We start from the raw sequence: 57,671 nt of genomic DNA on the forward strand, positions 1-57,671 counted from the left end.
AATAAACCGGAGATTATCGCAAATGACATATTTTAAATTCAAATCGTGGACACCCCTAAAACCGCCAAAACCAGCGCCTGCATTAGCTTTGCTGGCTTTACTTACCAATTTAACCGGACACTAGTGAGTAAATTTAAATATTGATACCAATTTGTACCGCTCGAGTAGCAATCAACAATTGCATGAGCGGTTTTGCACTACTACCGCTGATCGCTGGGGGCATGAGCTTTGTATGGGTTTGGATAAAACAACATACAAGAATTTGGTGCCGAATTATCCAGATAATATTCATCTTTATTCCTCTAACGAATTTGGTGGACACATCAATTCTATTGATAACGGAGCTTATTCCAATTTTAAGAAAAAAATTGAGATGGCATCTGAAAGTAATACACCGCAGATTGTTAACTCAGAAGGGATGTTCGACAAGTATGCCAATGGTTATCGCGTCGCTCGTGACGGCAGGTGGAAAAATGATTCTGGGGAGCCCTATACGCTGTTTTGCCATCAGCCAACTGCTACCGGAACAATTTACTGCAATACTTCGTATCGGCTAAAAACCGGTGTTCAAATTGAATTTGGTTTTGTTACACCAGAATCGGACATTGATCTGGTAGCAAAGAAGGTTGATGAAAATGTTCATGCAATTATCAAAACCTTGGTAGCGAAATAAATCCATGTCTGATCGGTTTGAATGGCTGACTACCCGGGGGCAGTTGCCCGCGTCATGCCGCGTGACGTTTTGACGATGATCCAGTCTATACCCCAATAGACGGTTATGCTCGGGATGCGCTGCCATCTTATGGGGGATTTATGGGTGATGTCTGGCCAGCCCATGGGCAGGGTAAATTGCAAAAAGGTAGTTTAAACAAGCAAGTCACAACATTGATCCTTTGATTAGTTGCATGGTATTGTTGAGCCTGCTTTCTGCGCGCAGCATCTGCTAGCCAGGGACAAAGCAAGTATTGTCAGGCTGAATTGTTTTTTGCCCCACATTCCACACCGTCAATCCGATGAAAATACCTGATTATTGGCAACGCGAAAGCAGTGATTTCAGGCGGTTTCTGGCGCAGCCTCACCGGCGCAGGCCTGATGCGACAACGGTCGCCAATGGCGGTGGCCGTATGCTGTTTTTGCTGGTGCTGGCCTTGCTGGTGGCCTTGTTTATTTCTATCCCTGTCGATCTCTTGCTTGAACATTGGGCGGGCATAGAATCAAAACTGGATATGTCGGGCCTGCAGTTATTTTTTGTCGCGGTTGTGGCTGCCCCTATATTGGAGGAACTGACGTTTCGTGCAGGCTTGCGCAGTGCAACCTATTGCCTGTTCGTTGGTCCGTCAGTGATTGCCCTGCTGTTGCTGGCATATAAGTTGGCCATGGTGCTGGCCGTATTGTCGGGCACGATTGCGCTGATTGATTTTTTGTATATGAAGTGGGCCATCTCCAAAGGAAAAAACGGGCTTCGTTTCACACGCGGTCGCACCTATCTGCGTCGCTTTCCTTTGGTGTTCTGGTCCTATACAGCTGCATTCGCGCTGATGCACGTCAATAACTACAGTGTGGCAGGGCTGGCTGGCTTGCTGGTTGTTTTTGCGGTGTCGTCGCAATTGATGATAGGCATGGCTGCCAGCTATCTGCGCCTGCGCAACGGACTGATCAGCGCCGTGATTTTTCATGGACTGTTTAATTTCGTCTGGATAGCGCTGACCTTGGGATTGCTTACGGCGTTTGACGTATCTTGACAAAACTGATAAGTGAAGAAGCGCTTGCTGGTCATATCCGGTATGGACACATGATTTTCCGGTCTGTATCTTGATGATGCGATCAATCAGGGTATTCCCTCAAAATCAAGGAACATAATCATGTTGAAAATAGTAGTTGCCATGTTGGTGCTATTGGCAAATCAGGCATTCGCTCTCGACGTAACTGAAACTGCCCTGAAAGGTAGCTGGAGGATAGTCTCGTATAACGGCACCGTCTATGACGACGATGACAGGTGGGAATATAGCGGCCATCACATGTCGCAAGTGACGTATTCAAAGAGCGGCAAAATTCACATGATGAGTCCATCGGTTTATTACATTACGGATGGTCATTTGCTGGAATTTGATTTTGGCGTTCTGGATATAAGTCAGCTCGATAAAAAGACCATGAAAGCCAGTGTCAGCGGTATAGTTTATGTATTTCAAAAAGTCAGTGATGAGGTGTATGTCAAGCCACGGGGGAAAGAAAAAACAATTTCCAAAGAGGTTGCTGGCATGGCATCAGGAATGGCGAAAGCGCTGTTTGGACAGGGCGAAGACAATGCAAAAGCATTGAGTTGCCCCAAAGCTGTTAAAGACACCTGGCGTTTTCTGGATCAGACCATACTCCAGGGCGAAGTCAATTTTAATGACGGCTACATTAGCAGACAAGAACTGGACGATACCAGCAAAAAGCTTAACACCATCCGCGACGCCATTGACGTGAAATCTTGTGAGAGTTCACAAGGGAAGACCAGGCAATTTTATCTTTGCCTGAGCAACCCCAAAAACATCATTATGTATTGCTCGGAAAAGTATAAATTCAATCCAGGTGCCAAGGCATCTCCGGCCAGGTAAGTCTCGTCTTTTTTATGCATGGCGGATGCTTATTCGTGGCTGTTGTATATTGGGCTTCCAATGCTGTGAGCCTACTGAATAAAGTTATTTATCCACGCCGAAAAGTTATAAAATAGTTAGTAAATTCAACTATTTGTTATGACTCTCTGAGGCAAGCGATGCGTATTACCACACCTTTGCAGCAAGCGAGCCAACAGAAAAATCAAGCTGAGTCCGTACGCCAGCGAGTATCCACCGTTGTTGATACTCGCCAGCAAGCTTTGATGCATAGGCAAATACAAGAGCGGGCGAACAATAGCCCTCAAGCTTTGGCGCAAGCTCAACTACAACAAAAGGCTGACAATAGTCCGCAAGCCAGGCAACTCAAGGCACACAGCGACTTGCTGCAAGCCAGATTCACCACCGCGCAGCGACAAGTACAACAAACGGCGCCAGCATCCGCAGCAAATAAAACAGGCATGCCCAGCCAGTTGAAGACGGGTATCGAATCCCTGTCTGGCATGAGCATGGATCATGTGCGAGTCCAATATAACTCTGCACAACCAGCGCAATTGAATGCCCATGCGTATGCGCAAGGCAGCGATATCCATGTTGCACCAGGCCAGGAAAAACACTTGCCGCATGAGGCCTGGCACGTGGTGCAGCAGGCACAAGGGCGAGTGCGCCCCACCATGCAAATGAAGGGTGCAATACCGGTCAATGATGATACCGGGCTGGAAGCGGAGGCAGATGTCATGGGGGCACGGGCACTGCAGATGGCGGCAATGCCTGCTACAGAAAATAACCCTCCCAACTTCATGCAAACAAATAATGTCGCTTCAGTTGGTAAAGGCAGTGTACAAAGAAAGATGACGATTGAGAACCAGCCTTATTCTTACCAGGAAGAAACGGGGAGAATTCACAACATGGGCATGAACAGACAACACACTTTCACTCCTTCAAACAAGCCCAAGGCGAAAGAATGGTCATCGGATGTATGGAAAAGGCAGTACGCGGACGTAGATGAATTCCAGGACCATGTATCTGGGCAGCCGGTCAATTGTGGGCTATTTCGGTCGCTGGGCTTATGGTACCGGCTACCATTTAATCCGGGGACACCTTTTGTCCTGGCGGAAAACCATGCGACTAAAATTATGCCCATCATGATAGAGAGTAATCGTAAGGGCAGCATTTTGCATGAGAGCAATGGCGTCATTCCTATCAAGTCAAAGAGCCCCGAACAGAAACCTGATGGCGTTACCGGTTTTCATAAAACAGCAATGGAGTCGGTGGTTGCCAAGACCCTGTTTGGCGTGGTGTTTCATCCAGCTTCAAAAATGAAGCCGGCGAAAAAACCGGGCTACGAAACGGAAGCGCCTTCAGTATGGATAGGAAAATACGCCAATGCCAGTGTCAAAGGTAAGGACAATATGCAAAGGCCATATTATGAAAATGAGCAAGGCGTTAAAGTCATACAAGAAGAAAATGCAGGCGTCGCTTACAGTTCAATCAACACGATGTTAAGAGTTAAAGCACAGTTTGACGAAGAAGCAGATAAGTATGTTGCGGCTAATGCTTTAACAAAACCAGAGGCAGTCAAGTATGTAAAAGAAACAAAGGCAGCATTGGATCAGTGGTGGACTGTCATGTTACAAGTGCGAGACTTGTATGCCGCACTGGTTAAAGATGCTGAGGCAATAAAAAATACAGAAAGTGAAATTACTAAAATGAGGGAGAAACTCATTCCTCAATTAAGGCTGTTATTCAGGGATGAGTATAAGGATGAAATTGGTGGCCTGAAAGAGAGAAAAGCCGCTACCAAGTCAATAGGGTACGAAGGTGAAACGGGTGAAACCATAGCCATGCGGGATCTGGCCATGTTGACCGTTATTCTCAACAAGAAGAAGGAAGGTTGGGGAGATTACGAAATGATTTCCATGGGGGATGCGCATGCGGAAACCTTAAAAGCCCCACTGACCAACGAAGCAAAATTGAAAGTGATCACCAGGGAAGAATTTATCAACGACAGCAAGAGCGCACTTTAATTTCCGACCTGAGGATATCAACAAGAAATCTCATCGGCGGCGATCAGCTTGTCACCATAAAAATGCACGGGTTCAGATTTGACCTGACGACAGCTATGCGATATCGAACATGAACGACGAAGGGCAGATATGAAATTCAATGTACGGGCGTTCTCTGTCGACTTGACCGTCGAGCCCTACACATTTACGGTGCCGCGCGACGAAATGATCGATACGTCTGAAAATGCGATTTTCCATGATTGCGAATCGATTCGTGACATAGAAATTGTCTACGAGGACTATTGGAATTATATGAACAGCGAGCACGCCGTTCATGACCCGTCGTCTAAAGTCAAGGTACTGTCCGTCATTCAATTACCTGACGACGTTTGAGCAATGATACGTGCTTACTCAAAACCGCTTCGTCAACGTCATCTGATCCCCTTCGCGGCGCATATCCATGCGGTTGAGGAAGGACATGCCCAGTAGAGGGACGGTCAGGCCTTTTTCGATGACGGAAGCCTCGACCTGATGTAATTCGACATCACCGACCTTGATGGTGTCAATCTTGACCAGATAGGTCTCCACCAGGCCACCGGCAGTGTTGGCGCGGCCGGGGCGGCCTTCTTTGTATTTCAAGCCTATTTTGAGGGCATCGCTGGCGGGCAGGGCGATCAGGCTGGCACCGGTGTCAACCAGCATGTTGACGCTGACACCGTTGATGACTGCACGGGCGATGAAATGGCCATTGTCACCAACTCTCAGCACGACCGAATTGCTGGAACTGGCGGCAGAATGGTGCACCGCCTGACCGATGGTCAGTACCTGGCGTTTGCCATTGATGATGATGGTGGCAGATTCACGGTCGGCTTCGACCAGCTTGCTGTCACCATTGATGGTGGCACCGACGGAATAGGTTTTGGGTACTGCGCCGTCCACAACCAGGATGGCTTTGCCCGGAAACAGGCCAACCACGTCGATATCGGTCGCCAAACTGCTGCCTGCTGTGGTCAGCAGGGGCAACGCGGTGGCCATTGCCAACAGTGTCTTGCGACCTGATAAACCCGGTACATGTGTCAGGCGCATGATGATTTAATCCCTGAAGTTGTTGAATTCCAGCGGTAAATCCTTGATTTCTTTGCGCAGCATGGCCATGGCACCTTGCAGATCGTCGCGCTTGGCTCCGGTGACACGTACTGAATCGCCCTGGATGCTGGCCTGTACTTTAAGCTTGCTGTCCTTGATGGCTTTGACAATTTTTTTGGCATCTTCGGTTTCTATGCCGTTTTTTACCTTGATGCCTTGCTTGACCTTGTCGCCGCCAATTTTTTCGATCTTGCCCAGGTCCAGGAAACGCACGTCGACATTGCGTTTGGCCAGTGTCATGGTCAATTCGGTACGAACCTGGTCGAGATGGAATTCGGAATCGCCATAAATGGTCAGTTCACGGTCTTTTTGCTCTACCTTGGCGCTGCTGCCTTTGAGGTCAAAGCGATTGGTAACCACTTTGTTGGTCTGGTCAATGGCATTCTTGACATCCACCATGTTGGCTTCAGATACGGTATCAAATGAGGGCATGTTTGCTTCCTTGCTAAATGGTGAATTGAGGACTTATCCCAAATTGCCCCGGCAAAGCCTGATGACGAAGACAGTACGAATGTACTGTCAGGCGCTACCACGCTTTGGGACAATGTTGAGTCAGTCCTGTAAGTTGCATCATTTTAGCAAATGCAAGCAGGCTAAAGAGCGCTAAGGCTATAATTTCGGGTATATGACGAATTTATCTACACTTCAGGCAGATTATCCTCTGCAAAACCTGAATACTTTTGGTATTGCCGCCCGTGCCCGCCAGTTTTTGCAGGTGCAAAGCCCGGCGCAATTGCGGGCCGTGTTTGATGACCCCACATTGCATGCCATACCACGCCTGATACTGGGTGGCGGCAGTAACCTGGTGCTATCAGACCAGGTGGATGCCCTGGTCCTGCAAATGTGCCTGAAAGGCCGGCAGATTGTTGATGACAGTGCGCAGCGTGTGCTGGTGGAAGCCGCCGCTGGTGAAAACTGGCATGAATTTGTCTTGTGGACCTTGCAACAAGGCCTGGCCGGGCTGGAAAACCTGTCGCTCATTCCCGGCACTGTCGGCGCAGCACCGATACAGAATATCGGTGCCTATGGGCTGGAAATGCAGGATGTGTTTGACAGCCTGACGGCCTTTGATTTTGTGACTGGCGAGACGGTACAACTGGACAAGGCAGCTTGCCGGTTTGCTTATCGCGACAGTATTTTTAAACACGACTACAAAGACCGCATGGTGATCCTGGCGGTGCGTTTTGCCTTGCCCAAACCTTGGCAAGCCAGGCTGGCATATGCGGATGTGGCGCACTATTTAAGCCAGCATTACATCAGCGATGCTACCCCCATCGATGTCAGCAACGCCATCATCGCGATACGTCGTGCCAAATTGCCAGACCCGGCACAGATAGGCAATGCCGGCAGCTTTTTCAAAAACCCGGTGGTATCTGGCGCAAAACGCGACAGCCTGCTGGAGGTGTACCCCACACTGGTCAGCTATTTGCAAAGTACTGGCGACTACAAACTGGCTGCTGGCTGGCTGATCGACCAGTGTGGCTGGAAGGGCAAGCAACTGGGCCGCGCTGGCGTGTATGAAAAACAGGCACTGGTGCTGGTCAACCGTGGCGGTGCCACCGGTGCCGATGTGCGGGCGCTGGCCAGTGCGGTGCAGGCAGACGTGCAGGCGAAGTTTGGTGTGATACTGGAAGTTGAGCCGGTATTTGTATAGGGAAGCTCTGATTAAGCTACTGCGCGACGCTATTTTGGGCCTGCGATGCTCGCCGTACAGTCGTACGACTGCGCGTCTTAACCAAACTAGCGCCGCTCGCTACGCTTAATCAGAGATTCCCAAGCACTTTGCTTTAGTAATTCATTCTTCAAACCGCTTTATCCAACAGGATAGTGAATGTCAGAATTTTTACCCATCAGTGCCAGTAATGATGACCAGTTGAACAATCAAGACGAGCAGCCTGGTCATGACGCAGAAGAGCAGGGGGCGAATGCATCATCCATGCAGCGTCTGTTGACTGAAGCCTTGCGTGTCAGCGTGTGCCGTGCACCGCGCTGGGATGGCATGCCCGCCTCGCCGGGGCTGATTGCCGGTTTGATGATTTTGTATCTGCTGACACACATTGCGGTACAGCGCCTGATGATTGTTGGCCCTGCGCAGTTTTACTGGCAGGTATTTGCATCTGGCTGGTTTTATTTTGCTGCGCTTGCCTGGGTCTGTTATCGCCTGCGGCCAGTCCGTTTGGAAGCGCATTTGCGCCAGGCATCCTCTACCATGGCACCGGATGCCAGTCATTTATTCACCCTGGCACTGGCGCAGACGCTGGTGTTGAATGTGGCAGTGTGTTCTGTTGCCGCGTTGCTGGTCCGGGTGGGATGGTATGACTATTCTGCTTTGAGTTGGCGCATGCAATGGCTGGTGTATCTGGCGCCCGTTTGCGTGGTCTTGCTGATACAACTGCTATTCTTGTGGCGGGCAAGTGATCGCCGCAAGACGATCATGGTGTCTGTCATCGTGGTGATGCTGGTGGTGTGTGGGCTGGAATTAAGCACCAGGTCGATGACCTTCTGGTACCCGCGCGAGCAATCCAAAACCAGTGAAGATGCAGCCGACAAATCGCCAGAAATCACGCAGGAAATATTTGAACAACAGGCCGCCTTGTTTGCCCGGAAACTGGCAGACATACAGCCACAAAGACCGGGCACCATCGATCTGTACAGCCTGACTTTCGCCCCTTACGGTGAAGAAAATGTCTTTTTGAATGAAACCAGCATGGTGTCGCAGGTGATGGCGCAGCGTTTTGATGCGCAGGGGCGCAGCCTGCAACTGGCGAATAATCCCCGCACCATGGCTACGCTGCCCTGGGCGACGCCACTGAATCTGCAAAGAGCCATTGCGCATATCGCCAGGCGCATGGATGTGAATGAAGACATCCTGTTCATGCACCTGTCTTCGCATGGTGCCAGTGATGGCGAACTATCTGCCGGCATGTGGCCACTGACCATCAAGCCGGTGACCCCGGCAGATTTGAAGCAATGGCTGGACGATGCTGGCGTTAAGTACCGCGTCATTTCGATTTCTGCCTGTTATGCGGGTAACTGGGTGGCCCCGCTGTCGGATGTCAATACGCTGGTGATGACGGCATCGGATGCTGACCATACTTCGTACGGCTGCGGCAGCAAATCCGACCTGACTTTTTTTGGTCGCGCCATGTATGATGAACAGTTGCGCAAGCAAACCCTGTCATTTGAAGCTGCCCATGCAGCAGCCCGCCCCATCATCAAACAGCGTGAAGAAGAGGGCGGCAAATCAGATGGTTATTCCAACCCGCAAATAGCCGTCGGTGAGCAGATACGTGCACGCCTGAAATTGCTGGAACAGCGTTTGCAGGCACAAAAACCAGCAAAGACCGGCGATGTTGCAGCGCTCAAGAGCTTGCCGTAAAGAGTTTGCCGTAAAAGTTTGCCGTAAAGAGTTTACCGACAATCAGGGCTCAGTCTTGACGCTGCTGTCCCTGTTATACCCGCGTATGCGCATGACGCGGTCGCTGCCGGCGGGGTGGCTGGACAGGTAGGGCGACAGGCCAGGGGCCAGGGCATCCAGTTTTTCAAAGGCGACGGCCAGGTGTTCACGGGCGATGCCGTTGGCGTCCAGCATGCGCAGGGCATAGTCGTCGGCTTCGGTTTCGGCGTCGCGTGAATATTTCAGGTCCAGCATCAGCGTTGGTATATTCGCCACCACCGCCGACACATCGCCAAACAGCAGGGTCGCCACTGCACCCACGGCTGAGCTTTGGATGATGCGGCGGGTCAGGTGACGTTCATGCAGATGTCCCAGTTCATGCGCCAGCACACCCATGATGGCATCATCGTCATTCATCAGCTTGATGATTTCATCGGTGATGATAATGTCGCCCGATGGCAGGGCAAAGGCGTTCGGGCCTATGGTACTTTTGCGAAACACCAGGTGGTAGGTGGGGCTGTTGCCGCGAGGTGGGCGCAGCCGCTGGAAGCGTGCGCTCAGTTCAGCCTGTCTGGCGGCAGGCAATACGGATGGCTTGAAAATCTGTTTGTCCAGAATTTCCAGCACGCCGTTACCCAGCTTGCGTTCTACTGATACCGGCGTGGCAAACGCCACCATACGGGCCGCGTTTGGCAACACATACACATAGCACAGCATCAGTACGATGATGGTGCCTATCAGCGCTGCCAGGGTACCGCTCCAGCTTTGCTGGATTTGAACCACGGTTGAATCCTGATAGCCGGTGCTGTCGAGCATGGTATTGAAGGTGGCGTGGTCGGTGATCTCGACATAGGCACCATCGCTGAAGGTGACTTTACGCGGCGCATGGCGGCTACGTTCTGATACCCGCAGTTCCGTCAAGGGGCAACTGCGGGTGACACCTTCGTGCAGGTCATTCGTGATCTCGCGCACATAAGCGGTGTCGCCCAACACCGAAAATTCCACCCGGTGCAGGCGCGAGGTTTTGCCATCAAAATAGATGGCGGCAACTGTGTTCATAGAGATAAATCAAAATCCAGTAAATCGGCCATGCCCTCGCCGGTTGCGCTGACTTGCTCCTGCGTTTCAGCGATGAAATTATCCAGGCTGCCATTGACTTCCAGCTCCAGGCTTTCAATACGGTAACGCAAGGCACGAATTTGCGCAAACGGGATAAACAGGCCCAGGGTAAAGACAATCGCCAGCACATTGGTGATGGCGATGAAGCTCATACGGCCCCAGGTCAGCTTATTCTTGAACTGATGGTCCCCCAGCTTGGTATGGTTCCAGATCAGGTTTTGCAACAGGGTCAAAAAGATAGGGTAGATGGCAAACATCCACGCGTACAAAGCTAAAGCTAAGAAGACGGCAGCAGCGCCACCTTTTGTTCCATGCGTGAGTGAACCCAGTACCACCGTACCGCCAAAGCCGACAATGATGACGACTATGCCAACGATCATGATGCCTATGCCCAGCAAGTAGGCTTTATAAAACGCGCCAGAGCCGGCATTAAAAGAAAAATGCGTGCTGCCGAAACGGCTTTCATTGTGCTGGAACTGCTTCAGGCGCTGATGAAAGACTGGTGCCAGCAAGTACAGGGTGATGCCTGTCAGGAAAGGCCACAGCAAGAAAGTGGTATATGCCTGTTGCGCAGTCCCCCGGAAACCAAAGCGTATGCCACGATAGCTGGAGTTATACAATTTGAATTGCAGGCTTTTCCAGACCAGCCAGGGCATGATCATTGCCATCAGCACCACCATGGCCCCCCCCAGTGCAAGCGAGTATTTGAAAGCCATGTTGTAGCAAAAGAAAAAGACAAAGGCCACCACTCGACCCTTGAGGATGGCCATGGCATTACCGTGGTATTCAAAACTGCTGCCACCCAGATGCGTGCTGGAATACAGATAACGGTTGCGACGCACCTTGGCCCATGCAGAATAAATGCCCAGGGTAAGGATGGTCAGCAATAAATTGACGATCCAGATACGGAAATATTCACTGCCGCTGCCCCTGAATTCAAGTTGCAATGTCCCGCTTGGCTGTTGGTGACTGGCTGAAAAGCCATGACTTTGAAAGTTATCCATGCTTGTGTTTCCCCATGCACTTATTTTTTTGGAGCATCGACAATCGCATGGGGTTGATATTAAGTCAAGTACATTCATCCTCTAGCCACCCATCGCAGCCGGCTTTACCACAAACGACGATGGGGGGATTGGGTAATGTGTCTTTATGGCAATGACCGGTCAGGCTGGTTACGTGGCGATGGGCGGTGTGGCGTAAGCCTCCTGTTACCGTATTTTTATCGTATCTTTTTCCAGATGGAGATAGCCGTTGTACCGTTGCCGCTGGCGCCGGCGGGTACGCGGTAGCTAAGTACGTCTGCCTTCAGTTCAAATTGCCTGGCTTGCTCGCTGCCATCCCAGTTGGGGAAAGACGCGTGTTCGATGCGGAAGATCAGGACATTGCGTTCCACATCAATAAAACAGCGGCCATAGTGCGCGCTGGTGTCGAGCGCGGCGGCACGGAATTCACTCTCTGACCCCTTGCGCTTGTCGCCATTGGCAAATTTGGTCCGTTCTGCCTTGTAGATTTGCAGGGAATAGCGGCCCGTGTCGTCAATGATCAGCAAACCCTGGGGATTAGCCCCAAAGGTTTCACCCCGGCTGCCATCGGCACGGATTTCTGGCGCACCGATCAGCGTCCAGGTGCCGGTCAGGCGTTTTTGTGCCTGTTCATTCTGGTCACTGTCCTGTTGCATCAGGGCGCAGGCGGGCAGGCTGATGCAGCTTATGCTGGCGATGCAGATCAGTAGCAAGCTTCTGAGGCTATTCAGGCTTGCAAGTGAGCGTAACAATGTGTTCATGGTCATCCTTTTTAAGTGGGGGAATGCGCCTCAGTTGGCGGCGTTAACAGTGAGCAGCAGTTTGCCGGTGGTCTTGCTTGATTCAAGGTCGGCATGGGCCTGTGCCGCCTGTGCCAGCGGATAGCTGCCACCTATGCGCGGCCGCAAAATACCTTCACGTAACCAGCCCAGCACACGCTGGCTGCGAGCGGCCAGGCTGGCAGCATCGGCGACATGGTGGGCCAGGGTGGGGCGGGTAAAGAACAGGGAACCGCTACGGCACAGCGTCATGGGATCGATAGGCGGCACATTGCCGCTGGATTGGCCAAACAGCACCAGCGAACCCAGCGGGCCCAATACCGCCATGCTGCCCTGGTAGGTGTTCAGGCCGACCGAGTCATACACCACGTTCACTCCCTGTGGCTGGCTCAGTGCTTTTACCGCCGCGACAAAATCCGTCTCGGTATAGCGGATGACATGGTCGGCACCGGCCTGGCGGGCCAGTTCTTCCTTGGCGGCGGTCGATACCGTCGTCAGTACGGTGGCACCCTTGTGTTTCAATAGCTGGATCAGCAGCAGGCCAACGCCACCCGCACCGGCATGCACCAGCGCGCGGTCGCCGGCCTTGATCTGGTAGCTGGTTTCAGCCAGGTATTGCACGGTGACACCCTGCATGATGACGGCGGCTGCTTGCGGGTTGCTGATGTCATCTGGCAGTCGCACCAGCTTCCAGGTCGGGATGCTCAGATATTCGGCATACGAACCGGGCTGCGACAACCAGGCCACCCGGGTGCCAGCGGGCAAGTGGGCATTGCCTTCGGCCACGACACCCGCCCCTTCGGTACCAGGGATGGCAGGCAGGACCGCAGGGTTTTGCCCGTTGCGCTGATACACATCGGCATAGTTGATACCGGCAATGTCGACGCGCACCAGCACTTCTCCTTCTTTTGGGGTTGGCGTGGGCAGGTCGGTGAGTTGTAAAACTTCCGGGCTGCCTTGGGTCAGTATTTGTATGGCTTTCATTTCTATTCTTTCTGTGTACTGTATAAGTTGGGGGAGCGTTGTTGCACACAGCTTAGACAAAGTAGGCTTTAAATAAAATTACTGAAAAATTCGCCTGGACTGTGCATAATTGCACCATGATGAATTGGGACGATTTACGGTTTTTCCTGGCGCTGGTCGATAGCGGTACGCTGACCGGGGCCGCCCGTCGCCTGCAGGTGGAACACACCACCGTGGCACGCCGCATCGATGCACTGGAAGCGGCATTGGGCTTGCGCCTGTTTGACAGGCTGGTGCGTGGCTGGCAATTGACGGTGGAAGGGCAGCACCTGGTGCCGCATGCGCGGGAAGTGGAAGAGCGCTGGTTTTCGTTCGAACGAAAAGCCCTGAGCGCCGGGCAAATGGAAGGCGTGGTGCGCATTTCTGCCGCCCCCACCCTGACATCGTTTGTGCTGGCCCCCAACCTGAAAAACCTGCACGCCGCCTTGCCCGGTCTGGAACTGGAATTGTTTGCCGAAAAACACGAAGTCAGCCTGGGCCGGCGCGAAGCCGATATTGCCCTGCGCATGTCACGCCCGCAAGCGGCGGGCCTGGTGATCAAGGCAGTGGCTACCGTCCAGTATGGCCTGTATGCCAGCAAAAGCTATTTGAAAGGGCGCAAGCGCAGCGACTGGCAGTTTGCCGCCTATGAAAAAAATTCTGGTACGCCACATCATCAGTGGCTGGAAAACATGCTCGATGCTGATCCATCCAGGGTGTTGTTGCGCAGCAATGATCAACTGGTATTGCGTCAGGTGGCGGCGGCCGGCATGGGGGTCACGGTATTGCCGCATTACCTGGCTAAAGGGCTGGGTAGCCGTAGCAGCGACTTGCAAAGAATAGATGACCCGCTTTGCCCCTTGCAGCGCAAGCTGTGGCTGGTCATGCATGACGATGTGCGCCGTTCTGTGCGGGTGAGGGCGGTGGCTGACCAGTTGATCAGCTTGTTGGCCAGTAAAGCCGTACAGGATGTGCTAGCCTGATAGTATGCCCGCCTGATGATGTGCAAGTGCTGCAAGACAGACCTTGCACTGCACCATATTGGGGCTAACGCGGTATCATGTGGCTTTGGACAGGCAAGCAACAGCACAATGAACACCTTACTCATTATCGATATGCAGAACTCATGGGTGAATGGCACCACGCCCCGCTATGATATAGAGGGAGTGGTCGCCCGCATCCAGCATGCGATTGAAGTCACGCGCCAGCATGGCGGGCAAATCATTTACATCCGTCATGCCAATGATGATGCAATGATAGGCTCTGACGGCTGGGAAGTGATACCCGAGCTGCCGTTTACGCCGGGTGATGTGTTCGTCGATAAAACCGCCTGCGATTCCTTTGCCGATACCGGCCTGCTGACCCACCTGAAAATCACCGGTGCCCATACCCTGATGGTGTGTGGCCTGGCGACTGAATTGTGCATCGATACCACCATACGCTCTGCCGTATCGCTTGGTTTTGACGTGATCGCCCTGTCCGACGCCCATACCACCGGCGACCGCCCCCACATGAAGGCCGAAAAAGTCATCGAGCACCATAACTGGATATGGGAAAACCTGTCCACCCCGGCCAACAGCCGCCTGATGGTGCGGACCGTGGCGGAGGTGTTTGGGCCACGACCCATATTTTTTTGATATTGCTGCATAGTAATAAATAATCAGCACGCCCTGACTAATTCATGGCTTTTTGATGGTTTTTGTCAATTTCTTCAGTCGTTCTTCAGCGCAAAACCCCCTGCAGTCCGTTTTTTGAATAAAAAATTAAACTTTTAAGTACAACTACCGTTAATGATGTTAACGCAGTAATCCGTTTTGATTTTTTACCATTACAGTCGGGGAATGATATGAATATCAGTCAGATAACAGGTGGGGGCGCTAGCATCTCTGCTGCTGAGCCTCGGCAGGATGTTAAAAGTGCACCAAAAATCGCGCCTGCAGGGCAGGATTTAAGCGCTGGCACCGTTGCATCTACGCAAGATGCAAAGCAAGACACGGCAATCAGCAGTGCTGAGCTGAAGCGGTCTGTGGATAAAATCAACCGTTTTATCGATTCCAGCAATAGCGTGAATTTAAATCTGGACAGTGGTTCTGGCAAAGTGGTGGTACAGATCGTTGATCGTGAAACCAATACCGTGATCCAGCAGATTCCTTCTGCCCAGGCTTTGTCCATCGCCAAGGATCTGGGGGCCAAAACAGGTTTGTTGCTCGACGCCCAGGCTTGAGAGGGTTGATGCGTGATGTTGACGTCTGACCCGGGTTTTTGGCGCGACCAACTGGGCCGTCCGGTTCTTGAAAGACTGGGTGTGGCACCTGCCGAGGTGCTAGCCTATGTCGCCTCTGTAAATGCCAGCCAGCAGGCTGGCCAACAGCATGTCCCCTCCCAGCTAGCATCACCTGAAGCCGTCGTGCTTGCCGCCGATTTTTTGGTGGATGTGCAAGATGCCATGGCAGAAATGCCGCCATCCCTGTTAACCCTATTGGCCCGCCCCTTGCTGGGTGTGTATTTTGCGCGTGGCCTGGGTTCATCTGCCCTGACCGATGTGGTCATGACGCCAGATGGCCAGCAACTTGGCATGGTGTGCCTGATGGATGCCGATGCGTTTTTGCATCGTGCTGCCAATGAGTGGGCAAGCTGGAAAGAAAACACCCCCTTCCTGCCGCAAGACCAGTACCGCATTGATGTCGTCATCGAAACGCCGGACAAGGATACGCGCAAAAATGCCATCCAGTTTTTATTGCTGCACGAATTTGGCCATGTCCTCACGGCCAACAGCGAATACCTGCCTGACTGGTGGATAGGTTCCAAACGTTTCAAATCGACCGAAGAATACAGCTACCTGTCGCTGTCATGGCAAATCGCCATGAGTGGCGATGTCATTCCCTTGCTGCGGGAAGATTTCCCACAACGCAAACACCTGCACTTTTACACTGGCGAACAATTGCCGGGTGAACTGATACCCGAGATTTATCAATCCCTGCAAAAGACCGGTTTCCCCACCTTGTATGCCGCCACCAATGTCTATGACGATTTTGCCGATGGCTTCGCCAGCTATGTGCACCAGGTCATGCTGCAACGCCCGTTTGAAATCAGCATCAGGCAAGGCGAACAGCGCATCATGCAATTAGGTGATTACTGGTCCGGCCCCAAGGCAAAGGCCAAGGCCAGCGTTTTTGCCGGGATGTTTGCCGGCGCATAATCTGCATGCATCCAAATGTGCATCTCTCTGCATACTCTCTGCATAAAATATTGCCGTTCGGCTACTGTAATCCATTCAAATTTCATCCAATTTAGTTAGCTGCATCAATAAAGCTGCAAAAACGCCTGTATTCGCTGCTTTAATCGTCCTAAGCTCATAGATAATTAGCGCATATGGATATGACGATCGGGAATGGGTATGGCAGCATCGGACAATGAATCACTGGACCCCAGCGACTGGCAGGCATTGCGGTCGCAAGGGCATCGCATGCTCGACGACATTCTTGACTATGCCGAACACCTGCGCGAGCGCCCGGTCTGGCAACCCATACCGGATGAGGTGCGGGCGCAGTTCAGGCAAACCCTGCCGACTGGCCCCAGTGATTTATCGGCAGTACATCAACAATTCATGGCGCATATCCTGCCGTATTCGGTAGGTAACAGCCATCCGGGTTTCATGGGGTGGGTGCATGGTGGTGGCAACCCGGTCGGCACGCTGGCAGAAATGCTGGCGGCGGGCCTGAATGCTAATCTGGGCGGGCGCGACCACATGCCCATCGAAGTCGAAAAACAAGTCACCCGCTGGGTCACTGCCCTGTTTGATTTTCCTGACACGGCCAGTGGCCTGTTCGTCACCGGCACATCCATGGCCAATTTTATTGCCGTGCTGGTGGCCAGGGCGCGGGCACTGGGTAAGCAGGTACGGCTGCAAGGCGTGGCTGGCTGCGCGCCCAGGCTGGTGGCATACACGTCTGCCGGTGCCCATGCCTGCATTGCGCAAGCCATGGACATGGCCGGTTTGGGGACGGATGCCTTGCGCGTTATCCCCATGAATGCACAGTTTGAAATGGACACGGCCTTGTTGCAGGCCGCCATACAGGCGGACCGCGCCAGCGGGCTGACCCCGTTCTTTATTGCCGGCACCGCCGGTTCAGTCGATGTCGGCGCGATTGATGACCTGGCTACGCTGGCAAACATCGCCGCGCAAGAGCAGTTATGGTTTCATATCGATGGTGCCTTTGGTGCGCTGGCCATGCTGTCACCAGCGCTGGCACCGCGCCTGCAAGGCATACAGCGGGCTGATTCCATTGCCTTTGATTTTCATAAATGGTTGCAGGTACCGTATGACGCCGGGTTTATCCTGGTGCGTGACAGCAAAGCCCATTACGACACCTTTGCCACGCCTGCCAGTTACCTGCGGCGCGAAGCCAGGGGCCTGGCTGCTGGTTCCCCCTGGCCCTGTGATTTTGGCCCCGACCTGTCACGCGGTTTTCGCGCCCTGAAAACCTGGTTCACCCTGCAGGTGTATGGTGCAGACCATTTGGGCCGCATGATCGCCCACACCTGCGAGGTGGCGCAATACATGAAGCAGGCTGTATTGGCCAACCCCCAGCTTGAACTGCTGGCCCCTGTAGCATTGAACATTGTCTGCTTCCGCTATCGTTGCGACCATCCCGATGTGGTCAATGCCAACATCGTGGTGGCCTTGCATGAATCGGGTATTTCTGCGCCTTCTACCAATACTATCAATAAGCAACTGGCCATCCGTGCTGCCATTGTTAATCACCGTACCCGCACTGAAGACATCGATGCACTGATCGCCGCCACCTTACGTTTTGGCGACCAGTTCAGCAGCACAGACCAACATGCAGCAAGCAAGCAGGATGACAAATCACATGAATGATAATCAGGATACCAATACTGCCGCACCAGCACAGCAAAGCAAGCTGATCGGCCTGGCACCGCTGATGCGCAAGGCATTTGCCGGTGTCGACATGAAACCGCAAGGCATGCAACTGATTGCCCATGCCGAAAAATATCCCAACGATGCCAATGCCATGATGGACCTGGCGACTACGCTGTTATTGCTGGGCCACCGCGACACCGCCCTGGCCACGCAGATGGAAGCCTTGAAGCTGCAACCCCTGTATTCTGTCCCGTCGGCACATGACACAAAAATCAGATTGCTGGCCTTGATGACCGATGGTGACCTGATGGCCAATACCCCACTGGAATTTCTGGTGGAAGATTCAGACATCGCGCTGGACCTGTTATACGTCGGCGCTGGTATCCCCGCCATAGAACAGTTACCCGAACACGATGTCCTGTTTGTGGCCGTAGGTGAAGCCGATGACAAGCATGAACTCTTGCTGGACTTGCAGGCGCTGGTAGATGGCTGGCCACGGCCCGTCATCAATGCACCAGAACGCATCACCCACCTGGGGCGTGACGGTGCCTGCGCATTGTTACAGTCGGGTGAAGGCATAGAAATGCCCACCTCTATCCGTATAGACCGGCCTACGCTGGAAAAACTCGGCAGTGGTGAGATCGCGCTCAGTCAATTGTTGCCGGGCGATGATTTTCCCATCATCGTGCGGCCCCTGGGTTCCCACGCCGGGCATGGTTTAAGAAAAGTCGTGTCACCCGATGCCATTCCCGATTATCTGCAAGCCGTACCCAGCGATGAATTTTATGTCGCCCGCTTTGTTGATTACCGCAGCGAGGACGGACAATTCCGCAAATACCGCATCATCCTGATCGATGGCAAACCCTTTATCTCGCACATGGGTATTTCCAAACACTGGATGATTCATTACCTGAACGCAGGCATGACCGAGAGCCAGGAAAAGCGCGATGAAGAAAAACGCTTCATGGAAAATTTCGACACCGACTTTGTACCGCGCCACCTGACCGCCTTTGCGGAAATCACCCAGCGCCTGGGGCTGGATTACGTAGGCATAGACTGCGGTGAAACCCGCGACGGCAAATTGCTGATATTTGAAGTCGACAGCGACATGATCGTGCATGCCATGGACCCGGTAGACATGTTCCCCTATAAACAGGCGCCGATGCAAAAACTGTTTGCCGCATTCCGGGACATGCTACTCAAGGCCATGGCAACAGCACCAGTTAACCAGGAGTGACATCGAATGTGGCCCATTCATCTGCTAGGGACGGTGCCACGCCACAGCGTGTCATAGTGTGTTGCAAGGAGCAAGATCACTCATGTCCATGAGTACACTACAAGATTTACCCACGCTCAGCCAGTTGCTGATTGACGGTGGCGATGCCAGGCTCATTCTGCAAGCCGATGGCACCAATAAATATGGCTGCGCTGCCGTGCCTTTGAATGCGCATGACGAGATGTTTGCCTTTAGCTCGGTCACTGCATCCAGCATATCCGCCCATGCGTATACCGCTGCTGCACGCACCTACGCCAGGCTGCAACAAAGCGAACAGGATACGTATGCAAGTTACGCAGGTTATGCCAGCGAACTGAACCATGTGCGGCAAGATTTGAAGCAACTGTGCGGGCTTGAACAGCGCAAAGACGTCGATATTGTCTTTGCCGCGTCCGGCACGGACCTGCACCTGATCGCCGCCCAGCTATGCGCCAATTTTTCCAGTGCACCTACCCTCGTCATCATGGCTGATGCCAATGAAACCGGCAGCGCCGTCCCATCGGCACTGATGGCCCGGCACTTCAGCGAACGCACCGCTCTGGGCGAACAGGTCAGCGCTGGCAGCCACATCGCGCATGCGAAACAGGTCGATATCGCCAGCATCAGCTTGCGCCAGCCCGACTGTACCGTGCGTGACAGCCATGATGTGGACAGTGAAGTCGAAACACTGACCAAACAAGCCATGCAAAGCGGGCAAGCCGTCCTGCTGATTTTGATGGATGTCAGCAAAACCGGCATGCTGGCACCGTCATTAAGTACCGTCATGCAGTTGCGGGCCAGTTATCCGCAATTGCAGGTCATGGTAGATGCCTGTCAGTTCCGCCTGTCCAATGCCAGTCTGCGTGCTTATCTTGACCAGGGCTACATGGTGGCGATGACAGGCTCCAAATTTTTATGCGGCCCCAGCTTTTCCGGTGCGCTGTTTTTACCCAATGCCATGCATTCGGGCTTAAAGGCGATCAGCTTGCCGGCATCCCTACATGCCTACAGCAGCCGTGCCGACTGGCCATCTGATTGGGCCGCAGACGGGGCAAAGGGTTTGCCAGCACACCCCAATTATGGCCTGCTATTGCGCTGGGTTGCGGCGCTGGAAGAACTGCGCGCCTTTCGCACCTTGCCAGATGCAGCCATCCTCGCCTTCATCCAGCAATTTCAACATGCCATCTACAGCTACTTTGCCAGCCATCCAATGCTGGCCCTGTTGCCGGTGGCTGCACCCGACCGCAGCGCCATCATGGCAGGGCTGGGCTGGGATCAACACACCACCATTTTTTCGTTTGTATTGATGTCGTCAGCCACACCGGTATCGGGTAAGGCGCAGCCATACAGGCATGCAGACACGCTCGCGATCTATCGTCACCTGCAAAAAGAAAAAGGCATGCAGCTCGGCCAGCCTGTCACCTGCGGCATGCACCATGGCAAACCCGTCAGCGCCTTGCGCCTGTGTTTAGGTGCCAGGCAGATTGTTGCGGCAGTCCAGAAAAATCAGGCCAGCACCATCATTGCGGCGGCATTGACGGTGCTGGATGAGGTGCAGCGGGAGATGGTGGAACAAAGTAAAGTGGCCGTATAAGCAATGACGGTGTGGTGGAAGCCGTTGCTTGCGTGAGGTGATTGATTTACTTCCTCAGCATCCGCATCCATATAAAAATGTATCGCTGCCCAGTACCTTCCATGCGCCGTTGATGTTGACCATCACCAGGCGATACCAGCGGTCATCGGTTTTCGTAGGTCCTTCTAAATGCCCAGGGCCTTTACCTTGTCCTTCCCAGACAGCGATGTCGACAATGCCGTCACCATCCAAATCGTAGTACAGATAGGTGCCGCCGATAAAGCCGGTACTTTTTCTATCCAGTTTCATTGGTGTTTCTGTATGTGTTGCAGGGCCGGAGGGCATGCTGATATTGGTGTAGAACCAGTAAAGACTTCCGGCGGGATTCTGCTTTAAGCTTTCCTGATGAGTAGTCAGGCTAATTTTGGTATTTGGCCGATCAATATCGAAGTAACGCCATATACTGGTATCCGTATCACCGTATCCAAAACCCATTACGTAACCCGCACATTCTGGTCCATCGTAATCTTTGACGATATCGTCACTTGATCGCATCAAAGTGGTCTCACTACTTAAACGGCCATCACGAAATAGCTTAACGCGTTGAACGGGTTTTACCAGCGACTGTGTTCGTTTGAACATGTCGTAAAGTCCTGACATCGATGACTCGTCCTCAGCTTTTTTTGGTTTAGGACGAGCGGTAACAAGTTGGCGAAATATAATATCAAAGCGCCCGCTGGCCTGCTCCGTATCAGTACTGGGAGCCCCTATTGAGGACTCATCCCGAAATAATGATGGTTGCGTTTTTGGAAAATCCAATCCGCGGACAAGTTGGATAATACGGGCTACGCCATCGTACGATGAGATGGGGTCGTACTGAGCGCTGAAGATACCTATTCGATATTGCAATTCAGTCGCTGTACTTTCCGCCAACTTTTCACGCCTCCAGACCTCTTCTGGAACTTTTTTACCCTGTTCCTGCAACTTGCTTGATTCTTTGTTTAGTGTCAGATCTTGTGCAGCCTTGCGCTTGATCTCCTGCCAATCCGCAAACGGTTCCGGCTTCTTCCCTTTTATCCCAAGTGCCAGATGTGCTTTCATTTTTTCCAGAGCTTCGTCGCGCGGCCAAGGACCTTGCGGCTGGATTTCGGGATGGCTTGTTTTGAGGTAGGTAGCGTAATCTTCCAGTGCACGCCAGCCCGGTTCCAGCCAGAAAGCGCGCACAGGGTCGTAGCCAGATGGAAGTGGTGCGTCTGCCTGGCGGTATCCACGCACATTCGCAACCACGGTCGGCGTGGTCGCCAGATAGCGGCAAGCCGTATAACCAGGCGCACCGCTCGCGGGTTGAACCTCACAATAGCCGCTGCCTGGTTCTTCACGTACTAATTTTACTATCGTGTTCAGCGCCAATCGACTGATGACAGGCGCATCAGCGCGCGGTGCTTCGCGCAAGGTCAGGGCAGTACCGCTGACCCAGCGCTGTGCCGCATCGATTCCGCCTTCGCCTGCCTTGGGTCGGGCGATACGTGTGACACTCAGGTATTTGCAGGCGATATAGCCATATTGTCCTTCACCTTCAATGAAGCAAAATCCATCGTATTCATTTTTGTCTTTCAAAATCAATTCGGCACCGCGTTGTAGCGTGCCTATGATCTTTTTATCCAGGCTTGGTCCCTGCCGCACCCGTACATCGTCGGCCATCACCCAACGCGGTGGTTGACTTTGCGCATAGGCACCGGCCTGCATCAATATGGACAGGGTAAAGGCAGCGCCTGTTAAGAATAGTCGTAATTTCATTGCCATCACTTATTGCATCGTAGTTTTAGGCGCAGCATCGCAGCCCATTGATTTCAGGTTGCTTTCTATTTCACGCTTGTTGCGTGTCAGTTCATCCATGGCGCTGCCCTGGCCGCCGGTGCGTTGTGCAGCTTGGACGGATGCCAGTTGCTTGCGCACATCGTCACATAGGGCCTTGGCGCGGGCGGCGTCGGCGCTGGCGCGTTTGGCGGCGTCTGCCGGGCTTTCGCCCTGGCTGGCTTTGTGTTCGGCGGCTTGTGTGCGTTTGGCCGGGTCTTCTGTGACAAGGGCTGTGCCAAACTTGCGTTCGTTTTCTTTTTCTACCATGCAGTCGCTTTCTATGCGGGCGCGTATATCCAGGGCATTGCCGCGCTGGGCATACACATCGGCGATTACTTTGCGGCGTTCTGTTGTGCTTGCTTCTTGCATTAATTTGTCTTGCTGAGCACCGCCTTCACGCATCCAGATGACTTTCTTGGCTTCTTCGCCACGCTGTACGCAACTAAGGTCTAGCGCTGGTTTGTCCGTTGACGTCGCAGTCACGGCCTTGCCGATGACTTTTTCTTTTTGCCCGTTGTCGCAAGGCTTGTCCTGATAACTGCTGCCGCAACGGTACATTTTTTGTGCCATCACCTGGCTGGGCAAGGCGGCTCCAATCAGCAACAGGGCTAGCAATAGGGCTTGCAATAGGGCTTGCAACGGCCAGAGAGCGACGAACGATAAAAGAGGATGGTTACGCATGGTGGTAAACCTGTGCTGAGGTTATAAAGCTATTACTTTAGCACTGCGCATAGTCGAATGGTGCGTTGGGCCAGAAGAAAAATCTGCCACATCGACGAATTCCCTTACTTGTCTAAGGGGTATTTTTTATGGAGGTAAAACAGGTTTTTACTCCCGCTTGACATGCATTTGATTTTTAGATCATAATCGACACCAATAAGATGATGATTATCATCTAATTGGCTTGGTAGCCACCTTGGCCGGAGCAAGAGATCATGAACAGTGCGAGCAAGGCAGTACATCAGATCGACCATGCAGACCGCGATGCGGAAGCTTTGCTGACTGCATTTGAAGTCATTGCCGAACATCATTATGTGGATAACGATGGTGTCCGCATTCATTACTCGGCGATGGGGCAGGGGCCCTTGCTGGTGCTGCTGCATGGCTTTCCTGATCACTGGCTGGGCTGGTGGCAGGTGATGGCGGATTTGTGTGCCGATCACCGTGTGGTCGCACTTGATTTGCGTGGCTATCACCTCAGCGATGCACCGACTGACCCGCAAGCCTACCTGCCCGCTGCACTGGTGGCCGATGTGGCTGCCGTGGTCGAGCATGAAGGGGCGGGTAAGGCAACATTGATAGGGCATGACTGGGGCGGCTTCATTGCCTGGCATGCGGCGATGCAGGCACGGCCCTGGCTGGAAAGACTGATCGTGCTGAACATGCCGCACCCCTGGGCCATCGCACGCGAGCTGAGTAACAACCCGCAGCAGCGTGTTGCCAGTGATTATGTGCGTGCATTCCGGCAGCCGCAATCGCATTTGCAACTACCCATATCGGGCCTTGGCACATGGATCAAGGATGCTGCTTTCAAACGCCGGCATGACCAGGCCATGGCGATGTCGAAGCTGGAAACCATGCTGCATTATTACCGCGTCAATTGGCCAGCAGAACCGTATTTCATGCCGGGCGACATGCCACCCAAAGTGATGGTACCCACCTTGTTGATACATGGCCTGGCCGACCCCTATGCCTTGCCTGCCGGTCTGAACGATGTCTGGCAATGGGTGGACAATGCACTGAGCATACAAACCATTCCCGGTGTCGGTCATTTTATTCAACACGACAACGCGCAACAGGTAGTGCGCATCGTACGCACATGGCTGCACCAATCAACTGGCGGCAGCGATTAGCGAACCCAGCAAACCCGGCAAACCCCCGCACTTCCAATCAAGGAACTGCATTCATATTTGCATTTATAGAGGATTCATCAAGGAACTCAATAATGCGGTCGCCTTTGTCGCCGGTGCCAACCGTGGACTGGACCTGACTTTGGCCACAGCCTTGCTGGAAGCTGCACCATATTTGCGTGAGGGTGGCCGAGAATATGCGGCCAGAGGTAATCAGAGGTAATCATAGTCAGGTAGCAGGTAAAAAAATAAGGTCCCAGGCAATTGCCTGAGACCTTATCTGATACTGCTGCAAAAACAATTACAGCATGTTCACTTCACTTAATCTGTCGCAAGCAAAGTCACGCCACTGATGGCGCTATAGGCTTTCACCATGACGTAATACGTACCGGCGGTAGGTGATGTAACAGTGATGCTTTCATTGCTGCTGGTACCGTTGGATCGTTGCAGATACGACGAGGTCGTAGGTGCAGAACCCAGTTTGATATACAGGTCAGCATCACCTGTACCGCCGCTGGTTGTGAAAGTCACCGATGATTTGCCAGCAGGCACAACGAAGGTGTACACCGCAGTGGCACCCGATGCCAGGGTGATGCCTGTAACAGGTACACCATTGCCCAGTACATTACCCTGTGTGGTAGTTTGGTAACTAGCCACCAGGTTGATGCCGCTAGAAGCAGTGTAGCCATTCAGCAGGACATAGTAGGTGCCTGCTGTTGGTGAGGCGATGGTGATGGTTTCAGTGCTGGTGGAACCGTCCGATTTTTGCAGATAAGTCGTGGTCGTAGGTGTGGAGCCCAGTTGCACGTACAGATCCGCATCGCCTGTACCGCCCGTGGTTTTGAATGTCAGGTTGGTGGCACCAGTCGGTACAGAGAATGTATAGACCAGGTTACCGCCGGTAGTGACAGACAAGCCCGTGACTGCAACATCCTTGGTCAGGGTGTTAGGTGGTGGTGGCGTTGTTGAACCCATGGCCGACGCAAAATTTGCCATGTTCAGACTGCCGTAACCACTGGCATAATCCCAGCCGGCCTTGGCGGTGTAGCCACCATTGCTGCCAGAAGTGATGTCGTGGAACATGCCCGGTGTGCTGGCTGCTTTTTGGTAAATCGCAGCAGCAGGGAAGGGCAGGCTGTTATTGTTCATCGATTGCACACGTGCCCAAAAGCCTGTGAAGATTGGTGCTGCCAGACTGGTACCACCGATCTGCTGGTTGGAACCACTGATAATCACCAGCGCACCGCTGGCCGGATCAGCATTGAATGAAATATCTGGCGTGCCGCGTTTGGTAGACGTCCCCAAAATGCCCGCAGCTGTTTGCCAGCTTGGTGCTGATTCATTCAGGGATGGCCCACCACCAGCGCCACCGTTGGCGGTTTGCTGGCAACTGGCTGCCGTGGTGCAAGCCCAGACCGATTCAGATACCCAGGTCGTACCCGAGGTATTGAGCAAAGTACCGCCCACCGAAATCACATAGGGTGATACCGATGGATAGCTTTGCGACGTACCAGGGCCACCGCATTCATAGGCACCCGAATCACCGGACGAAACCGAGAAGGTCTGGCCCTGTGCTACAGCGGTCTGGAAGATCTGGTCATTACTGGCCATGACACCAGAGTTGAGTGCATCGTTTTCGCATTCACCCAAAGACACATTGATGACCTTGGCCACATTGTCGGTGACAGCGCGGTTATAGGCAGCAGTGATGTCGGCATCATTGAGCGTGTTTGCTGTGTACAAGATCATTTTTTTGATCGTGCCACCTGCCGTTGCCAGGGCATCTTGCGTATCCATATTCCATTCACCGACACCGGCAGTGTCAGAGCTGGCAGCACCGATGGTAACGGTCTGCACGTTCACCGTCGGATAACCGGCACGGCTGGTGAAGGTGTTCAGATCAGCAATCGTTTGTGTCATGCTGCCTTGAGTGATGATGCCGATGGTGGCATTCACCGCGCTAGGCAAACCGCTGGCGTTATAGATGGCAGAAAACTCGGTAGGGTTATGCCCCGTGCTGGCCAGCGTGTTGGCGTTAGGCCGGACCAGGTGGGTGTGATAGGTATGCAGATTTTGCAGACCATGCACAGCCAGTACCGTATCTGACAGCGCTTGCGGTATCTGTGCATCACTCAGGTTGACCTGGACAGTACGTCCTCCTACCGAGTAGGTATGCAGATCGGTATTGAAGGCGGTCTTGACCGTCGAGGCGGCACCATCGGCGCTCACCAGCGTGCGGTTGTCTGACACGGTGATGTTGATGAAGCCACTGTTTTTCAAGTGATCAACCACGGCCTGCACCTGTGCTGCTGTCGGTGCATAGTTCGCCATGAAATCGGCACTGGAAATCGGCCTGACATTTTTCCCGTTCAGGATGCCCGTGGTCAGCGTGTCAAGTGCTGCCTTGTTGCGCAGCTTGAGCGCGACCACCACATGCGTGGGCGAACCCGCTTGCATGAGTGTGGCCACCGATGTCGATGACACGGTCGTCGGTATTCTGGTGGCCTTGGTTGCTGTCGGTGCCCATTGTGCCTGGGCAGTGCCGCACAGCATGGCCAAAGCCATCGAGACACCGGATAGTAGTTTGAAATTACCGCTGATACGCATTACTTTTCTCCTTTTTTTGATGCGAAGATATGACCGGCACCGTTTTAGCGATGCCGGCCAAGCTCAGTCACCCATCCCCGATATGGTTTGAATCCGGGATGGGTGCGTAAGCCAAAGCGGTGTGTAAGCACCGCCTTGGCCCTCCCCCAATGTGAGCATCCGTGCAAACTGCGCGAGGCTTGCCCTTCCGCTCCGACTTGCATGCCAGGAATTGATCAAATTCCTGGCATTGCAATTTTTTTAGGCAATAGTTGTCCCACTCGCAGGCGAAAGCACCTGCAAGACTATTGGTCCTGCTCAAAAATTAAACGACCTTACCGAACGACAAAACGAACGACAAAAAAGTAGCTTGACTGCAATATGTCGCTTTGTAACAAGAGGCCGATTATTGACATTGTTTAACAATATGTCAAAAACAATAAGCCATTGTCCTTTGGTAAATCTTCTCTATTTTTCACCTTGATTTTTACGAAAATCTGTTTTTTTATAGACAAAAAAGGATATTCACATAACCAAAAAGAAATGATTGCGTCGCATAAAGTGGTTGTGAAACTGCAACAATGCTGGCGGGAATGATGAAATAGCGCGGGGTTAAAAATGCGCTTTTTTGGGGCGAGGACAAGAACAGGTCAGGGCTGGGTGTCAGGAATTGAGGCGAAACTCAGGTGAAACTTAGTTTATACGTCAGCATCGTTATTGTTATACAGGCAAGAAGGGACCTGCCCACCCTGGCAGGCAGGCTTCCCACGGGTCAACACGCCTGATTATCGGCCCCCAGATACATCCACAAAGCTGCCCGTGATGTAAGACGCGGCGTCGCTCAGTAAAAAACCGATGGCAGCCGCCACTTCGTCAGGGGTGCCGCCACGTTGCATGGGGACGCCGCTTTTCAGTCTTTCCACCCGGTTGGCTTCGCCGCCGTCGGCATGCATGGTGGTGTAGATCAGACCGGGCCGCACGCAGTTGACGCGTATGCCTTCGTTGGCCACTTCCACAGACAGGCCCTTGGTCAGCGTATCTATGGCCCCTTTGGTGGCGGCATAATCGACGTATTCATTCGGTGAGCCCAGCCGGGCCGCCGCCGACGACACATTGACGATGGCACCGCCCTGGCCGCCATGCCTGCTTGACATGCGTTTGACCGCTTCGCGGCAGCACAAGAAATAGCTGGTGACATTGGTGCTGAACAGACGGTTGATGCGCTCTGCCGTCAAATCTTCCAGCCGGCATTGCTGCATCAGTATGCCGGCATTATTGACCAGCGCATCCAGCCTGCCCAGTTGCTGATCCAGCTCGCTAAACAGGCGCACGACCTCTGCTTCTACCGCCACATCGGCCTGTATGGCAATGGCAGTGCCACCTTGCACAAGTATGCCTTGCACCGCCTGCTGCGCGGCGTCGTGATTATGCAGATAGTTGATGCACACCGCATACCCGGCAGCCGCCAGTTGCTGCGCCGTGGCAGCACCAATACCGCGACTGCCACCAGTGACCAATGCGACTTTTTTCATGGCTATCTTTCCTTGTTTTATATCTTTGATTTTTTACTGCAGATTGTGCATGGAACAGGCGAGAAATATCTCATGACGAGATGGTCAACGAGATGAAGATTTTTCACCGGTGAGGAGGATGATCTGCAGGGGGCCGTGCCGTAGGAGATAACACCTGATGGAGGGGCGCGGTGCACATGGTGCACCCTACAGGGCGTGGCAATTTTTTCGGGGTATCGTTACCCGCATTCTAAAAAAACAGAACGACGCCATGCTTGACGCGGTTGTGACCAATGGTTCGTAGGGTGCGCTGCGCGCACCATTTGCACGGCAGCACATACATGAATACGAAGGAAGACAACAACCGGCAGAAGGGCGCGGTGCACATGGTGCACCCTACAGGGCGTGGCAATTTTTTGGGGTATCGTTACCCGCATTCTAAAAAACAGACCGACGCCATGCTTGATGCGGTTGTGACCAATGGTTTGTAGGGTGCGCTGCGCGCACCATTTGCACGGCACCACATACATGAATACGAATGAAGACAACAACCGGCGGAAGGGCGCGGTGCATATGGTGCACCCTACAGGGCGTGGCAATTTTTTTGGGTATCGTTACCCGCATTCTAAAAAACAGAACGACGCCAAGCTTGATGCGGTTGTGACCAATGATTCGTAGGGTGCGCTGCGCGCACCATTTGCACGGCACCACATTCATGAATACGAAGGAAGACAACAACCGGCGGAAGGGCACGGTGCACATGGTGCACCCTACAGGGCGCTGCAATTTGGCGGGCGTCGTTTTTTTATGTTCCTACGCGCGTAACGCATGAACCTGCCTTGCGGTTGACAAAAGCCTGCCGTTTAGAACAACAACACTAAGCCGCCTGCGCTGTGGTTTTTTGCGTCAACGCAGATGTGTCGGCTGGCGTTTTTGGCTTACGTAGGCTGACTACGCAAAGCAAAATAAAGCAAACCAACCCAAATACGAATAGGAAAATTATCATGAACAAACTGATCACCGCCCTCATCGCTTCCACCGTTCTGATGGGTAGCGCATTTGCACAAACACCAGCCAGCGCATCGGCCAGTGCTTCTGTTAAACCAGCCACTGCCGCCGCTGCTGCCAGCGTCGCAAAATCTGCCCCGGCAGCCAAAGTGACCGCAGCTACTGCATCTGCTACTGCATCGACACCAGCCGCACCAGTAGCAGAAACCAAGCCAGCAGTGGCAGCAGAAAAAGCAACGAAGCATGCAAAACACACCAAGCACACTAAAAAAGAAGTCAAGAAAGATGAGGCAAAACCAGCATCTGCTTCTGCAACAGCCGCTTCGAAATAAGCCACTACCTGTAGCAATCGTTCGCAACAAATAAGTACCCCGGCAGCAGACGCTGCCGGTTAAAAAAGTAAAATAAATCGCTCACATAATTGAAGGAATATCACATGAATAAGCTCCTTACTGCCTTGATCGCTTCCACTGTTTTGATGGGTAGCGCATTTGCTCAAACACCGGTAACAGCAACCGCAAAAGTCACACCGGCTGCGACGCCTGCAGTGGCCGCCACAGCACCCGCAACAGTTACCACAGCAGTCACCGCCGCAGTCACCACAACAACACCTGCGGCTGCACCAGCGAAAGCCGTAACGACTGCTACCACAGCTACGGCAGCCGCACCTGTAGTGGCAGAAACCAAGACAGTAACAAGCGACAAGGCTGTGGCCAAGCATGAAAAACATGCCAAGCACGCCGCCCATGAAAAACTGGCCCAGGGCAAGACCGATGCTAAAGCAGATGTGAAAGCCGAAGCCAAACCTGAAGTTAAAGCCGAAGTTAAAACCAATCTTAAAACTGACACCAAGGCCGCAGCAGTCACAAGCACAGCCAAGGCTGCAGCACCAGCAGCAAAATAAGTGTGGCGGCACATGGCCGCAAGCTGAGTACTACAAGTACTACAAAGTAAGTAAAAAACGACGCGCAATCACTAGCGATTGCCTGTCGTTTTTCTTTTGGCGCCGCGCTTGTGAAGTGTCATTCTTGAAAACACGCAGTGCGGCCTGCTGTCAAGCAGATCGTGCAGAAAAACAGCCCGCTTTTTTTCCCCCAACACGGTATTTCCTTAAGGATATATATTTTTTGATAGAATGCCAGCGCACTCAGGTGTGGTCTTTGTGCATTACACATACTGCAATGCAGTTTGTGCAATGCAGTATGGTTTGTTGTGAATGAACTATGTGTTCCTTTCTTTCGGAGTTTTTTTAATGGCTTTGCGTACCTTAAAAGCGGCGATTCTGGTTTTTGCTTCTGGCCTGGCGATGCATGCATCGGCTATCACCCAGCCAAGTGCAGAACAACTGCAGGCTTATTTGCATAAGCAGGTGGATACTGAAAACAGCTATTTCATCGTGCCGATTCTACCCAATGAAATCTCCAACAGTCTGGCGCACACCATGCTCGACAGTTTGTGGAAAGAAGCTGCCTACCGCGACAATATGCGCGCCTGGCTCGCCAAAAACCAGGCCAGCGTGATGGAAGATTTGCTATCAGATTGGCATAGGCACTACCATAAAGCCTTCACTGAAAGCCTGGACCTGCTTGACGATGACACCATCAAACTGCTGTGGCGTCTGAACCGCAGCAATGCCATGTATGCCATGGACCGCCAGCAATGCAGCACTCGGACCGAAGCGCAGGTTGCCGATACCGTCAGGCTCGAAGCCGAAAAGCTCATCGCTGCACAGGCAGGCAAACTGGCCGTGGCCTTGCCTAACGCACTGACGCGTGAATTTGCACGACAGAATAATCCCCGCCCAGGTGAAAAGCCGGATTCCAATTTTATCGCCAAGGTGGCCATGAAAACCCTGCCTGCTCTCGCCAAAGAATGGCCAGAGGAAGATAAAAAACGTATCGAAGGTCGCTTCTCTTATGGCTACAATCCATCCACTCCGCAAGAACTGTGTGAGTCAATCTGGGTGACCAGCCGCGCTATTTACGACGGCCATGTCGAAAAGTCAGCTGCCATGCTGTCTGCCACCATGCTCAGGCTTAGCGTGACCAAGTCTGTCTATCAAAAAGCACTGGCGCAGGCCGATGCGCCGGGTGGGGCAATGCAGCCTGCAGTGCAGGGTTTTACGCCCGGCAAGGCATTTATTTATTACCCAAGAATATTTGATAACAAAAACCTCAACGGCTCAACCACCTACAAAATTGCCTTCGATGAAAAAGGTATAGTCACCAAGGTGACGCAGGTTGCGGGCAGCGTCAAACCGCAATCACTCACCAGCATTGACGGCACGGTTTTCCCTACCGAAACCATGTTGCTGCGTATCGTTGAAAACTATTTCCGCAACGGCTCTTTTGCACCCACGTTGGTGGATGGCAAGCCTGTACCAAATGCAATCAGCCTGGGATTTACCTGGAGTTGGGATTAGCGACGGTTTGCTTTGAAAGCATAAAAAAACGACGCCGCGCATGAAGCGGGCGTCGTTTTTTCATTTCTGCCAGGGTGATTTTACTAGCGTGTTTTTGTCAGATCTTACGCAACGCAAACTCAGCCCTTACTCTTCGCCTCTATCACTTCCCATTTTTCCAGCGCTTCCAGCAATTGCTCATCAATCTCAGCATGGCGCGCATTCAATTGATTCGCCTGGTCTGGTCCGTTTTTATACAGATTGGCATCGGCCAGTTTTTCTGTAATGAATGCTTGCTCGGCTTCCAGTGCAGCGATTTGCTTGGGCAATTCTTCCAGTTCACGTTGTTCTTTATAGCTGAGTTTCTTCGGCTTGGCGGCTGCCGGCGCGCTCATGCTTGATACAGCTGCCACGGCGGGTTTTTGTTCTGCCTTGCTGGCTTTGACGGCTGGCACGGTGCTGCGATAGCGTTCCCAATCGGTGTAGCCACCAATAAATTCGCGCCACTGGCCTTCGCCTTCAGCAACGATAACCTGGGTCACCACATTATCCAGGAAGGTACGGTCATGGCTGACCAGGAAGACGGTGCCGGTATATTCTTCCAGCAATTCTTCCAGCAGTTCCAGCGTGTCGATATCCAGATCATTGGTCGGTTCATCCAGCACCAGCACATTGGCCGGTTTGGCAAACAGGCGCGCCAGCAACAGGCGATTGCGTTCACCACCAGACAGCGATTTAACTGGGGACCGTGCACGCTCAGGCGCAAACAAAAAGTCACCCAGATACGACATCACATGCTTGCGCTGGCCATTCACTTCTACCCAGTCACTACCCGGCGCAATGGTATCGGCCAGGCTGGCTTCTTCATTCAGTTGCGCACGCATCTGGTCAAAGTAAGCGATCTGCAATTTGCTGCCTTGCTTGATGGTGCCGCTGTCTGGCTCGTCTTGCCCCAGTATCAGTTTCAGCAGGGTGGTTTTACCGGCACCGTTCTGGCCGATCAGGCCCACTTTGTCGCCACGCAAAATAATGCTGGAGAAATCGTCGATGATCACTTTCTCGCCAAAACGCTTGCTGACGTTTTCCAGTTCCGCCACGATCTTGCCTGACCGTTCGCCAGAAGTTACATCCAGCTTGACCTGGCCTTGCTGGTCACGACGGGCAGTGCGTTGCAGGCGCAATTGTTCCAGACGCTTGACACGGCCTTCATCACGCACGCGGCGGGCTTTGACACCCTTGCGTATCCAGATTTCTTCCTGCGCCAAAAACTTGTCAAACTTGGCGTTTTCAACTTCTTCATTTTCCAGCAAATCTGCTTTGCGTGTCTGGTAAGTCGTAAAATTGCCAGGGAAAGAAGTCAGCTTGCCACGATCCAGTTCAATGATGCGGGTGGCCACATTATCCAAAAAGCTGCGGTCATGGGTGATGAACAGCACGCTGCCTTTAAAGTCTTTCAGCAAACCCTCCAGCCATTGTATGGATGAAAAATCCAGATGGTTGGTTGGTTCATCCAGCAGCAAGACATCAGGCGCACTGACCAGCGCACAGGCCAGTGCCACGCGCTTTTTCATACCACCCGACAGCGTACCCATGATGGCGTCTTTGGACAGGTTCAGCTTGTCCAGTGTGGTTTCCACCTTGTTGCCCAGGCTCCAGGCATCCGCCGCATCCAGTTGCACCTGGATGTCATGCATGCGTTCCATCAGGGCATCATCATTGTCACCGCCAAACTGGCCAGTCAACGCTTCATATTCCTGCAACAGGGCAGGCAATTCACCCAGGCCAGACGCCACCGCTTCAAATACACTAAGAGTCTGGTCAAACTGCGGTTCTTGCTCAACATAGGCAATCTTGATGCCCTGCTGCATCACTAGCAGCCCATCATCAATCTTGGATGTGCGGGCAATAATTTTCAGCAACGAAGACTTGCCGGTGCCATTACGCCCGATCAACCCAACCCGCTCGCCTGCCTCTATGGAAAACTCTGCATGATCAAGCAGAGCAACGTGACCGAATGCCAATTGGGCATCGCTTAATGAGATAACTGCCATAAAACCCTGTGAAACCGGCATCAGGAAGATGCGCGGACATAATTAGAGAAAAGCAGTATTGTACGCTAGGGCGGCGCGGAAACTCATCTGCTTAATTGATTGTTGCGCCCGGCTCAGGTAAGATGGCGGGCTGATTGAGAAATGCACAAGCATTTCTTACCGTGTCTCGCCGTAGTTCAATGGATAGAACGTATGCCTCCTAAGCGTAAGATACAGGTTCGATTCCTGTCGGCGGGACCAGGGCACTAAAACCCATATCCTCAAAAAACAACTTAACCCGAATGAAATCAATGGGTTAGCGTTGAAGTCAAATAGTAGTAAATCAACAAAGCAAGGCAGAAACTGTGCTTTTTGTTAACCTTTACGAACAAATTACGAATGTGACCAGCTTCAAAAAAGCAGGTAAGGTTTGGCGTGTCCAAATTGCTATCAAAGGTGGCTAAGGCAGCGATGCTGGCAAGCTCGTCGAGCAAGGAGGGCAAAGCCCATGGCTTTGAGGGCGTTGATTTGCAGACCACACTGACGTTCAAGGCTGGTGTGTAGTTCTTGTAATTTGGAAAAGGCAAAAGAGGGGTTCGATGATGCAGCTTTTGCGGACGCAATTGGGGTATGGGGTGGCCGCGATGGCCTTCTGATGGGTTTTCGTTCATTTTCACCCCTCCTAAGAGAGTAACCAGATACTTCAACGTCACCACCAGACGGGCCACAACTTCCCTTTGCGGGTCATCTATCGTTACGCACTACCCGTCCATAGGTGCACCTACGGACGTAAAAATACCGCGTCTTACTGGCGCCGGGTGGTTGCCGCTGATGGAAAGGTGTGTTCAGCACCAGCAGTTAGGTTCGTGCAGATTTGGGTGGATTGGCAATGTGTATGGTTAAGGATTGTTAAGGTATGTAATTAACAACAATTAACCATTAGTACATAGAATTATTTTGCAAATTTTGCAAAATAATTGGTTAATGAACTCATATATGACGATCGTATTAAATTTTATCTCTTTGAGATAGGGGCTTCGATGAAATTCTCTGAATATTTCAAGCTCGATAGAACACAAGCATTTCTGGATTTTGTTGATGTCCCATTACATACGGATATACCTGTGTTTTTGGAGCCGGTTGCAATTAAGTGCTTAGAGTCAGTTTGGGGAAACGAACTTTCTTCTCTTCTTCAGACTTTTTTTGAAACGATCTTACGACTAATTAAAGAAGGACATCACGAAAATGCGCAAATCTTACTTTCAAAGCTGAATGAAAGTAATGAGTTTCATCTGGGTTATTCCCGAGGAAAATCTAGGGGACATGGGTTCGGACCAGAATCAGCGAAAAATATTTGGGGAGCCCTAACAAAAAGTAGCGCAGCCGTAACTGGCTTACTAAAAGATTTGGAAGATACAGCGTTGCTATTGCCAGGGATTGGTACGGATATGATATCCGATGCACTTTGCAATATTCTTCGTGGGCCGCTTATAAAGTACACACAAGATATGTGTGTTTATTATGGCATACCACTTACGCCACAAGTTGCATCCGGCTTGACATGGAATCCTCAAACGGAACAGTGGGAGGATTTTTATGCGGATTTGCCTATGACTGATTATGGAAAAGTGATTTTGGTTCCAAAAATTTTAGTTCGACTTAAATTATCGTTTGATGCGAATGAATATTATCGACACTACATTCTCCCAGAAATGCAACATGAACATTTACAAGCGAAATCGCAACTGGTTGAAACGTTAAGAAATGGGAATACGCGAGTTACAAAAAAAGTGTTAATGGCAGAGTATGGTAAAGATAAGCTTGCAATTGTTGACCAAACGAGAGTCCGACCTCAAATTTTAGAAGACTATCGTTTGGCGAAGTCAAGGGGTGTTCCTAAGCCACTTACACTTGAGCAATTTGCCGAAATAGAGAATGAAACGTTGCCAAATCTAACGGAGATGTTGGCAACGCTCTCAAAGATAGATGTTGGAATTAAAACTGCAACGGAATATGAAAATATTATTGAACGAATTTTTTCAATGCTATTTTATCCGTCATTATGCAGTCCGACAAAGCAGTCAAAAATTCACGATGGTCGCAAACGAATAGATATTCGATACTCTAATGAAGCCAAGGATGGTTTTTTCTATTGGTTGTCTTTGCACTATTCCTGTCCATTTATTTATGTGGAATGCAAAAATTATGGTCGGGAAATCGGCAACCCTGAACTCGATCAATTAGCGGGAAGATTTTCTCCGAGTAGGGGCCGAGTCGGTATTCTCGTTTGTAGGTCAATTGAGAATAAGGAACTTTTGTATAAACGGTGTGTGGATGCTGCTAAAGATGGTCGGGGATTTATTCTTGTACTTGACGATCAAGATTTAGCAGAGTTAGTACTAGAATATACCCGATCAAAGCGCAGGCAGGAATTTGAATTATTGAAAGCGCAATGGCGACGTTTAGTTAACTAGAGGGTGGAGGGGCAGGGGTCTGAAATTCATATATTCCTGGCCTGCGTAGGTCCGATTAGTTTAACGTAATCGCACGCATTTCAAGTCTGTAAAAATATCAATAATCATTTCAAAATCGTACGTGCGAATACGCGGTGTTATTCGCACTACGCTGGCTACAACGACGACAACCAGCACTCGGTCGGCAGTGTCGAGAAAATGAGAGATGGGCAGCACAAGGAATGTGTTGTAGTACCCCACCAGGCCCCGCAGTGGCGGGCCTTGAACAGAGGCAAGCTGCATTTGTCAAGAAGATTTATACCTGAAGTAACCGTTGTTTCATGTTTGAAATATAAAGGACTATGCTATGACAATGACCCTGCGACAACAAATTGTCCAAAGTAATATCGAGCAAACTTCCAAGCATCTATCACTTTCTAACGAAGACTCATTTGTTAGGTTAGCTCATATGCTGATTACCGATCAAAGTATTCATTCCTTTGAAAAGCGTGACTTAGTTGACGGCGGACAAGACAAACAGATAGACGTCATTTCCATCATGGATGAAGCAGACGAAGGTAATATTTTTATTCTTCAGGTGAAAAATACGGGGTCATTTGAATCAAATATTTTGATTCAAATGCGTAACGGACTGCAGTGGATATTTTCAAAAACTAGGACTGACATTGAGCAAATCAGTAACAAGAATTTTAAAGATCAAATCCTTGCATATAGAGCATTGCAAAGTTCGGTCGGGCCTTCAAATATACATGTGCAAGTAGCATATGTTACTAATGCTACAGGAACTGATGTTTCCGACGAATGTAGACAGGAAATGAAAACTATCGTCGATGAATACGATAATGAAGTATTTGCGAGCTTTAAGTTTGAACTTTGGAGTGCTAATGAAATTGTAGATAGGATTAATGCGCTGGATAAAAAAAATAAGAAAATATCTACGAGTGTCAAAATAAGATATGACGCGAATACGCCGTCATTAATAAAATATCAAACTCAAGGTTTAACCGGAATTGTATGCTCGGTGCCGGCTCAAGAGATTGCAAATATAGTTAATGAAGATGTTAACGGCTACGTCTTTGACATGAATATTCGTAAATATCTTGGAAATAGAGGTAGTGTCAATCCTGAAATTTTATCTACTTGTTCAAGCGTTGAATTAAGCTATTTGTTTTGGTTTCTAAACAATGGCATCACTATTGTCTGCGACAAAATTGATCCAATTACGGATCCAGATGATCCACATATAAAATTAACAAATATGCAAATCGTGAACGGCTGCCAGACTGCGTCATCTTTAGCTAGGGCGGCGACAAAAGGCATGCTGCAAAAAGACACAAGGGTGCTTGTAAAGTTCTTTCAGGCCGGGAATAATGACTTGGTCGATAGGATTGTATTGACTACAAATAATCAAAATAAAATTTCAGGGCGAAATTTACGGTCAAATGATTTCGTGCAAGCCGATTTGGAAAAGGGCTTCCTGATTTATGATTTATTCTACGAACGAAAGCCGCGCCAATTTGATAATGAACCTAATGCGACAAAAAATAATGTCATATCGAACGACACTGTTGCTACCGCATACTTAGCAATAGTTCTGAAGCGTTGTAGTGACGCTCGAAGTAGAAAATATAAGGTTTGGGGGGAATTTTACGAGAAAATATTTGAAGGTGGAGCAGTAGAACCTTATGTTCTTTCGAGTCTTATACACGCTAGGATTAAAGATTGCCTCTTGCAAGATAAATATACCGAAAATACCGATTCCCAAACCCGATTTCTTGGGAAGAACGCATCGTTTCATATCGCTAGAATAGGATCTTTCCTATTTCGAAAAACAGATTCATGGACTAGTGTTGGAGTGCTTAAGACACAAATTAATGAGCTAGTTACTGGACAAGTTGACATGGATGATCTCACTGATAAGTCGTTCAAGATTTTATTTGACTTAGTCAGTAAATTTGATTCAAGAGACTTAAATTCAATACTGAAGTCCAATGCCTTAGATTCTGGAATTAGCCGAACGCTGCATACAACAGATCGTGACATGAGCAATTTTCCATTGGATCTTTTTAGCGAATAGGCAGGTGCTCGATCATGATTGGGGTATGTATTCATACGGGGCATGGAGCCTGTAAAAAAATAAGGAGGGAGCGGGGTCAGGCCTCTTAAGAAAACATTCTAAGTCATTGATTTTCAATGAGTAAAAATCTCGTGTTTGCTTCGGCACGATTTTCGGCAACAAGCCGATTATTACGCTGACATTCATACATTTTTAGCCTTGTCGGCGATTACGGGTTGCGAATCACCCCTACGCGAGCCGACTCTTGTGTGGCACAGAAATGGAATTCCATCTAATTTTTGATCTCCCGCTATCAGTTAGCTTTGCATTTCTGTGCCAGGGAAATCTGGCATTTTGTAACTTGTAATTACATCACCGATCATCGTCTATACGCCCTCTGTTACAAACCGCATCCTCTCTTCACACAGCCTTCGTTCTCCCTTCACAGTGGTATGTCATTCTGCCTTTTCACCGAAAAATGGAAGGGATCGATGCTCCATTGGTGATTCATTTTTTCCTCACGTGATCAGGGCATAAACCATGGATTTCGGTACAGCAGACGTAGCTTTGGTTCAATATTTTTTTCTACGTTTATCGCTCTTTGGATGGCAAAGCATGTTTGAACCTTTGTTTTGCATAGTGATGTGTTTTCTTGTGCCATTACTCTTACCATTGGGCCGATGGCTTACTGTTTTTAGCTGGTTAGTTTTAATGACTATCGTTACTAACATCATCGTGACAGTGCAAGCAATGTTGCAGTTGGAAATAGCCCATGTGGCAGATGATGCGCTGATGCTCTTGTTTTTAATAACAAGTTTTTTCTTTTTATGCCTTGGCCTGATAATCAGGTTGATAGCTGTAAAATTATTGACACGGTATGGGTACCAAGGATACGGTGATCTGCATGGATTCAAATCATGGTGGAAAGGAAATCATCCACCTACCTTGCACAGGCTGGTTAAAGTTTTTCTTTTACTGCCATTGATGATATTGGTCACCATGGTCAGCTATCTGTTTTACGCCTACGCAGAAACTCGCCCTCAAGAATATTGCGTAAAAGAAAAACGGATTATTCCCAAAGATGAACTGTGTGCAACGTTGTATGACAGCGCGATAGAGCGAGGGGATGTGCTATTGGGGCCAACAGAAAAAAACGGACGTGACTACCTGGTAAATCACCCGAATAATTGCCACGTCGGACCAGAAGACAATAGCGGCTTTCGACTGGGTGGACTATTTGAAGGTTTGTTTGAAGGTAGGCTGGAAGCCACGTTCGACTATGAGCTGCCCGACAAGGGCCCACTATATAAAGGTGACACAAATACCAAACCCACGCTTTATTCCGAATGGGACATCATAACGCCGTGCGGGGAAATTAAAAGACGTAGTGGGGTCTAAGTAAATTTTGTTAATGGTTTTGGGACTAGGAAATTTGACGGTAAAATACGCATGCAGCCGCCGAGAAATTTATGTCTGGATATGGATCAACAGATCACCTCAATACATTGAAAAGAAAGGTCAGGTATGGATCAAAGTAGCAATGAAGTCAGTACGGCAGTTGCTGGTCAGTTTGCGTTCCCATTGCGCGCCACGTTTGGCCTGGGAGATCGCGTACGCAAGAAATCTGGTGCCGCTTGGCAGGGTCAGGTTGTCGGCTGGTACTGCACAAAACTGACCCCTGAAGGCTATGCCGTCGAGTCCGAGTCTCACCCCGGTTCAGTACAAATTTATCCTGTGGCTGCGCTTGAACGCGTGGCCTAACCCCTCCATCGAGCGGAGGTCCTCCGGCAAGCTTCGCTTGCTTCCGGCCGCCGCTCATGTCGAACCTTGGGCAAATTAGTGCAAATCATTGCAAGATGAAAATATCCTACGTTGCCAACGCCAAATCCGCTTCAATCGAAAGCCGCTTGCTCATATCCAGATCAAACCGGCCAGACGGATTCACATGGCTATCCCGCTTTGAGACACAGCGATCGAGCCTATACCAGGGGTAGTCCAACATTCCTATATTTCCAAGCTTGAGAGCGATTAGGCACTAATCTGATCGCCTCTACGCGCTCTACAAAGCGGCCAGTTACGTTCTCTGCTAGTCGTTGTTTCCGCTAGAAATACCACCATCCTTTTTCATTTGGGCGATAGTGTGAAAAGTGTTGTAAATAAAATCGTATTGATGGTGTTCAATTCTCTTTGAAACTGTTGAGTAAGGAAATGACGTAATTTCTACATCTGCATTTTTTCCACGGATAGAATAATCAGTTCCATACTTATCTGTGACCTCTACCCATTCCATGTTTAATTTGCTTACCAACTCATTGCCAAGATAGCTTCCAATTATTTGAATTACTTCTTGATTGGATAATTTCTTTCCGGTTGAAGTCTGCCACGCTCTAAAAGCACGATCAAAATCTTTTAGATCTGGTCGTGAAATTGTAGGGAAGTAAAATTTGACGAATACATCGCCTTTTTTAGCTAACTCGTTTATTCGGGTTATTTCTTGACGTGTAAGAACTCTGAATTTTTGCTCGAACGGCGGGAGAGATCCTATCGAGTTTGTAATTGAACTCCCATCCGGCAGTGCCATTGTTTTTGTATCAGACGTTTGTCCCATTGCGCATTCAGAAATAATTAGAAATATTATTGAAATAACGAATTTCATATAAAGAGACCCTCGCAAATTAGGCTAAATATTTAAGATACATGAATGCAGATAAGTGGTCATTTGTAATCAATAATATCCCGCCTCCGCAGAGGGATTCGGGACAGCCCGCGTAGGTGCTATTAGTGTAACGTAATCGCACGCATGTAGAGCCTAAAAAATATCAATATCATTTCAAAATCAAGCGTGCAACTACGCGGAGCTGAAAATAGGTATTTGTCGCAATCAACTGATTCAGCCAGACCAGGAGCCAGAGATATTTTGTTGCCAATGAATTAATTTGGTACACTCATACCCAGACTGATGATGGCGGCTGTTGAATGCGGCAGTCAGTCCTTATTCCATTCGTCATCACAGTGACGATCACAACTGAATAGTTCAACGAGGGCACCATGTATTTCTGGAAAATCGATGCATTAAAGAGGCATTTGGCCCATGGCAGTTTGTCTGAAAAGCAGATGTATGGGTACATGATGGCGTATCTGGTGTTCAGTGCAACTGCGGTTGAAATGATGCGCTATCTGCCTGAAAAGGAACCCAATGCGTGGACGTATTATGGATCGATGATGAATCTGCTGATTCCTGTTGTGGGTACGATGATGGCGTTTCGTGCAAATGGAGGGGAGTCGGGTGTTCAGTTTTTGCAGCGCTATATGAGTATTTCGCTGGTGGTCACGATACGTTATATGGCAATGATTTTAATGATCGGGCTGCCGTTGGCGGTATTGCTGATAGCGATCGCGATTTTGATGACTGACTTTAAGAATAACTTCGCAGGATCGCCGCTTGAGATTGTGTCCAGTTGTGCTTATGCCTTGTTATATTTCTTTATCGTCAAGCATATACGTGAGGTGGCGACAGCACAGCAGGGCGCAGCGGGAGCCTGAAGGATGAAGATATATGTTCTTCCGATAAGGTAGTCTCTCACCGCATTCAGATAGACTGCTCTCTCGATTTTAAAATCACAGGCTTTATGGCGACTTGCCTTGACCGCCTAACTGGCTTTTGGCATCGCTCAGATTGGCAAGCAATGTCTTTGTGGATGGATGCTCGGGGCCGTAGTTGGCGTTGGAATTCAATGCGTCATAGGCCAATTCAAAATAAGAGATGGCTTTGATGTATTCTCCCAATGCGGTCCAGGCGGATCCCAGGTTATTACGGTCTATTGCTACATTCGGGTGGGTGTTTCCAAAGTTATTGATGTCGCTGGCCAGGGCCAGTTCAAAGAGGTCGATGGCTTTGCGGTATTCGCCCAATGCCTGCCACGCTGCGCCCAGGTTATTGCGTTTTATCGCTACGTCGGGGTGGGCTTCGCCATAGGTTTTGATGTTGCTGGCCAGGGTGAGTTCAAAGAGGTCAATGGCCTTGCGGTATTCACCTAATGATTGCCACGCACCGGCCAGGTTGTTGCGATCTGTCGCCACATTCGGATGTGCTTCGCCAAAGGTTTTGAGGTCACTGGCCAGGGCCAGTTCAAAGAGGTCGATAGCCTTGCGGTATTCACCTAATGCTGACCATGCCGTCCCCAGATTATTGCGCCTTGTCGCCACATCCGGGTGCGCTTCGCCATAGGTCAAAAGGTCGCTGGCCAGGGCCTGTTCAAACAGGGCGATGGCTTTGCGATACTCACCTAAAGAGTTCCATGCCGCACCTAAATTACTACGCTCAGTCGCCAACACCGGGTGGTCGTCGCCATAGGTCTGGAGGTCACTGGCCAGGGCCATTTCATAGTAGCTGATGGCCTTGCGATATTCGCTTAATGCATCCCACGCCAGGCCCAGGTTATTGTGTTTTATCGCTACGCTTGGGTGAATGTTGCCATAGATCTTGATGTCACTGGCCAGCGCCATTTCATAGTAGCTGATGGCCTGGTAATGTTCTCCCAGTGCTTCCCACACCAGGGCCAGGTTGTTGCGGTCTGTCGCTACATCCGGGTGGGCGTCGCCATAGGTTTTGATGTCACTGGCCAGGGCCAGTTCATAGTAGGTGACTGCTTTGCGATATTCGCCGAGTGAGTACCAGGCACCGCCTAGGTTATTGCGGTCTATCGCTACATCGGGGTGCGCTTCGCCATAGTTTTTAATGTCGCTGGCCAGGGCCAGTTCGTAGTAGGTGATAGCTTTGCGATATTCACCCAGTACATAGCATGCTGTTCCCAGGTTATTGCGGTCTCTGGCCACGGCCGGGTGGTTTTCTCCAAAGGTTTTGAGGTCAATCGCCAGCGCTCGCTCATGCAATTTTTTTGCATCTGGAAAATCCCCTAGCGTATAGGCATTGTTTCCGGCGGCAGAGAGATACACGGCGTTGTCAGGGTCCAGGTAAATTGCTTTTTTGTAGTTGGTATCGGCGTCGAGGTATTCCAGGTCGTGGCGTTGCAGTTCTGCCAGTTGGTAAGCGGTTTCGGCAGCGGTGTCATCGTCCTGCTCTTGTTTTTGCTTCAATAATGCTTTTGCCCTGGGAAGGTCAAAGCGTTTGCGTGCTTCCTGGATTTGTTTTGTGAGTGTATTTTTTTCATCCAGATAGGCGATGCGTTTATTCAGTTTTCCCAGTTCTTTGACCAGGTTCTTTGCGTATTCCCAGCCTTTGACCAATTTTTCCTGATCAGATACATGGCGTTTTTCTTGCGTATTGATGGTGTCGAGATTTTTCTGGATTTGCGTCTCCAGATTCTTGACTTTGATGTCGTAGTCGTTGATCTTCAATTCGTCTTCAGGGTCGCCAAAGACACTGACAATACCGTTATTGACGGCAATCTGAAGGGTGCCGCCGACCACATTGATGGTGCCTATGTTGGTGGCCACCTGGACGCAATCGTCACCCTGGCAGCTTTGTTCAATTGCCTGTGCATTTGCAGAAATGATCAGGCAAAAGTACAGCAGGGCAATTGCTTTCATGGTTATTTGCTGGCCGCCGCTTGGCTGGCAGTTGATTGACTGGTCGTTGCTTGGCTGGTAGATGCGTTATCGATATTCAGGGTGCCCTGGTTCACTCCAACCTGGGTGCCATTGTTGCCGCTGTTGGTTTGAATGACTGGTGACTCCTTTGGCGCGCCAGGTGCAGCGGGCGTCACCAAAAATACAGTGGCAAACACCGCCAAAGCGCCACCGGCCCGCAATTTGAATTTATCGATGCCACCTTCCACATGAAGAAAACCGGCCAATATGCCACCGACACCCGCAGCAGCCAGGGCCAGCACGACCTTGAAAGTGTCATATTGCGTCGGTGTAGGGTTAGGGATGAACACGTTCAGCACTAGCAGGGTGATCACAAATACCACGCCAAAAATAAATCCGGCGATTTTTTCCCACGGCGTTGGTTTTGGTTTGGGCATGTTTTTTTCTCTATCGGAGGTGATTGGATTGATTGACTATCGAGGGTCTTGTATTTAAATTATGCCATTGTTGTAATGGCATTGGTTAGTATGGAATAACTATATTTTTATACAGTGTTGTAATGTTGGGATTTGTGCAGTGAATTTCAGATTCTCTGTCTTATCAAGAGACGCGGAGTGTTGCAGGGATGTGTCGGGCATTGTTGTGAAAATTGTTTTTCTGGTGGTGCTCGGTTATGCTGCCAGCAGTAAAAACTGTAGAACGCATTACCTTCCTGTTGGTGAGATGTGCTCACCCTCGCTTTAGCGGAAATCTGCCGATGATAGAATATTCTCTGGGTACCTTGCCGTTTCGTGACGGCGTCGTTTTCCTGTTTCCCAATCACCTGTGCTGCAATTGCGGCAAGACCACCGACCTGACGACCATAGAGCAAGATACCAGGCGCACCAGTTATATGGTGGGGGGCGGGACGGAAATCACCTTTCAACTGCCTTTGCCTTTCTGCACAGACTGTGCGCCAACGGCAAGCCGTCGCCCGAAAAGCATCTTGAACTGTCTACTGATTTTTATTGTCGCCTTTGCGGTATCGGCACTGGCACTGATCATCATTGGCGACATGGTCTTGAATAGCGCATTGATCGCCCGTTACCTGCTGCCGTTTGCTTTGGCCCTGGCGGCCCTGGCCTGTGCCGGTATGGGGGCGCTGACACGGCCCAAAGGCAAGCAGACCAGTTATTTTCAGCCCGTGCGCATACCGCGCCTGAAACAAGAATTTGTTTCTGGCGAAGTGACTGCCATCGGGTTTTCTTTCAGTAACCTGGCGTATGCCAAAGCCTTTGCCCTGGTCAACCGTGAATCGATTGCAAAAAAGCTGGTGACGCTGGAAGGTATTTAGCCTTATTGCGAGTGAGGCAATCGAAGCAATCGAAGCCATTGTGCAAGGTTTTGTTCAGCATGCGCTTGTCTGCGTTGTACGTCTGTTCAACTGGTGTTGAACAGAAATGGCATGCGTGTTATTCATTGATGCACCTTGTCCATAGGCACGGTGCTGGCGACGCTGGCGGGCTGGTTTCCCGCCATGGCGGCGCTGGTGTGGACTTGCATCCGCATATTTGAAACCCGGACGGTACAAACATGGTTAAGCAAGCGACAGCGTCACCGATAAGCCTGTCCTGATAACGATGGGCGCAGCAGGGTGGTGAAGCCACCTGCTGCCACCGATCTTACTGCGCGAGCGTGATCGGGGCTCATGCGCTGCTCAAAATGCTCATGTACTTAGAGTACATTCCGCTTTTTGCGCTGCTCTTCACCCCGCTGACGCTCGCTCGCTACAGATCGTAAACAGGTTCTTATCACTTATCCAACTGCGGCAACCAGGCTTGGTGTGCATTTGATTTCGCGTTGTTCAATATCGAGCAGGGTTTGCTGGAAGAATTTTTTCCAGCCGTTGTCAAACACGATGCTGCGGCACGCCAGTTCATCGGATGCTGGTTTGGCCGTCTGCGGCAGGCGGTTGCGTGCCTGCTGGACGGCGTTGCTGAGTTTGTCGGCGGTTTTGCCGGCTTCTTCTGTTTCACCCAGAGCACGCTGGCTATGTACCAGCATCAGGTCTGCCTGGAAATTGCTGGCCGGTTGCCCGCGTTTGATGAACAGATCAATCAGCCAGTTGCCTGACGATACCTGGTAGCTGTTATTGGCAGCCTGTGCTTCCTGTTTGGCGGTTTTATAATCCTTTTGCAGGGTCGCGATCATCCAGTTGATCTGGTGGCTTTCGTGCCTGGCAAAATCATTCATGCCTTTATCGTTGGTGGCTTCTTTCAAAAACGGGGCCACCAATTGTCTTGCTTCATCCAGCCGGTTGGTACTGACCATCAGCCAGGCCCGGTCTGTTTTCAACAAATTGCAGTGGTAATTATCACCAAGCTTATCACCAAGCTTGTCACTGAGCTTGTCGCTTATTTTGTCATTTGGCCTGTCGTTCACTTCGGGTGAACAGTCAAAGTCGGTTTCGGCGGCTTGCAATTGTGTTTCTGCATCTGCGCGGCGTCCTGCTGCATACAGGCTGCGTGCCAGCACCTGGCGTGCTTGCAGCAATTGCACATCTTCCTTCTGTTTGTCACTGGAAAGCAAAGTGACTACTTCTTCCTGCAGCACGATCTTGCCCGGATTATTGGCGGACATATCGCGTGCCTGCAATATCTGAGCCAGCAAACGGCTATCTTTCTTATCTTCCTGCGCATGCAGTCGCGCCCGCAAAATGGCTTCGGCTTCCAGCTGGTACTGGGCTATTTCTGCCTCATTCTTTTTGGAATCTGCAGTATCATCCGGGCCCGACCAGTTCATCAATGCCGTTGCGACAGAAAACGCGGCATCGGCATGGGCATAGGTGGGTTGTATCGAATTATTGTTTTCGGCGTAATACAGCCTGGCGATGCGCAACGCGTCTTCGGGATCGATTTCCTGCGATTCTTCCAGTGCTGCCTTGATGACGTCGATACGTCCCGGGCCTTGTGCTGCATCTATTTTTTCTGCGCGCTGTTTTCTTTGTAGCTGTATGTCGGCTTCTGAATTATGCACGGCCGCCTTGCGATCGGTTTTGGCTGTCCTGGCTGATTTGTCGGTGTCGATGAAAGTGCTGGCACCTTGTCCGGCAACACTCAGCATGGCACCCGGTGCGGCATACATCAGGCCACCCAGGGCAACCAGCGGCAGGATAATGCAGCTCAGGTACAGTACCAGGCCGACGGTGCTTTCTTTCCAGCCCGGCAGGCGTCCCAGGTAACGTGGCAAGAGGGTCAGGCCGACATCGAGCTTGGTCGCATAATTCCATTTGCTGAAGCTGGCCTGGCCCATGAAATCATACAGGCGTCGTGCGGCTCTGCTGAAGCGTTCGCCAGGTGCCGGTCTGGCCTGGTCCTGCTTCAGTAACAGTGAAGACGCTTTGGCAACGCGGAAATGCAAGGGTGAACCCAGCAGCATCAAGATGCCTAGGCCGCGCAGGATATTGTCACCGGTGTTCAGGCCCGCCAGCAACAGCAGGCCACCGCTGGCGACCGAGAAGATGAAGCGCAGCCACGGCAGGCGGCCCACGATCAGCAATTCAATCACGCGCCCACCGTCCAGCGGCAAGACCGGCAAGAGATTAAAACCATTGATAAAAAACGATGCCATGATGGCCGTCATCAAGTACGGTGCCCATTCCATCGTCAGCAGTGAAGGTATGAAGGTAATCGCCGCCAGTGCCCCCACCGATAACAGCAGGCCCGGCATGGGGCCGGCCAGATAGACCAGCAAATGCGTGAGCGGCCTGGCTTCATGTTTCTCGCCGCTGGTGACACCGCCCATGCCCGGTACAAAAAATACCTGTACGTCGCGGAAACCGGCCAGCTTCATGGCCAACCAGTGGCCGCCTTCATGCAGAGCGATGACCGCCGCCACGACTAGCGCGCCATCCAGCCCCCACCACCAGGCACCGACACCCAGGAAGGCCAGCGCCGACAGGGTAAAGCTGACGTACTGATACCAGCGCGGCGCGCGTAACGAACGCAGGGTGCACAGTGTACGTACAAAGGCAAAGCGGTCACGCGCCAGGCTGGCGGCATCCAGTGCCGGGTTCAGCGTGGTGACGGCAGCGGTTTTTTTCTTGATGCGCCAACTGTTGAGTCGCATGCGCCAGGCCAGGGCCAGGGCCGGTAAAAAGCGAAAGCCGTAGACGGCTTCTTCCTGCACGGTGCCGCGCTGATAGGTTTTTCCTTCTCTTTCCAGCCTGACCATCCAGCGTCCGGCCAGGTTTTGTGCAATGGCCGGTGCATCCATATCGTCCGTGCGTTGTTGCAAGACGGCTTCACGCGTGTGCAGGTGGGCCGCCAGTTGCCCGGCAAAATCGTCTGCATTCGCATCCTGCACCCAGACCCGGTCCGGATAGGGGATCATGCTGTGCAGCAGCTTGTTGACGGTCAGCAGGGCATTGCCGTCGATATAGGTATTCCACAGATAGACGTTGTACAGTCTGCCACCGCTGCTTGATTCGGCAGGATAGACTTCAGCATGCACATCTTGCCCCAGGTGGTGATACACATCCACATAACTGTAGGGCATATCGCCGGCGCAGATCATGGACCGTTCACGCCAGCTGTGCATGTAGCGGAAACCAGCCTGTTCCAGTTCGGGACGTGCGGCATCCAGCACCGGCGTGAGTTCACCGAGGGCGCTACGCACACATGGTGTCTTTAGCGGCGACCACAGTTGCAACTTCAATAAGCGATTGGTAGAGATCACCAGCGTGACTACTTGTACTAATAGCACAATGGCGATGAACGTCGCCCCCAAACCCAGAACCAAATCCATTTATTTCCTCACTGCATTTTGCCTATCACGCATTTTCAGCGAAATGTGACGAAAAGGCGAGTAAATAGCGGACGATCATTCACATAATCAAGCAAAAGCTTTCCTGGAAGGCTGGCAGGTAGGCAGTTTTCCAACAATTGCGGACCGCGCAGGGATTTCGGCACTCTGAAATTGATAAATTGCCAAGCTAAAAATACAGGTATATATTGGCAAATCCAAATTTCCATTACAGGATCATATGATGAAATTGTTTTACACCTTGTTTCTCTTATTCTTTGGCATGACAGTGCAGGCCGCCGAATTATCCTATGCCGGTGTATGGAAAGGTAGCATCGGTGATAACAAGCTCATGGTGTGTTTCAGCTCCTCTGTCGGTGCGGAATTTTATTATTTGCGAAATCTGCGGGGGATATTGCTCGAGCCGTTGGACCTGACACCTGACAAAGACACTACTGATTGGAAAGAAACCAATGGACTCTATGGCGACGATCAAAAGATCACAGGCTTCTGGGCTGTTTCAGGCATAAGCCCAGGCGCTGCCGTTACGACGCTGGACTTGACCTGGATCAGCCCGGACGGTAAGAAACAAATACCATTCAAGTTAACGAAGGCGCCTGTCATGACTAGCCCCAGAATTCCCGAGTCCGATATTTGCGGCGCTGCCTATTACAAGCCCCTGGAAGATGATTTGCCGCATACCAGCAAAGATCTGAAGTTCGAAGGCAGGGAATACCGCAGCATTTCCACCCCTGCCGCTACGGTATTTGAATTGCCTGCCAGTGTGCCCGGTAGCAAGAATTTCAACGACTATACCCGCAACTGGTTAAAGGACTCTGCAGATTGGTTTTATACTTGCCTGCGTAACGGCGCCAAAGAATCAGACTGGGGCCGGGGTTTTGAACCACTGGTCTGGACAGACAGCAAACTGGTGGTGAAAAACTGGATGTCTGACATTGCTTGTGACGGCTCGCATGGACTGGCTTATGAGATGTATGAAACCTTCGATCTTCGTACCGGAAAAATGATCGATACCTGGACATGGGTCAAACAAGGCGATAAGAATAAGGGCGGTGAAAATAAACAAAAAACACCTCTGAACGCGCTATTGAAAAAACTCAAGAACCAGAAACCGGAACGGTGCATGATGGGCGGCGATGCTTTCGATATAGACGACCCCTATGCAGGCAAGAGTGGCATGGTGTTCCGCTTGTCTCATTTAAATCACATGGGCTTGTGTGAAGACACAATCATCATTCCCTACAAACAAATGATGCCTTTCCTGACACCTGTGGGCAAGGCTGCAGTGGCAGAGGTTTTGCAGCCTTAAGCTTTCCTATATTTCTATATTCCTTCCGCTTTCTTGATGGCCTGTCAGGTGACAGGTCATCACAGTCAAACCTGATTCACACGATAAAAAAGCTGTTACAAAACAAGTGTGAATAAAATCCTACACTAGAACTCATTTCATAAATCGTTACTGTCACTGCAAGGTCATATAAGGCAACTACACTTCGGCGGTTTTCCAAATTACTTCAGCGTTTTAATCCAAATTTTTTTAACGTGGTTCAGTTTTTTCTGGCGACAGCATCGTTGCCCGGAAAGGGGCTTGTGCGCGCATTTTTTTTCGACAGACCCTGTGCTGTTACCGATTTTTTCTGAGAATTTCATGACATCCGCCAAGCAAAAAACACACGCCCAGCCGTCTCCATTCCGTATGCTCGCCATGTCGGCAGCCTGCCTGATGGCCTTCAGCCAATTTGCCAGCGCCCAGACGGTGGCAGCTAAAGACGAGAATAAAAACGAGAAGGCTGATGCCAGTATCGCCACGGTAGAAATTTCATCGCAGACTACCCGCTCTGCGGTGTCCATGCGCGGTGCCGAGTTGCAGAAAATCCTGCCGGGTACCAATCCTGTGAAGGGTTTGCAAACACTGCCAGGCGTGACCTTTGCCACGGCTGACCCATGGGGTAATAACGAACAGAATCTGAGCCTGTTTGTGCATGGCTTTAACGGCCAGCAACTGGGTTACACGCTGGACGGTGTACCGCTGGGTGATCAGCAATACGGCAATTACAATGGTCTGTCGCCACAGCGCGCCGTCATCAGCGAAAACGTCAGGAATGTGATCCTGTCATCCGGTGCAGGTAACCTGGCGACAGCCTCTACCAGCAACCTGGGTGGCACCATAGAAGTGTTTTCCAGTGACCCGCTGGCGGCACAAAGAACCAACATAGAACAGACCTTCGGTAGTTACCGTACCTCGCGTAGCTTTGCCCGTTTTGATACCGGCAATTTTGGTGACGGCAATGCGGCATACATAGCAGTCATGCGGCAAGATGCCCGCGCCTGGGATTTTGACGGCAAGCAGGGTGGCAAGCAAGTCAATGCCAAGTACACCAATACCCAAAATGCCGGCAAGCTGACCCTGTATTTCAATTACAACGACAAGATAGAACCAAACGAAGACAGCACGGTGCATGTGACCGGTGAAACCAGCGCACCGTATACACGCCCGTTCTTGTATCCTGATTTTGCTGCGGCAGTCAATTACCTGTCACCCACCGGCGCCACGCCGGCAGCCGATGGCTCCAACTACCACAATTACTATAGCGATGCCCAGCGCAAAGACGTGCTGAGCTATGCCAAATATGACTGGAACCTGAATAACGATACGGTCTGGTCTAACCAGGTGTATTTCCACCGTGATGACGGTGTCGGCGTGGTTGCCGGGCCTATCGGTGCGGCTGGTTTGCCAGCCTTGTTCAGCGTGTATTTTCCTAACCAGAACCTGAAGCAGGTATTTGGCAATTCTGGCTATGCCACCCGCACGACGGAATATGATATCCATCGTTCTGGCCTGATTTCCAATCTGCGTACCACCTGGGGTGATCATCAGATCGAATTCGGTGGCTGGTGGGAACATAATGAATCATCCGCCTATCGCCGCTGGTATGCGCTGGATGTGAATCATCCAAGCTCACCGTATGACAGGCCATCGAATCCGCTGATTACCCAATACGGCAGCGAGATACGCAATAACGTCATCCAGTTGCATTTGCAGGATGAATGGCGTGTGCGCCCTGACATCGTGGTGCAGGCCGGTTTTAAATCCAGCCTGCAATATGCAACAGGGGATTTCCCGGTGCAGCCATTACCGGGCGCGATATCTGGTGGCTCGCTGGCCTTGCCGGTGGGCGAGATCGATACAAAAAAATGGTTCTTGCCGCAACTGGGTTTGCTGTGGGAAATCAACCCGCGTGATCAGTTCTTTATCAACGCACAAAAAAACCTGCGCCAGTTTGTAACCTATGGCGGCGGTGGTGCATCGCCATGGAGCCTGGCCAGCCAGTCGGCTTTTGACTTGTTCAAGAACACGGCCCAGCCAGAAACATCGGTTACCTATGAAATGGGCTGGCGCGGCAAGCGCAACCTCGATCTGGGTGTGTTGGACAAGGTTGATGGCCAGGTCAATATTTACCATGTCGATTTCAGCAACCGCCTGTTGCAGATCAGCCCGACACCAGTGATTTCTTCCATCGTTGGTGGCAACCCTGTATTGGCCAACGTCGGTAGCGTCAGCACTGACGGTATTGATATCGCCGGTACGCTGTTCTTTGGAAAAAACTTCAGCTTCTATAATGCCCTGTCTTACAATCGTTCAGTGTATGCTGACGACTATAGCAATGGCAAGGCACTGGTGGCAACAGCGGGCAAGCGTGTACCCGGTAGCCCTGAATGGATGAACAAGTTTGTCGCCACCGCCACCTTTGGTGACATCGAAGCGCAACTGACTGGTGACTATGTCGGCAAGCGCTATGCAACCTATACCAATGATTTGTCCGTGGATAGCTACTTCATGCTGAACCTGGGCGTGACAGCAAAAATCCCGCTGGAGCCAAATGGCTTTTTGAAAAATGCCAGGCTGCGTTTGAATGTCACCAACCTCAACCAGGTCACCGGCACATCGGTGGTGGTGGTCGGTGCCGCCAATGGCACTTACAATACCTTCCCGATTGCACCACGCCAGGTGTTCGTCACTTTTGGTTGCAATTTTTAAAGGAAACGAGATGAGTATGCAACGTAGACATTTTATGAAAACAGCCGCCGCATCTGCTGTGCTGTTGGGTGGCGCACCATTTGGCCTGACATCCACCGCGCTGGCGGCAGGTAAGGGCAGGGTAGAGTTGTTTGCCCACCGTGGCGCATCTGCCTTGCGGCCAGAACACACATTGGCCGCCTATGCCAAGGCGATTGCCGATGGTGCTGACTATATTGAACCTGATCTGGTCATCACCAAAGACGGTGTGCTGGTGGCGCGCCATGAAGCCTTCCTGAGCGAAACCACTGACGTCGCCAGCAGGCCAGAATTTGCGGGCAAACGCGCCAGTAAAAGCATCGATGGCAAGCCGCAAAATGGCTGGTTTGTCGAAGACTTTACCCTGGCAGAACTGAAGACCCTGCGTGCGGTGGAACGCCTGCCCAAGGTGCGTCCGCAAAATACCGCGTATGACGGCATGTTCCAGATTTTGACCTGGGAAGAAATCATCGATTTCGCCGCTGCCCATGCAGCGACGACTGGGCAGGTGATAGGTCTGATACCAGAGCTCAAGCATTCGACTTATTTCAACAGCATAGGCTTGCCGCTGGAAGACCGCTTTTTGAACATCATCGCTGCGCATGAATACACGCGCCGCTGCCCGCTGGAAATACAGTCGTTTGAAGTCGCCAACCTCAAGTATGTCCGCAGTGTGCTGGGCAAGCGCCACAATGTCCGTCTTATGCAGTTGGTAGAACGTGGTGATGTCCGCCCGGCGGATGTGGTTGCCGCTGGTGGTGAGCTGACGTTTGGCAAAATGTGTAGCAAACAGGGTTTGCGTGACATCGCCAGCTATGCTGACGTAGTGGCACCGCCGACCCGTGCCCTGATCCCCTTGCTGGCCGATGGCAAACTGGGTCAACCCACCAGCCTGATCGCGGATGCGCATGAGGCAGGCTTGCTCGTACACACCTGGACCTTCCGCCCTGAAAATCGTTTTCTGGCCGCAGATTTTCGTGATGACAAAGGTGAGGATGCCAGAAACGAAAAAGGCTCAGTGGCAGAAATGCAGCGCTATATCGCTGCCGGCATCGATGGCTTTTTCTCCGATGACAGCGCGTTGGGGCGCAAGGCCATTTCTGGATGATATTGATGGCATTGTCTGTATAAAAAATCCAGCTCCGTGCTGGATTTTTTATGACTCGCGGATAGAGCATGAAAAAGTTTAAGCTTTGGCGGCGATGATCTCTATCTCAACCAGAAAACCCGGCTTGACCAGGGCGGGGGTGATCAGCAACATCGATGCCGGTCGGGCGTCGCCGATGAAACGGCTACGCACTTTAACGTAGTCAGCAATATCTGTTTCACGCGTCAGATAGTGGGTGATTTTGACGATATCACCGACGGCCATGTCGGCCTGCGTCAGCATGCTGGTAATATTGCTCCAGGCCAGTTCTGCCTGGGCGCTGATATTGTTGGGCAAGTTACCTTCTTTATCCAAACCGGGCGTACCGGAAGTATACAGCCACCGGACCGGGTTGGAAACCGGGCTACAGACTTCAATCGCATCGCTGTACTTGCCTATCTGGCTGGCGATACCGATATTGTGGGCTAGGTGCATTTTCTACTTTCGTTGTGGACAGGGATGCCCATTATCGGCAAGATAGCGTACCGATGTTTCAGCCCAGGATGAAGTATGGATGACGCAAATAATATTCCCCGTATTGCTAGCTTGTTGGCAGATCCGGCGCGGGCAGCCATGCTGTGGACACTGATCGATGGCACCACGCGTCCGGCGGGCGAACTGGCATTTTCAGCGAATGTGTCTGCACAATCTGCCAGCGCCCATCTGGCCAAGCTGGTTGATGGTGGCTTGTTGTTGGCCCACTCGCACGGACGGCATCGCTATTTCCGCATTGCCAGTGCAGAGGCGGCAAGCCTCATAGAAAGCATGGCGGTACTGGGGGCAACAACCCAGTCAGCAGGGCCACGCCAGCCACCACAAACGGCATTGGCGCGCAGCATGCCGGGTGAATTTTTACATGCCAGAACCTGTTATGACCATCTGGCAGGGGAGCTGGCCGTACAGATACTCGACGCCATGCTGAAAGAAAAATGGCTGGAACCGGCAGGCAAGGATTTCAAGCTGACCCAGCAAGGTCAGGAGAAGCTTGCCGCATTGGGCATTGACGCCCATGAGCATGCCAAAGCGCATGCCAGCAGCCGTCGCGTGTATGCACGCTGCTGCATAGACCTGACCGAACGGCGGCCTCATCTGGCCGGGGTGTTGGGCGCAGCCTTGCTGGATTTGTTTGTCAGGGAAACCTGGATACTGCGCACGCAACGCTCGCGTATGGTCACAATCACACCCCAAGGTCAGCAGGCATTGCAGAAAATGTGGGGCTTGCGTATTTAAATGCCAATGTTGACAAGATGACCCAGCGTGACGAATGTTGCGTTTGATGGGCTGTCTCTGATTGTCTCAATTTAACAACCGTTCCCTGCACTGGTAAACAAGCAGGTGCTTGACTATTTCATGCCTGCCCGTCATTGCGTCTGTTGCCAAAACAGATTAATGCATACAGAATGGGTTTCTGAATTGCCCCCGGATCGAAAGGAGGGCAGTCGATTGATAAAAGAATGGAGACAAAATGCTTTTAATAAAATGGCAGGCGGGCTTGTTAGCTCTCGCTTGCGGGGTAGGCCTTGCCCACGCTGAAGAAGTCAAAATCGGCTACGTCACTGGCCTGACCGGCCCCATCGCGATGACCTCCAATGAAGGCTTGAACATGGCGCGCGGTTACATCGAGCAGGTGAATGCCCAGGGCGGCATCAACGGCAATAAAATTACCCTGGTCGCCAAAGATGATCATTATGACGCCAAGAAAACCGCCGGACTGGTCGAAGAAGCCATCACCAAAGATGGCGTGGTGGCTTTCGTCAATACGGCCGGTACCGCCAATACCCTGGCCATCATCAAGTCTGGCATCTTGAACAAATACAAGGTGCCTTTGCTGGGTGTGTTTAGTGGTTCGGAAGCGATACGCGGTGCCGGTTCTGAGCAGATTTTTCATACCCGCCCCAGCTATAACGACGAGGTATTCAAAATCGCCCGCATCGTGTCCACACTGGGTTTGAAAAAAGTCGCTGTCTTTTATCAGGATGATGGCTTTGGTGCCAGTATCAATGACAGCATTACCAAGGCAGCGCAAGAGCATAAGTTTGACATTATCTTGAAAACGCCCTATAAGCCTGGCGAAACCAATTTCACTAAGCAAGCCAAAGAAATTATTGCCGTCCAGCCGCAGGCGATTTTGTTGATGGGGCTGCCAGAAGCCGTCATGCATTTCATGAAAGTCTATGACGCACCAACCGGCGCATCGCAGATTTATACCCTGTCATTTGTGCCGCCCAAGCTCTTGCTTGATTTTGCCGGTGAAAGCCGGGTGCGTGGCATGGCCATTACCCAGGTCGTGCCCAATCCCGTTGGTGGTTCATTGCCGCTGGCGAAAGACTATCAGGCCTTGCTGGCATCGCCGTATGGCAAGGGTACCAATGCCAGTCCGCTTAATTTTGAAAACTACATGAATATGCGCCTGATGATAGAGGCGCTGAAAACCGCAGGTGCCAAACCGACACCAGAAAAAATTACGCAGGCACTGAAGGGCATGCGCAATTATCGTATTGGCGGGTTTCCGATTGATTTTGGTGATACCAATCGTCGTGGTTCTTCGTTCCTGGATATTGCCGTGATCAGCCTGAACGGACGGCTTGCTTATTGATGTGATGATCTAGTGGACTGTAACAGTTGAAACAGAAGTGAAAGACGCTTTCCTGGCGATCAGGGCAAGGCAAGGTTAACACTTATGCACAGCGATAGTGAACTATCGCGAGCATTTGCAACGCAGCCATGGTCGTCGCGCAAGCGGAAGGCACTCTGTTTTCAATTGTTACAGTCCACTGACAGTCCATCAAAAAGAAACGCTGCCCCGTTAAACCGGGACAGCGTTTTTTTCTGTAACGGTCAGATTATGCAGCCAGACGCAATTGCAGGCCTGTGTCGGTATAGGTAGGTGTGGCGGTGAAACCATCTACCGTGATGGTGGTGAATTTACCTTTCAGGCTGCCTGCGGTGATCACTGTCAGCGTGTCGCCAACAGCAGGCTTGTAACCATTCTGGAACTTGATACGCAGGGTGCCACCAGCGATGGTGACGGTGCTGCCGACCACCAGTTGGCTTTGGGCGCTGCGCAGGTTCAATTCCAGTGTGCCGGTAGTCAGTTGCGTATATTTGCTGGTGATATTCACATTGCTGGTGCTGTTGCAGACCAGGGTGCCAGCGCTGTTATACACGTCACCTGTACCGAAGGCCGTGGCCGAATTTGCTTCCAGTGCACCGGCATCGAGTTGCGTGCCGCCAGTCCAGCTATTATTGCCAGCCAGTTTCAGGCTGCCGCTACCCAGTTTGGTCAATTTGCCAGCGCCAGAAATATTATTGCGCCAGGTGTCTTGTGCATTAAAGCTACCTTTGCTGGCATCCATGGTGACCACGACATTGCCAAAGAAACTGCCATACCCATCAGCCGCAGCAAACAGGTTCAGACGACCCCAGCCTTCGGCATCATCCAGGACCGGATAACCGGACGCGATGGCGGTGGTTTTCAGCACCACACGTCTTTGCGCATCGCTCAGGTAAGGCAGGCGGGTTTCCAGCAAGACTTCGGCGCCTTTTGGAACTACAGCAAC

At 51.3% G+C, this 57,671-nt stretch carries 49 protein-coding genes and 1 tRNA gene (1 of these 50 running past the window's edge); 32 read left to right on the forward strand and 18 right to left on the reverse strand.

The window, feature by feature from the left end:
* Positions 1 to 232 precede the first annotated feature (232 nt).
* The 5 genes from ACO0K9_RS26080 to ACO0K9_RS26100 all read left to right on the forward strand — a co-directional run bounded on the left by ACO0K9_RS26080 (position 233) and on the right by ACO0K9_RS26100 (position 4,996).
* The gene (locus ACO0K9_RS26080) at positions 233 to 673 is read left to right on the forward strand and encodes a hypothetical protein (protein ID WP_422989976.1); all 441 of its coding nucleotides are present in this window, start codon (positions 233 to 235) and stop codon (positions 671 to 673) included.
* 340 nt (positions 674 to 1,013) lie between these two features.
* Positions 1,014 to 1,742, forward strand: coding sequence for a hypothetical protein (locus ACO0K9_RS26085; RefSeq protein ID WP_422989978.1), 729 nt, complete (start codon positions 1,014 to 1,016; stop codon positions 1,740 to 1,742).
* 120 nt (positions 1,743 to 1,862) lie between these two features.
* Positions 1,863 to 2,600, forward strand: a complete 738-nt coding sequence (locus tag ACO0K9_RS26090) for a hypothetical protein (RefSeq protein ID WP_422989980.1) — start codon at positions 1,863 to 1,865, stop codon at positions 2,598 to 2,600.
* A 158-nt stretch (positions 2,601 to 2,758) separates the two neighbouring features.
* Positions 2,759 to 4,624 carry a DUF4157 domain-containing protein gene (locus tag ACO0K9_RS26095; protein WP_422989982.1) on the forward strand — a complete coding sequence of 622 codons (1,866 nt, stop codon included), beginning with the start codon at positions 2,759 to 2,761 and terminating at the stop codon, positions 4,622 to 4,624.
* Positions 4,625 to 4,753: 129 nt separating this feature from the next.
* Entirely contained in the window at positions 4,754 to 4,996 is a 243-nt protein-coding gene (locus ACO0K9_RS26100; RefSeq protein ID WP_422989984.1) for a hypothetical protein, read from the forward strand.
* Between the two features lie 18 nt (positions 4,997 to 5,014).
* Here the strand turns inward: ACO0K9_RS26100 and ACO0K9_RS26105 are convergent, their stop codons facing one another.
* Both ACO0K9_RS26105 and ACO0K9_RS26110 read right to left on the reverse strand, forming a co-directional pair.
* A complete protein-coding gene (locus ACO0K9_RS26105; protein ID WP_422989986.1) occupies positions 5,015 to 5,689 on the reverse strand; it encodes a retropepsin-like aspartic protease family protein in 675 nt (224 codons plus the stop codon).
* A gap of 6 nt (positions 5,690 to 5,695) precedes the next feature.
* Positions 5,696 to 6,181 carry a YajQ family cyclic di-GMP-binding protein gene (locus ACO0K9_RS26110; protein WP_186949744.1) on the reverse strand — a complete coding sequence of 162 codons (486 nt, stop codon included), beginning with the start codon at positions 6,179 to 6,181 and terminating at the stop codon, positions 5,696 to 5,698.
* A 193-nt stretch (positions 6,182 to 6,374) separates the two neighbouring features.
* On the opposite strand from ACO0K9_RS26110, the gene murB reads away from it, so the two are divergent.
* Positions 6,375 to 7,403: a UDP-N-acetylmuramate dehydrogenase gene (gene murB, locus ACO0K9_RS26115; RefSeq protein ID WP_422989988.1), complete on the forward strand. Its 1,029-nt coding sequence runs from the start codon at positions 6,375 to 6,377 to the stop codon at positions 7,401 to 7,403.
* A gap of 177 nt (positions 7,404 to 7,580) precedes the next feature.
* Positions 7,581 to 9,128: a C13 family peptidase gene (locus ACO0K9_RS26120; RefSeq protein WP_422989990.1), complete on the forward strand. Its 1,548-nt coding sequence runs from the start codon at positions 7,581 to 7,583 to the stop codon at positions 9,126 to 9,128.
* Positions 9,129 to 9,170: 42 nt separating this feature from the next.
* Here the strand turns inward: ACO0K9_RS26120 and ACO0K9_RS26125 are convergent, their stop codons facing one another.
* From ACO0K9_RS26125 to ACO0K9_RS26140, 4 genes are all read right to left on the reverse strand, one after another.
* On the reverse strand, positions 9,171 to 10,205 hold the full coding sequence (locus ACO0K9_RS26125) for a M48 family metallopeptidase (protein WP_422989992.1): 1,035 nt from the start codon (positions 10,203 to 10,205) through the stop codon (positions 9,171 to 9,173).
* A complete protein-coding gene (locus ACO0K9_RS26130) occupies positions 10,202 to 11,269 on the reverse strand; it encodes a YjgN family protein (protein WP_422989994.1) in 1,068 nt (355 codons plus the stop codon). The genes ACO0K9_RS26125 and ACO0K9_RS26130 overlap by 4 nt, the downstream gene beginning before the upstream one ends.
* A gap of 215 nt (positions 11,270 to 11,484) precedes the next feature.
* On the reverse strand, positions 11,485 to 12,048 hold the full coding sequence (locus tag ACO0K9_RS26135) for a lipocalin-like domain-containing protein (RefSeq protein WP_422989996.1): 564 nt from the start codon (positions 12,046 to 12,048) through the stop codon (positions 11,485 to 11,487).
* A 30-nt stretch (positions 12,049 to 12,078) separates the two neighbouring features.
* The gene (locus tag ACO0K9_RS26140) at positions 12,079 to 13,050 is read right to left on the reverse strand and encodes a quinone oxidoreductase family protein (RefSeq protein ID WP_422989998.1); all 972 of its coding nucleotides are present in this window, start codon (positions 13,048 to 13,050) and stop codon (positions 12,079 to 12,081) included.
* Between the two features lie 119 nt (positions 13,051 to 13,169).
* Between ACO0K9_RS26140 and ACO0K9_RS26145 the strand changes: the two genes are divergently transcribed.
* The 7 genes from ACO0K9_RS26145 (at position 13,170) to ACO0K9_RS26175 (ending at position 20,802) form a co-directional block, all read left to right on the forward strand.
* Positions 13,170 to 14,051 carry a LysR family transcriptional regulator gene (locus tag ACO0K9_RS26145; protein ID WP_422990000.1) on the forward strand — a complete coding sequence of 294 codons (882 nt, stop codon included), beginning with the start codon at positions 13,170 to 13,172 and terminating at the stop codon, positions 14,049 to 14,051.
* A 108-nt stretch (positions 14,052 to 14,159) separates the two neighbouring features.
* Entirely contained in the window at positions 14,160 to 14,705 is a 546-nt protein-coding gene (locus tag ACO0K9_RS26150) for an isochorismatase family protein (protein ID WP_422990002.1), read from the forward strand.
* Positions 14,706 to 14,914: 209 nt separating this feature from the next.
* The gene (locus ACO0K9_RS26155) at positions 14,915 to 15,292 is read left to right on the forward strand and encodes a flagellar protein FlaG (RefSeq protein ID WP_422990004.1); all 378 of its coding nucleotides are present in this window, start codon (positions 14,915 to 14,917) and stop codon (positions 15,290 to 15,292) included.
* A 15-nt stretch (positions 15,293 to 15,307) separates the two neighbouring features.
* Positions 15,308 to 16,267, forward strand: coding sequence for a hypothetical protein (locus ACO0K9_RS26160; protein ID WP_422990006.1), 960 nt, complete (start codon positions 15,308 to 15,310; stop codon positions 16,265 to 16,267).
* Positions 16,268 to 16,465: 198 nt separating this feature from the next.
* A complete protein-coding gene (locus ACO0K9_RS26165) occupies positions 16,466 to 17,950 on the forward strand; it encodes a pyridoxal phosphate-dependent decarboxylase family protein (RefSeq protein ID WP_422990008.1) in 1,485 nt (494 codons plus the stop codon).
* Positions 17,943 to 19,190, forward strand: a complete 1,248-nt coding sequence (locus ACO0K9_RS26170) for an ATP-grasp domain-containing protein (protein ID WP_422990010.1) — start codon at positions 17,943 to 17,945, stop codon at positions 19,188 to 19,190. The genes ACO0K9_RS26165 and ACO0K9_RS26170 overlap by 8 nt, the downstream gene beginning before the upstream one ends.
* Positions 19,191 to 19,278: 88 nt before the next feature.
* Positions 19,279 to 20,802: a hypothetical protein gene (locus ACO0K9_RS26175; protein WP_422990011.1), complete on the forward strand. Its 1,524-nt coding sequence runs from the start codon at positions 19,279 to 19,281 to the stop codon at positions 20,800 to 20,802.
* Positions 20,803 to 20,856: 54 nt separating this feature from the next.
* On the opposite strand, the gene ACO0K9_RS26180 is transcribed toward ACO0K9_RS26175, so the two are convergent.
* Complete coding sequence (locus tag ACO0K9_RS26180) at positions 20,857 to 22,584, reverse strand: SH3 domain-containing protein (protein WP_422990013.1); 1,728 nt, start codon at positions 22,582 to 22,584, stop codon at positions 20,857 to 20,859.
* A gap of 3 nt (positions 22,585 to 22,587) precedes the next feature.
* On the reverse strand, positions 22,588 to 23,319 hold the full coding sequence (locus ACO0K9_RS26185; RefSeq protein WP_422990015.1) for a hypothetical protein: 732 nt from the start codon (positions 23,317 to 23,319) through the stop codon (positions 22,588 to 22,590).
* 254 nt (positions 23,320 to 23,573) lie between these two features.
* On the opposite strand from ACO0K9_RS26185, the gene ACO0K9_RS26190 reads away from it, so the two are divergent.
* Positions 23,574 to 24,491: an alpha/beta fold hydrolase gene (locus ACO0K9_RS26190; RefSeq protein WP_422990017.1), complete on the forward strand. Its 918-nt coding sequence runs from the start codon at positions 23,574 to 23,576 to the stop codon at positions 24,489 to 24,491.
* 318 nt (positions 24,492 to 24,809) lie between these two features.
* Here the strand turns inward: ACO0K9_RS26190 and ACO0K9_RS26195 are convergent, their stop codons facing one another.
* On the reverse strand, positions 24,810 to 27,095 hold the full coding sequence (locus tag ACO0K9_RS26195; protein ID WP_422990019.1) for a pre-peptidase C-terminal domain-containing protein: 2,286 nt from the start codon (positions 27,093 to 27,095) through the stop codon (positions 24,810 to 24,812).
* 764 nt (positions 27,096 to 27,859) lie between these two features.
* Positions 27,860 to 28,606 carry an SDR family oxidoreductase gene (locus tag ACO0K9_RS26200; RefSeq protein ID WP_422990021.1) on the reverse strand — a complete coding sequence of 249 codons (747 nt, stop codon included), beginning with the start codon at positions 28,604 to 28,606 and terminating at the stop codon, positions 27,860 to 27,862.
* A 320-nt stretch (positions 28,607 to 28,926) separates the two neighbouring features.
* Here ACO0K9_RS26200 and ACO0K9_RS26205 point away from each other — a divergent pair, with 320 nt between their 5' ends.
* The 5 genes from ACO0K9_RS26205 (at position 28,927) to ACO0K9_RS26225 (ending at position 32,015) form a co-directional block, all read left to right on the forward strand.
* On the forward strand, positions 28,927 to 29,076 hold the full coding sequence (locus ACO0K9_RS26205; RefSeq protein WP_422990023.1) for a hypothetical protein: 150 nt from the start codon (positions 28,927 to 28,929) through the stop codon (positions 29,074 to 29,076).
* Positions 29,077 to 29,113: 37 nt separating this feature from the next.
* Positions 29,114 to 29,263, forward strand: a complete 150-nt coding sequence (locus tag ACO0K9_RS26210) for a hypothetical protein (RefSeq protein WP_422990025.1) — start codon at positions 29,114 to 29,116, stop codon at positions 29,261 to 29,263.
* A gap of 326 nt (positions 29,264 to 29,589) precedes the next feature.
* Positions 29,590 to 29,925 carry a hypothetical protein gene (locus ACO0K9_RS26215; RefSeq protein ID WP_422990027.1) on the forward strand — a complete coding sequence of 112 codons (336 nt, stop codon included), beginning with the start codon at positions 29,590 to 29,592 and terminating at the stop codon, positions 29,923 to 29,925.
* A gap of 104 nt (positions 29,926 to 30,029) precedes the next feature.
* Positions 30,030 to 30,497, forward strand: a complete 468-nt coding sequence (locus ACO0K9_RS26220) for a hypothetical protein (protein ID WP_422990028.1) — start codon at positions 30,030 to 30,032, stop codon at positions 30,495 to 30,497.
* 348 nt (positions 30,498 to 30,845) lie between these two features.
* A complete protein-coding gene (locus ACO0K9_RS26225; protein ID WP_422990030.1) occupies positions 30,846 to 32,015 on the forward strand; it encodes a hypothetical protein in 1,170 nt (389 codons plus the stop codon).
* A 119-nt stretch (positions 32,016 to 32,134) separates the two neighbouring features.
* Here ACO0K9_RS26225 and abc-f read toward each other — a convergent pair whose 3' ends face one another.
* Positions 32,135 to 34,045: a ribosomal protection-like ABC-F family protein gene (abc-f, locus tag ACO0K9_RS26230; protein ID WP_422990032.1), complete on the reverse strand. Its 1,911-nt coding sequence runs from the start codon at positions 34,043 to 34,045 to the stop codon at positions 32,135 to 32,137.
* A 165-nt stretch (positions 34,046 to 34,210) separates the two neighbouring features.
* Here abc-f and ACO0K9_RS26235 point away from each other — a divergent pair.
* Positions 34,211 to 34,285, forward strand: a tRNA-Arg gene (locus ACO0K9_RS26235).
* Between the two features lie 47 nt (positions 34,286 to 34,332).
* Here ACO0K9_RS26235 and ACO0K9_RS26240 read toward each other — a convergent pair.
* Complete coding sequence (locus ACO0K9_RS26240) at positions 34,333 to 34,695, reverse strand: hypothetical protein (protein WP_422990034.1); 363 nt, start codon at positions 34,693 to 34,695, stop codon at positions 34,333 to 34,335.
* Between the two features lie 369 nt (positions 34,696 to 35,064).
* Here ACO0K9_RS26240 and ACO0K9_RS26245 point away from each other — a divergent pair, with 369 nt between their 5' ends.
* From ACO0K9_RS26245 to dfrB, 4 genes are all read left to right on the forward strand, one after another.
* Positions 35,065 to 36,498: a hypothetical protein gene (locus ACO0K9_RS26245; protein WP_422990036.1), complete on the forward strand. Its 1,434-nt coding sequence runs from the start codon at positions 35,065 to 35,067 to the stop codon at positions 36,496 to 36,498.
* 346 nt (positions 36,499 to 36,844) lie between these two features.
* A complete protein-coding gene (locus ACO0K9_RS26250) occupies positions 36,845 to 38,575 on the forward strand; it encodes an AIPR family protein (RefSeq protein WP_422990038.1) in 1,731 nt (576 codons plus the stop codon).
* 519 nt (positions 38,576 to 39,094) lie between these two features.
* Positions 39,095 to 39,952 carry a hypothetical protein gene (locus tag ACO0K9_RS26255; protein WP_422990040.1) on the forward strand — a complete coding sequence of 286 codons (858 nt, stop codon included), beginning with the start codon at positions 39,095 to 39,097 and terminating at the stop codon, positions 39,950 to 39,952.
* A 126-nt stretch (positions 39,953 to 40,078) separates the two neighbouring features.
* On the forward strand, positions 40,079 to 40,315 hold the full coding sequence (dfrB, locus tag ACO0K9_RS26260) for a trimethoprim-resistant dihydrofolate reductase DfrB (RefSeq protein ID WP_422990042.1): 237 nt from the start codon (positions 40,079 to 40,081) through the stop codon (positions 40,313 to 40,315).
* Between the two features lie 325 nt (positions 40,316 to 40,640).
* Here the strand turns inward: dfrB and ACO0K9_RS26265 are convergent, their stop codons facing one another.
* The gene (locus tag ACO0K9_RS26265) at positions 40,641 to 41,210 is read right to left on the reverse strand and encodes a DUF3806 domain-containing protein (protein WP_422990044.1); all 570 of its coding nucleotides are present in this window, start codon (positions 41,208 to 41,210) and stop codon (positions 40,641 to 40,643) included.
* A gap of 392 nt (positions 41,211 to 41,602) precedes the next feature.
* Between ACO0K9_RS26265 and ACO0K9_RS26270 the strand changes: the two genes are divergently transcribed.
* The gene (locus ACO0K9_RS26270; protein WP_422990045.1) at positions 41,603 to 42,097 is read left to right on the forward strand and encodes a hypothetical protein; all 495 of its coding nucleotides are present in this window, start codon (positions 41,603 to 41,605) and stop codon (positions 42,095 to 42,097) included.
* Between the two features lie 84 nt (positions 42,098 to 42,181).
* Here ACO0K9_RS26270 and ACO0K9_RS26275 read toward each other — a convergent pair whose 3' ends face one another.
* Together ACO0K9_RS26275 and ACO0K9_RS26280 are read right to left on the reverse strand one after the other, a co-directional pair.
* Positions 42,182 to 44,104 (reverse strand): tetratricopeptide repeat protein, encoded by a 1,923-nt coding sequence (locus ACO0K9_RS26275; RefSeq protein WP_422990047.1) that lies wholly within the window; start codon positions 44,102 to 44,104, stop codon positions 42,182 to 42,184.
* A 2-nt stretch (positions 44,105 to 44,106) separates the two neighbouring features.
* Positions 44,107 to 44,541 (reverse strand): hypothetical protein, encoded by a 435-nt coding sequence (locus ACO0K9_RS26280; RefSeq protein WP_422990049.1) that lies wholly within the window; start codon positions 44,539 to 44,541, stop codon positions 44,107 to 44,109.
* Between the two features lie 320 nt (positions 44,542 to 44,861).
* On the opposite strand from ACO0K9_RS26280, the gene ACO0K9_RS26285 reads away from it, so the two are divergent.
* The gene (locus ACO0K9_RS26285) at positions 44,862 to 45,437 is read left to right on the forward strand and encodes a hypothetical protein (protein WP_422990050.1); all 576 of its coding nucleotides are present in this window, start codon (positions 44,862 to 44,864) and stop codon (positions 45,435 to 45,437) included.
* 461 nt (positions 45,438 to 45,898) lie between these two features.
* Here ACO0K9_RS26285 and ACO0K9_RS26290 read toward each other — a convergent pair whose 3' ends face one another.
* A complete protein-coding gene (locus tag ACO0K9_RS26290) occupies positions 45,899 to 48,889 on the reverse strand; it encodes a site-2 protease family protein (RefSeq protein WP_422990051.1) in 2,991 nt (996 codons plus the stop codon).
* 241 nt (positions 48,890 to 49,130) lie between these two features.
* Between ACO0K9_RS26290 and ACO0K9_RS26295 the strand changes: the two genes are divergently transcribed.
* The 3 genes from ACO0K9_RS26295 to ACO0K9_RS26305 all read left to right on the forward strand — a co-directional run bounded on the left by ACO0K9_RS26295 (position 49,131) and on the right by ACO0K9_RS26305 (position 54,072).
* Positions 49,131 to 50,216 carry a hypothetical protein gene (locus tag ACO0K9_RS26295; protein WP_422990052.1) on the forward strand — a complete coding sequence of 362 codons (1,086 nt, stop codon included), beginning with the start codon at positions 49,131 to 49,133 and terminating at the stop codon, positions 50,214 to 50,216.
* Between the two features lie 339 nt (positions 50,217 to 50,555).
* Positions 50,556 to 52,946, forward strand: a complete 2,391-nt coding sequence (locus ACO0K9_RS26300) for a TonB-dependent receptor (protein WP_422990054.1) — start codon at positions 50,556 to 50,558, stop codon at positions 52,944 to 52,946.
* Positions 52,947 to 52,956: 10 nt separating this feature from the next.
* The gene (locus ACO0K9_RS26305; protein ID WP_422990056.1) at positions 52,957 to 54,072 is read left to right on the forward strand and encodes a glycerophosphodiester phosphodiesterase; all 1,116 of its coding nucleotides are present in this window, start codon (positions 52,957 to 52,959) and stop codon (positions 54,070 to 54,072) included.
* Positions 54,073 to 54,150: 78 nt separating this feature from the next.
* Here ACO0K9_RS26305 and ACO0K9_RS26310 read toward each other — a convergent pair whose 3' ends face one another.
* Complete coding sequence (locus tag ACO0K9_RS26310; protein WP_422990058.1) at positions 54,151 to 54,546, reverse strand: RidA family protein; 396 nt, start codon at positions 54,544 to 54,546, stop codon at positions 54,151 to 54,153.
* A 75-nt stretch (positions 54,547 to 54,621) separates the two neighbouring features.
* Here ACO0K9_RS26310 and ACO0K9_RS26315 point away from each other — a divergent pair, with 75 nt between their 5' ends.
* Together ACO0K9_RS26315 and ACO0K9_RS26320 are read left to right on the forward strand one after the other, a co-directional pair.
* On the forward strand, positions 54,622 to 55,341 hold the full coding sequence (locus ACO0K9_RS26315) for an ArsR/SmtB family transcription factor (RefSeq protein WP_422990060.1): 720 nt from the start codon (positions 54,622 to 54,624) through the stop codon (positions 55,339 to 55,341).
* A 235-nt stretch (positions 55,342 to 55,576) separates the two neighbouring features.
* Positions 55,577 to 56,707: an ABC transporter substrate-binding protein gene (locus tag ACO0K9_RS26320; RefSeq protein WP_422990062.1), complete on the forward strand. Its 1,131-nt coding sequence runs from the start codon at positions 55,577 to 55,579 to the stop codon at positions 56,705 to 56,707.
* Positions 56,708 to 56,954: 247 nt separating this feature from the next.
* Here the strand turns inward: ACO0K9_RS26320 and ACO0K9_RS26325 are convergent, their stop codons facing one another.
* Positions 56,955 to 57,671, reverse strand: the end of a protein-coding gene (locus ACO0K9_RS26325) for a phosphatase PAP2 family protein (RefSeq protein WP_422990064.1). 1,242 nt of this gene lie beyond the right edge of the window; only the last 717 of its 1,959 coding nucleotides appear in the window; the start codon falls outside the window, past its right edge — the gene reads right to left on this strand; it ends in the stop codon at positions 56,955 to 56,957.

Source organism: Undibacterium sp. Ji50W (genome assembly GCF_049340445.1).
Taxonomy (GTDB): Bacteria; Pseudomonadota; Gammaproteobacteria; order Burkholderiales; family Burkholderiaceae_D; genus Undibacterium.

What these genes read in the sequence shown, in the direction of transcription:
- ACO0K9_RS26140 (WP_422989998.1), bottom strand. Translation starts at nt 13,050, where the DNA reads ATGAAAGCCATACAAATACTGACCCAAGGCAGCCCGGAAGTTTTACAA.
- ACO0K9_RS26215 (WP_422990027.1), top strand. Translation starts at nt 29,590, where the DNA reads ATGAACAAACTGATCACCGCCCTCATCGCTTCCACCGTTCTGATGGGT.
- ACO0K9_RS26080 (WP_422989976.1), top strand. Translation starts at nt 233, where the DNA reads ATGGGTTTGGATAAAACAACATACAAGAATTTGGTGCCGAATTATCCA.
- ACO0K9_RS26295 (WP_422990052.1), top strand. Translation starts at nt 49,131, where the DNA reads ATGAAATTGTTTTACACCTTGTTTCTCTTATTCTTTGGCATGACAGTG.
- ACO0K9_RS26310 (WP_422990058.1), bottom strand. Translation starts at nt 54,546, where the DNA reads ATGCACCTAGCCCACAATATCGGTATCGCCAGCCAGATAGGCAAGTAC.
- ACO0K9_RS26200 (WP_422990021.1), bottom strand. Translation starts at nt 28,606, where the DNA reads ATGAAAAAAGTCGCATTGGTCACTGGTGGCAGTCGCGGTATTGGTGCT.
- ACO0K9_RS26285 (WP_422990050.1), top strand. Translation starts at nt 44,862, where the DNA reads ATGATAGAATATTCTCTGGGTACCTTGCCGTTTCGTGACGGCGTCGTT.
- ACO0K9_RS26160 (WP_422990006.1), top strand. Translation starts at nt 15,308, where the DNA reads ATGTTGACGTCTGACCCGGGTTTTTGGCGCGACCAACTGGGCCGTCCG.
- ACO0K9_RS26100 (WP_422989984.1), top strand. Translation starts at nt 4,754, where the DNA reads ATGAAATTCAATGTACGGGCGTTCTCTGTCGACTTGACCGTCGAGCCC.
- ACO0K9_RS26305 (WP_422990056.1), top strand. Translation starts at nt 52,957, where the DNA reads ATGAGTATGCAACGTAGACATTTTATGAAAACAGCCGCCGCATCTGCT.
- ACO0K9_RS26255 (WP_422990040.1), top strand. Translation starts at nt 39,095, where the DNA reads ATGGATTTCGGTACAGCAGACGTAGCTTTGGTTCAATATTTTTTTCTA.
- ACO0K9_RS26275 (WP_422990047.1), bottom strand. Translation starts at nt 44,104, where the DNA reads ATGAAAGCAATTGCCCTGCTGTACTTTTGCCTGATCATTTCTGCAAAT.
- ACO0K9_RS26240 (WP_422990034.1), bottom strand. Translation starts at nt 34,695, where the DNA reads ATGAACGAAAACCCATCAGAAGGCCATCGCGGCCACCCCATACCCCAA.
- ACO0K9_RS26250 (WP_422990038.1), top strand. Translation starts at nt 36,845, where the DNA reads ATGACAATGACCCTGCGACAACAAATTGTCCAAAGTAATATCGAGCAA.
- ACO0K9_RS26165 (WP_422990008.1), top strand. Translation starts at nt 16,466, where the DNA reads ATGGCAGCATCGGACAATGAATCACTGGACCCCAGCGACTGGCAGGCA.
- ACO0K9_RS26180 (WP_422990013.1), bottom strand. Translation starts at nt 22,584, where the DNA reads ATGGCAATGAAATTACGACTATTCTTAACAGGCGCTGCCTTTACCCTG.
- ACO0K9_RS26135 (WP_422989996.1), bottom strand. Translation starts at nt 12,048, where the DNA reads ATGAACACATTGTTACGCTCACTTGCAAGCCTGAATAGCCTCAGAAGC.
- ACO0K9_RS26190 (WP_422990017.1), top strand. Translation starts at nt 23,574, where the DNA reads ATGAACAGTGCGAGCAAGGCAGTACATCAGATCGACCATGCAGACCGC.
- ACO0K9_RS26090 (WP_422989980.1), top strand. Translation starts at nt 1,863, where the DNA reads ATGTTGAAAATAGTAGTTGCCATGTTGGTGCTATTGGCAAATCAGGCA.
- ACO0K9_RS26110 (WP_186949744.1), bottom strand. Translation starts at nt 6,181, where the DNA reads ATGCCCTCATTTGATACCGTATCTGAAGCCAACATGGTGGATGTCAAG.
- ACO0K9_RS26205 (WP_422990023.1), top strand. Translation starts at nt 28,927, where the DNA reads ATGAATACGAAGGAAGACAACAACCGGCAGAAGGGCGCGGTGCACATG.
- ACO0K9_RS26145 (WP_422990000.1), top strand. Translation starts at nt 13,170, where the DNA reads ATGAATTGGGACGATTTACGGTTTTTCCTGGCGCTGGTCGATAGCGGT.
- murB (WP_422989988.1), top strand. Translation starts at nt 6,375, where the DNA reads ATGACGAATTTATCTACACTTCAGGCAGATTATCCTCTGCAAAACCTG.
- ACO0K9_RS26095 (WP_422989982.1), top strand. Translation starts at nt 2,759, where the DNA reads ATGCGTATTACCACACCTTTGCAGCAAGCGAGCCAACAGAAAAATCAA.
- ACO0K9_RS26210 (WP_422990025.1), top strand. Translation starts at nt 29,114, where the DNA reads ATGAATACGAATGAAGACAACAACCGGCGGAAGGGCGCGGTGCATATG.
- ACO0K9_RS26195 (WP_422990019.1), bottom strand. Translation starts at nt 27,095, where the DNA reads ATGCGTATCAGCGGTAATTTCAAACTACTATCCGGTGTCTCGATGGCT.
- ACO0K9_RS26225 (WP_422990030.1), top strand. Translation starts at nt 30,846, where the DNA reads ATGGCTTTGCGTACCTTAAAAGCGGCGATTCTGGTTTTTGCTTCTGGC.
- ACO0K9_RS26290 (WP_422990051.1), bottom strand. Translation starts at nt 48,889, where the DNA reads ATGGATTTGGTTCTGGGTTTGGGGGCGACGTTCATCGCCATTGTGCTA.
- ACO0K9_RS26185 (WP_422990015.1), bottom strand. Translation starts at nt 23,319, where the DNA reads ATGCGTAACCATCCTCTTTTATCGTTCGTCGCTCTCTGGCCGTTGCAA.
- ACO0K9_RS26120 (WP_422989990.1), top strand. Translation starts at nt 7,581, where the DNA reads ATGTCAGAATTTTTACCCATCAGTGCCAGTAATGATGACCAGTTGAAC.
- ACO0K9_RS26130 (WP_422989994.1), bottom strand. Translation starts at nt 11,269, where the DNA reads ATGGATAACTTTCAAAGTCATGGCTTTTCAGCCAGTCACCAACAGCCA.
- ACO0K9_RS26280 (WP_422990049.1), bottom strand. Translation starts at nt 44,541, where the DNA reads ATGCCCAAACCAAAACCAACGCCGTGGGAAAAAATCGCCGGATTTATT.
- ACO0K9_RS26125 (WP_422989992.1), bottom strand. Translation starts at nt 10,205, where the DNA reads ATGAACACAGTTGCCGCCATCTATTTTGATGGCAAAACCTCGCGCCTG.
- ACO0K9_RS26175 (WP_422990011.1), top strand. Translation starts at nt 19,279, where the DNA reads ATGAGTACACTACAAGATTTACCCACGCTCAGCCAGTTGCTGATTGAC.
- ACO0K9_RS26300 (WP_422990054.1), top strand. Translation starts at nt 50,556, where the DNA reads ATGACATCCGCCAAGCAAAAAACACACGCCCAGCCGTCTCCATTCCGT.
- ACO0K9_RS26265 (WP_422990044.1), bottom strand. Translation starts at nt 41,210, where the DNA reads ATGAAATTCGTTATTTCAATAATATTTCTAATTATTTCTGAATGCGCA.
- ACO0K9_RS26315 (WP_422990060.1), top strand. Translation starts at nt 54,622, where the DNA reads ATGGATGACGCAAATAATATTCCCCGTATTGCTAGCTTGTTGGCAGAT.
- ACO0K9_RS26150 (WP_422990002.1), top strand. Translation starts at nt 14,160, where the DNA reads ATGAACACCTTACTCATTATCGATATGCAGAACTCATGGGTGAATGGC.
- ACO0K9_RS26245 (WP_422990036.1), top strand. Translation starts at nt 35,065, where the DNA reads ATGAAATTCTCTGAATATTTCAAGCTCGATAGAACACAAGCATTTCTG.
- ACO0K9_RS26320 (WP_422990062.1), top strand. Translation starts at nt 55,577, where the DNA reads ATGCTTTTAATAAAATGGCAGGCGGGCTTGTTAGCTCTCGCTTGCGGG.
- ACO0K9_RS26155 (WP_422990004.1), top strand. Translation starts at nt 14,915, where the DNA reads ATGAATATCAGTCAGATAACAGGTGGGGGCGCTAGCATCTCTGCTGCT.
- ACO0K9_RS26170 (WP_422990010.1), top strand. Translation starts at nt 17,943, where the DNA reads ATGAATGATAATCAGGATACCAATACTGCCGCACCAGCACAGCAAAGC.
- ACO0K9_RS26270 (WP_422990045.1), top strand. Translation starts at nt 41,603, where the DNA reads ATGTATTTCTGGAAAATCGATGCATTAAAGAGGCATTTGGCCCATGGC.
- abc-f (WP_422990032.1), bottom strand. Translation starts at nt 34,045, where the DNA reads ATGGCAGTTATCTCATTAAGCGATGCCCAATTGGCATTCGGTCACGTT.
- ACO0K9_RS26105 (WP_422989986.1), bottom strand. Translation starts at nt 5,689, where the DNA reads ATGCGCCTGACACATGTACCGGGTTTATCAGGTCGCAAGACACTGTTG.
- ACO0K9_RS26220 (WP_422990028.1), top strand. Translation starts at nt 30,030, where the DNA reads ATGAATAAGCTCCTTACTGCCTTGATCGCTTCCACTGTTTTGATGGGT.
- dfrB (WP_422990042.1), top strand. Translation starts at nt 40,079, where the DNA reads ATGGATCAAAGTAGCAATGAAGTCAGTACGGCAGTTGCTGGTCAGTTT.
- ACO0K9_RS26085 (WP_422989978.1), top strand. Translation starts at nt 1,014, where the DNA reads ATGAAAATACCTGATTATTGGCAACGCGAAAGCAGTGATTTCAGGCGG.